Below are 56,599 nucleotides of genomic sequence, written 5' to 3'. Positions count from 1 at the left end.
TAGGCCGGCCGCGGGCGGTAGGCGCCGGCATAGGCATAGCCGGCGATGCGGCCGTCCAGCGTGGCGACCAAGTAGGGATAGCCGCCGTCGATCAGCACACGATAGCGGCGCGTCATCTCGGCAAGGTCGGGCGGCTCCAGCTCGAACGTCGCGGTGCCCTCGCGGACGGCCTGCTGGTAGATGGCGGTGATGGCGGGAAGGTCGGCCTCGGTCGTGGGCCTGATTTCGGGGGCGGACATAAGGGGAAGATTAGAACCTTCGCCCGGCTGCTGGAAGGGGCCTCGGCGTCTCCACTCCCGTCATTGCGAGCGTAGCGAAGCAATCCAGAAATGCATCCGCGGAGGGGCTCTGGATTGCTTCGTCGCAAGGGCTCCTCGCAATGACGGCGCATGTGGGTGGGCCACGGGCCAAACAAAAACCCCGGCCTCTCGGCCGGGGTTCGTGTCCGTTCTCTCGTCGTTGCGCTTAATCGCGCTGGCCGAGGAGCTGCAGCAGCAGCGTGAACAGGTTGATGAAGTTCAGGTACAGCGACAGGGCGCCGGTGATGGCCGCACGCTCTGCAATCTCACCGCCGGCCGAGGCGTAGCCGTAGATGTAGTCGTTCTTCAGCCGCTGGGTATCCCAGGCGGTGAGGCCCGCGAACACCAGCACGCCGACCACCGACACGATGAACTGCAGCATCGAGCTGGCCAGGAACAGGTTCACCAGGCTCGCGATGATGATGCCGATCAGGCCCATGAACAGGAACGAGCCCATCCCGGTCAGGTCACGCTTGGTGGTGTAGCCGTAGAGGCTGAGCGCACCGAAGGTCGCCGCGGTGATGAAGAACACCCGCACGATCGAGGTGTGCGTGAACACCAGGAAGATCGACGACAGCGAGATGCCCATCAGCGCCGAGAACACCCAGAACAGGATCTGGGCGGTCGAGGGGGCGAGACGGTTGATGCCCGCCGAGATCACGAACACCATCGCGAGCGGCGCGAGCATGAACAGCCACTTCAGCGGGCTGACGAACATGGCGTAGCCGAACGGCGTCAGGAACAGCTTGCCGACGCGGACCGCTTCCGGGGTCGGAACGTCGGTCACGGCGGCCATGTAGACGCCGAGCGCGGCAAGGCCGGTGATGGCGAGGCCGACGCTCATGTAGTTGTAGATGCGCAGCATGTAAGCGCGCAGGCCGGCATCGACCGTCGCGGCGTCAACACGCCCGGCGGCCCTGCCGAAAGGAGAAGCGTAGTTACGGTCTAGGTCCGACATGGTCGAATTCCCGTTGGTTGGTCCGGTCCGGCATGAGGGTCGCCATGCCGCCGGTTCGTCAAATTCTATCTCGGATACCGATGCCAGCCGACTAAATTTTGGCTAACAATCGGGTCTCCGAACCCATTCGATATGTGGGAAACTAACACATTCGCTGCAACCGTCCACGCGCGGCCGAATGTCGCCCTCGCCCACAATCCTGACGGGCGGACGTGGTTAATCGCAGGAATCGTGCGATTTCGCTCCCGCACGGCCAGCCGCTACCATTTGTCACAAATTCCGCAACACCGTGGCGGGCTTCTTGTTCAACGCCAGCAGCGTGCCGGCGAGCCCGAGCCCGACGGTGACGACCAGGGCGGCCGCGACCACGCCGGCCGCGCTGCCGGCCTGCCAGACGAAGCTCAGCGTCATCAGCCGCGTCACGATCATCCAGGCCGCGATGCTGCCGGCGATCACGCCGAACACCGCGGTGGCGAGCCCGATCAGGAGGTATTCGAGGGCATAGGCGCCGAGCAGCCGCAGCCGCGTCGCGCCCAGCGTCTTCAGGATCACCGCATCATAGACCCGGTGACGATGGCCCGCAGCGAGCGCGCCGCCCAGCACCAGGATCGCCGAGATCAGGGTCACGGCGCTGGCGCCGCGGATCGCCAGCGCCAGATTGGTCACGACCGAGCCGACCGTCTCCATCACCTCGCGCACGCGCACGCTCGTCACCATGGGGTAGGCGTCGGCGACCTCCTTGATGATCTTGCCGTCGCCTGCCGCATTTCCGCCCGTCTCTGTCAGCGTCGCGATATGGGTATGCGGCGCGCCCTTGAAGGCGTTGGGCGAGAACACCAGGACGAAATTGATGCCCATCCCCTGCCAGTCGATGTTGCGCAGATTGCTGATCTTCGCCGGGATGTCGCGGCCGAGCACGTTGACCACCACCTCGTCGCCGAGCTTGAGGCCAAGCCCGTCGGCGATCTTCTTCTCCATCGAGACCAGCGGCGGGCCGGAATAGTCCGCGCTCCACCACTCGCCCTCGACCACCTTGGAGCCCTTCGGCAGCTCAGCTGTGTAGGTCAGGCCGCGGTCGCTTTGCAGCACCCATTCGGAATCCGTGGTCGGCTTGAGCTCCTCGGCGCGCACGCCGCGTGCGGCGACGATACGGCCGCGCAGCATCGGCACGTCCTCGACCTTCGCGCCGGGCGCGATCTGGCGCAGATAGGCGTCGAACTGCTCGGCCTGTGTGCTCGGAATGTCGATGAAGAAGAACGACGGTGCGCGGTCGGGCAGGGCGGCGAGGAACTGCCGCCGCAGATTGCCGTCGATCTGGGTGATGGTGACGAGCACGGCGAGCCCGAGGCCGAGCGACAGCACGACCGAGGGCGTCAGCGCACCCGGCCGGTGGATGTTGGCGATCGCAAGCCGCAGCATCGGCAGCCGCGTCCGCGGCAGCCGCCGCGCGATTGTCATCAGCAGGGCGGCGATGCCGCGCAGCAGAGCGAACACGACGACAGAGGAGGCCACGAACACCGCGGCGATGCGCTTGTCGAACGACAGGCCGATCACGACCGCGATGAGCAGCGCGATCACCACACCCATGAGCCCCAGATAACTCGCGCGCGGCCGGTGCCATTCCGAGCTGATGATGTCGCGGAACAGTGCGGCCACCGGCACGTCGTGCACGCGGCCGAGCGGCCACAGGCCGAAGGCGAGAGCGGTCAGCAGGCCGTAAACGAAGGACAGCGCGAGCTCGTCGGCATGCACGGCCGGCACCACCGGCAGCGGCAAGAGCTTGCCGAACAGGCCGACGATGGCGAAGGGCATGGCGGCGCCGAGCGCAAGGCCGATCACCGAGCCGATGCCCGCGAGCAGGATGACCTGCGCAAGATAGATGCCGAAGACGTCGCGCCCGGTCGCGCCGACGGCCTTGAGGGCCGCGATCACCTCGAGCCGGCGATCGATATGGCTCTTCACGGCATTGGCAACGCCGACACCGCCGACCAGCAGCGCGGCGAGCCCGACCAGGGTCAGGAACTGCGTGAAGCGGTTGATGTTGCGTTCGAGCTGCGGCGAGGCGTTGGAGCGGCTGCGGATCTCCCAACCGGCCTGCGGCGCGGCGTTGCGCGCGTCCGCGATGAAGGCTTCGGTGGCGCGCTCGTTGTTCGCGGTGTCGGGCAGCTTGACCCGGTAGACCCAGCGCACCAGGCTGCCGGGCTGGATCAGGCCGGTGGCGCGCAAGGCCGCCTCGCTGATCAGGAAGCGCGGCCCGAAGCCGATGCCGCCGGCGAGCTTGTCAGGTTCGGCTTCGACGGTGGAGCGGATCTGGAACGTTGCGGACCCGATCGTGACGCGGTCGCCGTTCCTAAGCGAGAGCCGTGCCAGCAGCGTCGGATCGGCGGCGGCACCGAACGCGCCGTCACGCATCGCGAGCAGATCGGCCATCGGCAGCTGTGGCGCCAGCGTCAGCTGTCCCAGCATCGGATAGGTGTCGTCGACGGCCTTCATCTCGACCAGCGCGAGCTTGCCTTCAGCCGAGCGTGCCATGCCGCGCAAGGTGGCGGCGGTCGAGACGGTGCCGCGCGAGCGCAGAAAGGCGACCTCTTCGGGCTTGGCCTCGCGCTGGAACAGCACGAAGGAGACGTCGCCACCGAGCAGCGTTCGGCCTTCGCGGGCAAGACCATCGGAGAGGCTCGCCGACACCGAGCCGACGCCCGCGATCGCCATCACGCCGAGCGCGATGCAGGCGATGAAGACATAGAAGCCGCGCAAGCCCCCGCGCAATTCGCGCACCGCGTAGCGCAGCGACAGCGCGACGCCGCCCGGCTTCGCCAATGGTTCGACTGCTGCGCTCATGCTGGCGCAGACTGTGTGTCGATGCGCCCGGAGCGCAGGCGGATGACGCGATCGCAGCGATGCGCGAGCGAGGAATCGTGCGTCACCAGCACCAAGGTCATGCCGCGCTCGGCGTGCTTGCTGAACAGGAGATCGACGATCTGTTTTCCGGTTGCCTCGTCGAGATTGCCGGTCGGCTCGTCCGCGACGAGGATCGCGGGATCGGGCGCCAGCGCGCGCGCGAGCGCCACGCGCTGCTGCTCGCCGCCGGAAAGCTGGGTCGGGTAGTGATGCAGGCGGTCGCCGAGCCCGACCGATTGCAGCTCCTGCGCCGCGCGCTTGGCGGCATCGGGATTGCCGGCAAGCTCGAGCGGCACCGCGACATTCTCCAGCGCCGTCATGGTCGGGATCAGGTGGAAGGACTGGAAGACGATGCCGACCTGGCGGCCGCGGAAGCGCGCGAGTGCGTCCTCGTCGAGGGCATTGAAAGCCGTGCCTGATACCACCACCTCTCCGCTATCAGGACGCTCCAGCCCCGCCATCACCATCAGCAGCGTGGATTTGCCCGAGCCTGACGGGCCGATCAGGCCGATCGTCTCGCCCGAGGCGACCCGCAGGCTGATATCCTTGAGGATGTGAACGCGTGCCGCGCCCGCGCCCAATGAGAGATTGACGTTGGAGATGGCGATGGTGTCCATCGCGGTCGTGGCGAGCGAAGAGGGATCGATGCGAGTGTCCATGGTCCGGTCATATGGCAACTCCGCACGCGGGGTCGAGAGGCGTTACGGATTGTTCATGCACATAGCCGTGTTGATGCTCGCCTTGATGACGATCGCGCCCCCCGCTTGGGCGGGCGCGACAAAACCGGTCAAGCTTGTCGTTCTCGGCGATTCCTTGAGCGCCGGTCTCGGCCTCCCGGCCCAGGAGGCGTTCCCCCAAAGGCTTCAAAAATCCTTGCAGGCCAAAGGTTTAGTGGTCGACATGACCAATGCCGGGGTGTCCGGCGACACCACCTCCGGCGGCCGCGACCGGCTCGACTGGTCGGTGCCCGATGGAACCGATGGTGTGATCGTCGAGCTCGGCGCCAACGACGCGCTGCGCGGCATCGATCCGGACCTGACGCGCGCCGCGCTGACCGACATCATCCAGCGGCTCAAGGCGCGCAAGATCGCGGTGATGCTGTGCGGCATGCTGGCGCCGCCGAATTACGGCGCCGACTATGCCGCGCGCTTCAATTCGATCTATCCGGATCTGGCGAAACAATTCGACGTGCCGCTCTATCCGTTCTTCCTCGAGGGCGTCGCGGCCGACGCCAAGCTCAACCAAGCCGACGGCATTCATCCAACTGCGGCCGGCGTCGACATCATCGTCGGCAACATCATGCCCATGGTGGAGGCATTCGTTGGCACGATCGCTGAGCAGCGGCGTTGAAAAGCAGGCAGCGCCAACCCTAATTCCCAGGGATTTACGGGGGCGAGGCGGGCGAAGCTTCGCAGAGTCACACAACTGCGATAGGAATCAGGGTACCGGTGATTCGTCGCCGGCTCTAATTTGGATATGGTCCTTAGCTCGAGGGCTGTACCCAAGCATCGGGAGTGCGAAACGATGCCGCGTTTGTTCACGGGTCTGGAAATTCCGGCCGAGATCGGCCAGTCGCTTTCCAACTTGAGAGGTGGCCTCCCCGGCGCCCGCTGGATCGATCCCGAAAATTATCACGTCACCTTGCGCTTCATCGGCGATATCGACGGCGCTTCCGCCAACGAGATCGCCTCGATGCTGTTTCGCGTCGACCGCAAGCCGTTCGAGGTGAAGGTGCAGGGCCTCACCAGCTTCGGCGGCCGCAAGCCGCGCGCGGTCGTTGCGACCATCGCGCCGAGCAAGCCGCTGATGGAATTGCAGGCCGAGCTCGAACGCATGATGCAGCGGATCGGCCTCGACCCGGAAGGGCGCAAGTTCATCCCACACGTGACGCTGGCCCGCCTGCACGACGCCTCCGACCGCGACGTCGCCGACTATCTCTCGCTGCGCGGCTACTTCCCGAGCAAGGCGTTCATGGCCGAGCGGTTCGTGCTGTTCTCCTCGCGCGCATCCACGGGCGGTGGCCCGTATGTGGTCGAGGACGCCTACGAGCTGTGTGAGTAGCCTCGCTCTCGTGCCCGGGCCGTAGAGCCGGGGCCCAGCGCTCCGCGATGAACGAAATAGTGGGTCCCGGCTCTGCGCAGCAGCGCAAGAGCGCTGCAGCGCGTCCGGGACACGAAAGCGCATACCTCTGGCCTCGATTCACGGCTTGCAATTTGCCGCGGTCTCTGGCGGTAAAGGGCCATGCTCTCGACCCCCAGTTCCCCATTCAGCGAAGCGTATCAGGCCGAGATCGCGTCTGGCGCGATCGAGCCGGATGCCGCGCAGGCCGAGGTCGCCGAGGCCTATGCGGCGCTCGACCAGCGGCTCGCCACCTACAAGCCGCAGCGCAAGCAGAGCCTGCTCGGCCGCCTGTTCAGCAGCAATGGCAAGGACGATGCGCCGCGCGGCCTCTACATCCATGGCGAGGTCGGCCGCGGCAAGACCATGCTGATGGATCTGTTCTTCCAGCACGCCTCGGTCGAGCACAAGCGCCGCGCGCATTTCCACGAATTCATGGCGGATGTGCACGAGCGCATCTACGACTACCGCCAGAGCATCGCGCGCGGCGAGATCGCCGATGGCGACGTCATTGCGCTGACGGCGAACGCGATCTTCGAGGAGAGCTGGCTGCTCTGCTTCGACGAATTCCACGTCACCGACATCGCCGACGCGATGATCCTCGGACGCCTGTTCGCGAAATTGTTCGAGCTCGGCACCGTCGTGGTCGCGACCTCCAACGTCGCGCCCGACGATCTTTACAAGGGCGGCCTCAACCGCTCGCTGTTCCTGCCCTTCATCAAGCAGATCACGGACCACATGGACGTTGCGCGGCTCGATGCGCGCACCGACTTCCGGTTGGAGAAACTGCAGGGCGTGCCGATGTGGCTGACACCGGCGGACGTTGAAGCGGACGCCGCGCTCGACCGCGCCTGGAAGCGGATGTCAGGCGGCGCCCAATGCAAGCCGCGCGACATTTCGATCAAGGGCCGCATCCTGCACGTGCCGTGCTCGGCCCATGGCGTGGCGCGGTTCTCGTTCGCCGACCTCTGCGAGAAGCCGCTCGGTGCATCCGACTACCTCAGGCTGGCGCACGACTATCACACGATCCTGGTCGACCATATTCCAGTGATGGACTTCTCCCAGCGCAACGCGGCCAAGCGCTTCATCACGCTGATCGACGCGCTCTATGACAACGCCGTGAAGCTGATGGCCTCGGCCGATGCCAATCCGATCTCGCTTTACCTCGCCACCGAGGGCAACGAGGCCAACGAGTTCAAACGGACCGCCTCGCGCCTGATCGAAATGAGCTCGGAAACCTATCTGGCGCTGCCTCACGGCCGCAAGGATTCCACCGCGAGCGGCTCGACCAAGGGCCTGGTGGAGACTTAAGTCCTATTCCCGTCGAAAGGTACCGCTGTCATTCCGGGGCGCGCGTCAGCGCGAACCCGGAATGACGGCTGAGGGTCTGCTGGCCGGAATCTCGGCAAACCCGACAATTGGGCATCCACCGACTTGAACGGGGGAGGCGAAAGGGATAACCACCCGTCTCAGTTTTCCCCTCCTTACGTGTCTAAAGGACAGGTTCACATGGCGCGCGACAAGATTGCTTTGATTGGCTCCGGTCAGATCGGCGGAACGCTGGCTCATCTCATCGGCCTGAAAGAACTGGGCGATGTCGTGATGTTCGACATCGCCGAGGGCGTGCCGCAGGGCAAGGCGCTCGACATCGCGCAGTCCTCGCCGGTCGACGGCTTCGACGCGCACTACACCGGCGCCAACTCCTACGAGGCGCTCGACAACGCCAAGGTCTGCATCGTCACCGCCGGCGTGCCGCGCAAGCCCGGCATGAGCCGCGACGACCTCCTCTCCATCAACCTCAAGGTCATGGAGCAGGTCGGCGCCGGCATCAAGAAGTACGCCCCCGACGCCTTCGTCATCTGCATCACCAACCCGCTCGACGCCATGGTCTGGGCGCTGCAGAAGGCCTCGGGCCTGCCGCACAAAAAGGTCGTCGGCATGGCCGGCGTGCTGGATTCAGCGCGCTTCCGCTACTTCCTGGCCGACGAGTTCAACGTCTCGGTCGAGGACGTCACCGCCTTCGTGCTCGGCGGCCACGGCGACACCATGGTGCCGCTGGTGAAGTACTCCACCGTCGCCGGCATTCCGCTGCCCGACCTCGTCAAGATGGGCTGGACCTCGCAGGCGCGCCTCGATGAGATCGTCGACCGCACCCGCAACGGCGGCGCCGAGATCGTCAACCTGCTCAAGACCGGTTCGGCCTTCTACGCCCCGGCCGCGTCCGCCATCGCGATGGCCGAGAGCTATCTGAAGGACAAGAAGCGCGTGCTGCCCTGCGCCGCCTATCTCAACGGCGAATACAGCGTGAAGGACATGTATGTCGGCGTGCCCGTCGTGATCGGCTCCAAGGGCGTCGAGCGCGTGGTCGAGATCGAGCTCGCCGGCAAGGACCGCGAAGCCTTCGACAAGTCGGTCGGCGCCGTGCAGGGCCTGGTCGACGCCTGCAAGAAGATCGCACCCGATCTTCTCGGCCGCTAAGGCGCAGACAATACCCCGCCGAAGATCGAAAACCGGTCTTCGGCGGTTTCACTTCCGGGCCCCGGCTGATGGGGGTTCCGGTTCGCAGTCCAGAGATCTCGAAGTCAAAGAATCCGGGTTGCAGTTCCTGTGGTATATGGTATGCCAGCCACAAGACTGAGGTGGGCCCTAGAGGTCACCGCCCGCGGGTTCAGGGAGCGACCATATGAATATCCATGAATATCAGGCCAAAGCGCTGCTGAACGAGTTCGGCGTGCCGATCTCCAAGGGCGTTCCGGTCCTGAGTGCCACCGACGCAGACGCTGCGGCCATGGCCCTGCCCGGCCCGGTCTGGGTGGTGAAGAGCCAGATCCATGCCGGCGGCCGTGGCAAAGGCAAGTTCAAGGAAGCCAGCGCCGGCGACAAGGGCGGCGTCCGCATCGCCAAGTCGGCCGCCGAGGTCGCCGAATTCGCCAAGCAGATGCTGGGCGCGACGCTGGTGACCGTGCAGACCGGCCCCGCCGGCAAGCAGGTCAACCGCCTCTACATCGAGGACGGCTCCGACATCGACAAGGAATTCTACCTCTCGATCCTGGTCGACCGCGAGACCTCGCGCGTCTCCTTCGTCGTCTCGACCGAGGGCGGCGTCAACATCGAGGACGTCGCGCACAATACGCCCGAGAAGATCGTCACCTTCTCGGTCGATCCCGCCACCGGCATCATGGGCCATCACGGCCGCACGGTTGCGAACGCGCTGAAACTCTCCGGCGATCTCGCCAAGCAGGCCGAGAAGCTCACCGCGCAGCTCTATGCGGCGTTCGTCGCCAAGGACATGTCGATGCTGGAGATCAACCCGCTGGTCGTGACCAAGCAGGGTCAGCTCCGCGTGCTCGACGCAAAAGTGTCGTTCGACGACAACGCGCTGTTCCGTCACCCTGATGTGCTCGCGCTGCGCGACGAGACCGAGGAGGACGCCAAGGAAATCGAGGCGTCCAAGCACGACCTCAACTACGTCACCCTCGACGGCAACATCGGCTGCATGGTCAACGGCGCCGGTCTCGCCATGGCGACGATGGATATCATCAAGCTCTACGGCATGTCTCCGGCGAACTTCCTCGACGTCGGCGGCAGCGCCAGCAAGGAGAAGGTCGCGGCCGCGTTCAAGATCATCACCGCCGATCCCAACGTGAAGGGCATCCTGGTCAACATCTTCGGCGGCATCATGAAGTGCGACGTGATCGCCGAGGGCGTCACCGCCGCCGTTCGTGAAGTCGGCCTCAGCGTGCCGCTGGTGGTCCGCCTGGAAGGCACCAATGTCGAGCTCGGCAAGAAGATCATCCGTGAATCCGGACTGAACGTGGTGCCCGCCGACAATCTCGACGACGCCGCGCAGAAGATCGTGAAGGCCGTCAAGGGAGGCTAACGCCATGGCCCAGGACCATCTCGCCGCATCATCTCCGCTCCCCGAGCATGCGCGTCTCGCCGCGCTCGCCGGCGAATGGGATGGCGAAGAGATGGTCTTCCCGTCGCGCTGGACGGCGGGCGGGCCGGCGACCTCTCACGTCGTCGCGCGCATGGACCTCAATGGATTTTATCTGATCCAGGACTCGGTCCAGATGCGCGACGGCAAGCAGGTCTTCGCCACCCACGGCATCTTCACCTTCGACCGCGACGACCGGACCTACAAATTGTTCTGGTACGACTCGCTCGGCTACACGCCGCCCTCGCCCGCCTCCGGCGGGTGGGTCGGCAAGACCCTGACGCTGGTGCGCGGCTCGCTCCGCGGCAATGCGCGCCACGTCTATGAGATCATCGACGACAATTCCTATTCGTTGAAGATCCAGTTCTCGCCGGACGCGGAAGGCTGGGCTGACGTCCTCACCGGCGTCTACCGCCGCATCCACTGACCCTCTCACTCTGTTAGTTTCGCGAAAGCAGACCTCATGTCCATCCTGATCGACAAGAACACCAAGGTCATCTGCCAGGGCTTCACCGGCAAGAACGGCACCTTCCATTCCGAGGCCGCGATCGCCTACGGCACCAAGATGGTCGGCGGCACCTCGCCGGGCAAAGGCGGCGCGACGCATCTGGGCCTGCCGGTGTTCGACACCGTGCGCGAGGCGCGTGAGAAGACCGGCGCGGACGCGTCGGTGATCTACGTGCCGCCGCCGGGCGCGGCGGATGCGATCTGCGAAGCGATCGATGCCGAGATCCCGCTGATCGTCTGCATCACCGAGGGCATTCCTGTTGTCGACATGGTGCGCGTGAAGCGCTCGCTGATCGGCTCCAAGTCGCGCCTGATCGGACCGAACTGCCCGGGCGTCATGACCGCCGGCGAGTGCAAGATCGGCATCATGCCCGCCAACATCTTCAAGACCGGCTCGGTCGGCATCGTCTCCCGCTCCGGCACGCTGACCTATGAGGCCGTGTTCCAGACCTCCCAGGAAGGCCTCGGCCAGACCACCGCGGTCGGCATCGGCGGCGACCCGGTCAAGGGCACCGAGTTCATCGACGTGCTGGAGATGCTGCTCGCCGACCCCAAGACCGAATCGATCATCATGATCGGCGAGATCGGCGGTTCCGCCGAGGAGGACGCCGCCCAGTTCCTCAAGGACGAGGCCAAGCGGGGCCGCAAGAAGCCGATGGTCGGCTTCATCGCCGGTGTCACCGCTCCTCCCGGCCGCCGCATGGGTCATGCCGGCGCGATCATCTCCGGCGGCAAGGGCGACGCCGGTTCCAAGACGGAGGCGATGAAATCGGCAGGGATTACAGTGTCTCCGTCGCCGGCCCGCCTCGGCCATACCCTTGCCGAAAAGTTGAAGAGCTAATTCACTTCTTCGTGCTTTTCCGGGCGAAGTTTCGCAGCAAATAGGGTAAAGGGTGCCTGTCGCGTCGAGCCCTGTCGGGGGAGCTCGGCGCCAGCGCCGTTTGTTATGCGCGAACCGAAATCGCCAGGAACTCAAGTATGTCTCGCCAGGACGCGAACGCAGCCTTTGCCCTGTCATCCTTTTTGCAGGGCACCAACGCCACCTACATCGACGAAATCTACGCCCGCTACCAGAAGGACCCGTCCTCGGTCGACGCCGAGTGGCAGGAGTTCTTCAAGAGCCTGAACGACCAGCCCGCTGACATCAGCAAGAACGCGGAAGGGCCGTCCTGGGAGCGCGCCAACTGGCCGCTGGCCCCGCAGGATGACCTCACCTCCGCGCTCGACGGCAATTGGGCCGAAGTCGAGAAGGCGGTTGGCGCCAAGATCGCCGCCAAGGCGCAAGCCAAGGGCGCCGACATCTCCTCCGCCGATGTGCTGCAGGCGACGCGCGATTCCGTCCGCGCCCTGATGCTGATCCGCTCCTACCGCATGCGCGGCCACTTCCACGCCAAGCTCGACCCGCTCGGCATCGAAGCTCAGCGCAATCGCGAAGAGCTCGACCCGCGCACCTACGGCTTCAGCGAAGCCGATTACGACCGCAAAATCTTCCTCGACCACGTGCTCGGTCTCGAATACGGCACGCTGCGCGAGATCACCGCGATCTGCGAGCGCACCTACTGCCAGACGCTCGGCGTTGAGTTCATGCATATCAGCAATGCCGCGCAGAAGGCCTGGATCCAGGAGCGCATCGAGGGACCCGATAAGGAGATCTCGTTCACGCGCGAAGGCCGTAGAGCCATCCTGATGAAGCTGGTCGAAGCCGAGGGCTTCGAAAAGTTCTGCGACACCAAGTTCACCGGCACCAAGCGCTTCGGTCTCGACGGCGGTGAATCGCTGATCCCCGCGCTGGAGCAGATCATCAAGCGCGGCGGCAATCTCGGCGTGAAGGAGATCGTGCTCGGCATGCCGCATCGCGGCCGCCTCAACGTGCTGACGCAGGTGATGGGCAAGTCGCACCGCGCGCTGTTTCACGAGTTCAAGGGCGGCTCCGCCAACCCGGCGGACGTCGAAGGCTCCGGCGACGTCAAGTATCACCTCGGCGCCTCCTCGGACCGCGAGTTCGACGGCAACCGCATTCACCTGTCGCTGACCGCCAACCCCTCGCATCTCGAGATCGTCGATCCCGTGGTGCTCGGCAAGGTCCGCGCCAAGCAGGACCAGCACGGCGATCCGCCAGATATGCGCATCTCAGTGATGCCGCTCCTGATGCATGGCGACGCCGCGTTCGCCGGCCAGGGCGTGGTCGCGGAGTGCTTCGGCCTGTCGGACCTGAAGGGCTACCGCACCGGCGGCTCCGTGCACTTCATCGTCAACAACCAGATCGGCTTCACGACTTATCCGCGCTACTCGCGCTCCTCGCCTTACCCGTCGGATGTGGCGAAGATGATCGACGCGCCGATCTTCCACGTCAACGGCGACGATCCGGAAGCTGTCGTGTTCGCGGCCAAGGTCGCGATCGAGTTCCGGCAGAAGTTCCACAAGCCCGTCGTCATCGACATGTGGTGCTATCGGCGCTACGGCCACAACGAGGGCGATGAGCCGGCGTTCACCCAGCCGGTCATGTACAAGCGGATCGCGGCTCATCCGTCGACGCTGTCGCTCTATGCCAAGCGCCTGATCGCCGAGGGCGTGGTCACCGAGGGCGAGGTCGACAAGCTGAAGGCCGACTGGCGCGCGCGGCTGGATGCCGAGTTCGAGGCTGGCACCTCCTATAAGCCGAACAAGGCCGACTGGCTCGACGGCAAATGGGCGGGCTTCAAGATCGCCGACCAGGAAGAGGATGCGCGGCGCGGCGTCACCGGCGTCGACATCGCCACGCTGAAGGACATCGGCCGCAAGATCACCAAGGTGCCGGACGGCTTCCGCGTTCACCGCACCATCCAGCGTTTCCTCGACAACCGCTCGAAGGCGATCGACACCGGTACCGGCATCGACTGGGCGACCGGCGAGGCGCTGGCGTTCTGCTCGCTGCTCAACGAAAACCACCACGTCCGTCTGTCCGGACAGGATTCGGAGCGCGGCACCTTCTCGCAGCGCCACTCGGTCCTGATCGACCAGGAGGACGAGAGCCGCTACACGCCGTTCAACCATCTGGGTCACGAGCAGGGCCATTACGAGGTCATCAACTCGCTGCTGTCGGAAGAGGCCGTGCTCGGCTTCGAATACGGCTATTCGCTCGCCGAGCCGAACACACTGACGCTGTGGGAGGCCCAGTTCGGCGACTTCGCCAACGGCGCGCAGGTCGTGTTCGACCAGTTCATCTCCTCGGGCGAGCGCAAATGGCTGCGCATGTCCGGCCTCGTCTGCCTGCTGCCGCACGGCTATGAGGGCCAGGGACCGGAGCACTCCTCGGCGCGCCTCGAGCGCTATCTGCAGATGTGCGCGGAAGACAACATGCAGGTGGTCTACCCGACCACGCCGGCGAACTACTTCCACGTGCTGCGCCGGCAGCTGCATCGCGAGATCCGCAAGCCGCTGATCATGATGACGCCGAAGTCGCTGCTGCGTCACAAGCGGGCGGTGTCGCGTCTCGAAGAGCTGGCGAAGGGCACGACCTTCCACCGCATCCTCTATGATGACGCCCAGATGCTGCCGAACGAAGCCGTCAAGCTCGTTCCGGACGAGAAGATCCGCCGCATCGTGCTGTGCTCGGGCAAGGTCTATTACGACCTCTACGAGGAGCGCGAGAAGCGCGGCATCGACGACATCTATCTGATGCGCGTCGAGCAGCTCTATCCAGTGCCGCTGAAGGCGCTGGTGGTCGAGCTGTCCCGCTTCAAGAAGGCCGAAGTGGTGTGGTGCCAGGAAGAGCCCCGCAATATGGGTGCCTGGCACTTCATCGAGCCCTATCTGGAATGGGTGCTGAACCAGGTGAACGGTGCGAGCCGGCGTCCGCGTTATGTCGGCCGCGCCGCTTCCGCCGCGACCGCCACGGGTCTGATGTCGAAGCATCAGGCGCAGCTGAAGGCGTTCCTGGACGAAGCACTGAGCTGAACTTTTTGAACTGCGTCATGCCCCGCCTTGTGCGCAACCAGCGCACCGGAGCGGGGCATCCAGTAGCCGCGGCGTGATTGCAAACGCCCCGGCTCGCTGGATGGCCTGCTTTTCGCCGGCCGATGACATTTGAATTCATGACCGCTACCAGCGATCCCTTAAGGAAGAGACCATGACTGAAATTCGTGTGCCGACGCTCGGCGAATCCGTCACCGAGGCCACCATCGGCCGCTGGTTCAAGAAGGCCGGTGACCCCGTCGCCGTCGACGAGCCTTTGGTGGAGCTCGAGACCGACAAGGTCACCATCGAAGTCCCCGCGCCCTCCGCCGGCACGCTGAGCGAGATCATCGCCGCCGATGGCGCGACCGTTGCCGTGGGCGCGCTGCTCGGCCAGATCACCGATGGTGCCGGTGCTGCCAAGCCCGCCGCCGCGCCTGCCAAGGCTGCTGCTCCTGCTGCTGCCGCTGCTCCCGCGCCGGCTCCCGCTGCCGCGAAGGCGCCGCCGGCCGATGCGCCGCTCGCCCCGTCCGTGCGCAAGCTCTCGGCCGAGACCGGCATCGACGCCTCGACGGTTCCGGGCTCCGGCAAGGACGGTCGCGTCACCAAGGGCGACATGCTGGCCGCGATCGAGCGCGCCGCATCCGCGCCGACCCCGGTGAACCAGCCCGCCGCCGCCGTGCAGGTGCGCGCGCCGTCGCCGGCCGATGACGCCGCCCGCGAAGAGCGCGTCAAGATGACCCGCCTGCGCCAGACCATCGCGCGCCGCCTCAAGGACGTGCAGAACACTGCGGCCATGCTCACGACGTTCAACGAGGTCGACATGACCAACGTCGTGGCGCTGCGCGCGCACTACAAGGATGCGTTCGAGAAGAAGCATGGCGCCAAGCTCGGCTTCATGGGCTTCTTCACCAAGGCCGTCGTGCAGGCGCTGAAGGACATCCCGGCCGTCAACGCCGAGATCGACGGCAGCGATCTGATCTACAAGAACTACTATCACATCGGCGTCGCCGTCGGCACCGACAAGGGCCTGGTCGTGCCCGTGGTGCGCGACTGCGACCACAAGTCGATCTCCGACATCGAGAAGAGCATCGCCGATTTCGGCCGCCGCGCCCGCGATGGCCAGCTCAAGATCGACGAGATGCAGGGCGGCACCTTCACCATCACCAATGGCGGCATCTACGGCTCGCTGATGTCGACCCCGATCCTGAACGCGCCGCAGTCCGGTATCCTCGGCATGCACAAGATCCAGGAACGGCCGATGGTCGTCGGCGGCAAGATCGAGGTCCGCCCGATGATGTATCTGGCGCTGTCCTACGATCACCGCGTGATCGACGGCAAGGAAGCCGTCACCTTCCTGGTCCGTGTCAAGGAGAGCCTGGAAGATCCGGCACGCCTGGTGCTCGATCTCTGATCCCTGATGCTCTGCGAGCGCCGTCGCCATTCGCGGCGGCGCGTGTCGAACCATGGAGGCGCGCGTGACGGATAAAGTCGTTGTCATCACCGGCGGCAGCCGCGGCATCGGGCGGGCGACCGCGCTTGCGGCGGCCGCGCGCGGCTTTCGCGTTGTGGTCGGCTATGCCAGCAACAAGGCGGCCGCCGAAGAGGTCGTAGCTACGATCGAGGCCAGCAACGGCAAGGCCATCGCGGTGAAATGCGATGTCGCCGAGGAAAGCGACATCCTCAACCTGTTCAGGGAAGCCGACAAGTTCGGCACTTTAGGCGCCCTCGTCAACAATGGCGGCATTGTCGGCAAGAGTGGCGTGCGCGTCGACGAGATGTCGGCCGAGCGCATCCAGCGCGTGCTGGCGGTCAACGTTACCGGCTCGATCCTCTGCGCGCGCGAGGCGGTGAAGCGGATGTCGACCAAGCATGGCGGCAAGGGCGGCGTCATCGTCAATTTGTCGTCGGTCGCAGCCAGGCTCGGCGCACCCAACACCTATGTCGATTATGCCGCGTCCAAGGGCGCGATCGATTCCTTCACCATCGGCCTCGGCTACGAGGTTGCCGGCGAAGGCATTCGCGTCGCGGGCATTCGCCCGGGCCTGATCGACACCGAAATCCACGCCGCCGGCGGCGAGCCCGATCGCGCCCATCGTCTGGCGCATATGGTGCCGATGAAGCGCGTCGGCACCGCTGACGAAATCGCCAATGCCATCGTCTGGCTGATGTCGGACGAGGCCTCCTACATCACCGCAGCCACTCTCGATGTGTCCGGCGGACGCTGATGCACCTGCGGACGCTGACACATCCTCATCACGCCTAACCTTACGGGACTTTCTCTCATGGCTACCTACGATCTCGTCGTCATCGGCACCGGACCGGGCGGTTATGTCTGCGCGGTGCGCGCGGCCCAGCTCGGCATGAAAGTCGCCGTGGTCGAAAAGAACGCAACGCTCGGCGGCACCTGCCTCAATGTCGGCTGCATGCCGTCGAAGGCGCTGCTGCACGCCTCCGAGATGTTCGAGGAAGCCGGCCATTCCTTCGCCAAGATGGGCGTGAGCGTTTCCGCGCCGAAGCTCGATTTGCCCGCGATGATGAACTTCAAGCAGCAGGGCATCGACGGCAACGTCAAGGGCGTCGAGTTCCTGATGAAGAAGAACAAGATCGACGTGCTCAAGGGCACCGGCAAGATCTTAGGCACCGGCAAGGTCGAGGTCTCCGCCGACGGCAAGTCGCAGGTGGTCGAGACCAAGAATATCGTGATCGCCACCGGCTCCGACATCGCGCGTCTCAAGGGCATCGAGATCGACGAGAAGCGCATCGTGTCGTCGACCGGCGCGCTGTCGCTGGAGAAGGTGCCAGGCAGATTGCTGGTCATTGGCGCCGGCGTGATCGGGCTCGAACTCGGCTCTGTGTGGCGCCGGCTCGGATCAGAGGTCATGGTGGTTGAATTCCTCGATCGCATCCTGCCCGGCATGGACGGCGAGATCGCCAAGCAATTCCAGCGCATGCTTGAAAAGCAGGGCTTTGCATTCAAGCTGGGCTCGAAGGTGACCGGCGTCGAAGCGAACAGCAAGGCATTGCTCGCGAAGATCGAGCCGGCTGCCGGCGGGACCGCCGAGACCATCGAAGCCGACGTCGTGCTGGTCTGCATCGGCCGCACGCCTTACACCGACGGGCTCGGCCTGAAGGAAGCCGGCGTCGCGCTCGACAATCGCGGCCGCGTGCAGATCGATCCGCATTTCGCCACCAGCCTGAAGGGCGTCTATGCCATCGGCGACGTCGTCGCCGGCCCGATGCTCGCGCACAAGGCCGAGGACGAAGGCGTTGCGGTCGCGGAGATCATCGCAGGGCAAGCCGGCCACGTGAACTACGACGTGATCCCGGGCGTCGTGTATACCACGCCGGAAGTGTCCTCCGTCGGCAAGACCGAGGAGGAGCTGAAGCAGGCGGGCACAGCCTATACCGTCGGGAAGTTTCCCTTTACCGCCAACGGCCGCTCCAAGGTCAACCAGACCACCGACGGCTTTGTGAAGATTCTCGCAGATGCGAAGACCGATCGCGTGCTCGGCGTGCATATTATCGGCCGCGAAGCCGGCGAAATGATCCATGAAGCCTGCGTTCTCATGGAGTTTGGCGGCAGCGCGGAAGATCTCGCGCGCACCTGCCACGCCCATCCGACCCGCTCGGAGGCGGTCAAGGAAGCCGCGCTTGCAGTCGGCAAGCGGGCCATCCATATGTAGGCTAGCGCCCAGCACCGAACCGGGCGGGAAACACATGCTGCGCCGCCTTCTGCAACCGGTCTGGGTCCTGCTTGCGATCGTCTTCCTGATCGAAGCCTGGCTCTGGGACCATCTCGAACCGATCGTCGCGCGGGTTGTCGCAGCCATCCCGCTCGCGCGCTTCAAGCATTGGCTGACGGAGCGCGTCGATGCGCTGTCGCCGGCCATGACGCTGATCGTGTTCGCGGTCCCCATCATCCCGCTGTTTCCGCTCAAGCTGGTCGGCCTGTGGCTGCTCGCGCACGAATACTGGACCAGCGCCGTCGTCACGATCGTATTCGCGAAGATGCTTGGCGTCGGCGTCACCGCCTTCGTGTTCGACGTGACGCGCGCCAAGCTCTTGGAGATGCACTGGTTCGAGCGGATCTATGATCTGGTGCTGAGAGTGCGCGCCAGGGCCGCTCAGCTGGTCGACCCGATCAAGCGCCGCATCCGCGAGCTGATCGCCGGCGACGGCGAGGGCTGGTCTTCCCGCACGCTGCGCCTGATCCAGCGTTTTAGGAAGAGCGTGCACCAGGCGCGATAGCTGCCTGCAACATCTTCGCTGTTCACCACACACTCGCTGTCATCGCCCGGCTTGACCGGGCGGTCCAGTATTCCAGAGACGGCCGTTATTGAATCGATAGGCCGCGGCGTACTGGATGCCCCGGTCAAGCCGGGGCATGACACTGTTCGTGTGGTTTCAAGCGCGCGTAGAAGCGCGTCCTAATGCAAATGCAACAGGTGCGGCCACCATAGGCCGAGCGCGGTCATGATCAGGCCGGCGAGCGTCAGTACGCCGCTGACATAGGCGAGCGCGAGCATGCCGGTGATGATGGTGGCGGAGGCCAGCACGATGCCGATCTGGAAGGCGGCCGAGGCCAGCTCGAAATGGTGGTATTTCGCGGTCGCCTCGTCGCGATCGTGCTCGGCATGCTTGGCTTTCTCGGCGAGCTGCTCGGTGCCTTCGCCGGTCTCGGGCTCGGAGCGGTAGCGCTGCGCGGTCTTGGTCCAGTCCTCGACCTGCTTCTGCACCGACGCCTTCAGCGCGTCGTCGCTCGTGCCGGCGAGCGTCAGCTTGCCCTGCTCGGCCGCGGTCAGCACCACGGTGCGGCGGATGCTCTTGGCCTGGAAGAACGCCCAGAGATTGGCGGCCTCGACGTTCTTGCTGATCGATTCGGTCTGGGCACCCTTGCCGAGCGTCTCCGAGATCGCCAGGAACAGCGCCAGCACGGCAATCAGGAGCGCGATCTTCTTGTTCGAGCCGGACGCGTGCTCGGCGTGCTCGGCATGCTCCATGCTTTCATGTGCGCTCATAAAATCCTCCTGCCTCGGTTCCGCAACGATTGACCGAACCGCGCGCGACGCGCAAGAGGCACGCGAGCTATGACGAGAGTATGTCAGTCTGTCGGCGCTCGTGTCCCGGACGCGGCGCAGCGTGTAACGCTGCGACGCTGAGCCGGGACCCAGAAGCTTCAGACGATTGCGCGGTAGCGCGGGCCCCGCAGCGCACCGCTGAAGGAGCGCTGCGCCGCGTCCGGGGCACGAGAGCCTGTAAGGCTTCAGCGCCGCGGATGCGCGCTCGCATAGACCTCGAGCAGCCGCTCGGAATCGATGCCGGTGTAGATCTGCGTGGTCGAAAGCGAGGAATGGCCGAGCAATTCCTGGATGGCGCGTAGGTCGCCGCCGCGCGACAGCAGATGCGTGGCGAAGGAGTGGCGCAGCGCGTGCGGCGTGGCGCTGTCGGGCAGGCCGAGCGCGCCGCGCAGCCGCTCCAACGCGAGCTGGATGATGCGCGGGCTCAAGGGGCCGCCGCGCGCGCCGACGAAGATCGGACCTTCCGCCGGCAGCGGATACGGACACATCGCGACGTACTCCTGCACCAGCTCCAGCACGTTCTGCAGCACCGGCACCATGCGCGTCTTGTTGCCCTTGCCGGTCACGACCAGCACATCGCCTTCGCCGGGCCGCGGCACCTCGCGGCGTTGCAGGCCGAGCGCTTCGGAGATGCGCAGGCCCGAGCCGTAGAGCAGCGCCATCACCGCAGCATCGCGCGCCAGAATCCAGGTCTCGCGTTCCTCGCCGGCGCGCTCGTCGGCATCGGCAAGACGCTTTGCCGAAGCCATCGGCAGCGGCTTCGGCAAGCTTTTTGCGACTTTTGGCGCGCGGATGGCCGACAATGCGCCGACCTTGCCTTTGCCCTCGCGCTCCAAAAAACGGCCGAACGAACGCAGGCCGGCCAGCGCCCGCATCAGGCTGCGGCCGGCAATGTCGTCGGCCCTGCGCATCGCCATGAAGGCGCGCACGTCGGTGGCCTCCAGCGCGGCGAAACGCTTGAGTGTCACGCGCTCGCCCCAATGGGCACAAAGGAAATCCAGGCACTGCCGCAAGTCGCGGCCATAGGCCTCCAGCGTCTTCGGCGACAGCCGCCGTTCGGCACCGAGATGCGCCAGCCAGCGCGTCATCTCCTGCGCGATCGAGGGATCGGCGCTGGCGAGCTCGATTAAGGGTGCGGCCGCTTTGCTCATGCGCTCTGGACGTGGTGATTCCGCACAGTATATCGCATCACACTCGTTTATCGTTCGCTAAGGCCGCCGCGCGGCGCTAGCCTCAATGCCCCGGGTTCCGATTCTCAGCTCATGGACCAATCGCCGCGTAGCAACACCGCCCCCGCCAACGCGACCCGCATGGTCGACGTGCTGGTGCCGGTCGCGCTCGACCAGACCTATTCCTACAAGGTGCCGCGCGGCATGGAGCTGAAGGCGGGCGATCTCGTTGGCGTGCCGCTTGGCCCGCGCGAGGTGCTCGCCGTGGTCTGGGGCGAGAACGCCAATCCCGATCCACGCCTGCACAATCGCCTCAAGGAGGTCAGCGAGAAGCTCGATATCCCGCCGCTCAAGCCCGAGCTGCGCCAGGTGGTCGACTGGGTCGCCAATTACACGCTGAGCCCGCGCGGCATGGTGCTGCGCATGTGCCTGCGCATGGGCGAGAATCTCGGCCCGGAGCGGGCGCGCGCCGGCGTGCGCCTGACCGGCGATCCCCCGAAGCGGCTGACGCCGGCGCGGCAGCGGGTGATCGCGCTGTTGTCGGACCGGCTGCTGCACGGCAAGTCCGAGGCGGCCAAGGAAGCCGGCGTCTCCTCAGGCGTGATCGACGGCCTGGTCGATGAAGGCACGCTCACGGTGGAGCCGATGCCGCCGCCTCCGCCGCCGCCGGCGCCCGATCCGGAATTCGGCCGGCCGGATTTTACCCCGCTGCAGCGCGCCGCGGTCGATACGATGCGCGCGCTCGCGGCCAATGGCACCTTCCACGTCGCGCTGCTCGACGGCGTCACCGGCTCGGGCAAGACCGAGGTCTATTTCGAGGCGGTCGCGGAAGCGATCCGCCGCGGCAAGCAATCGCTGATCCTGATGCCGGAGATCGCGCTCACCGGCCAGTTCCTCGATCGCTTCGCGCAGCGTTTTGGCGTGCGGCCGATCGAGTGGCACTCCGAGCTCACCCCGCGCACCCGTGCGCGCAATTGGGCCGCGATCTCCGCAGGCACCGCGCCGGTCGTGGTCGGCGCGCGCTCTGCGCTGTTTCTCCCTTACGCCAATCTCGGCCTCATCGTCGTCGATGAGGAGCACGACCAGGCCTACAAGCAGGACGACGGCGTGCACTATCACGCCCGCGACATGGCGGTGGTGCGCGCGCATATCGCCAAGATCCCGATCGTGCTGGCCTCCGCCACGCCCTCGGTCGAGTCCGAGGTCAATGCGCGCAAGAACCGCTATCAGCGCATCGCGCTGCCCTCGCGCTTCGGCGGCCAGCACATGCCGCATATCGAGGCGATCGATCTGCGCCGCGAGCCGCCGGCGCGTGGCCGCTTCATCTCGCCGCGGCTTGCCGGCGAGATCAGAACCGCGATCGAGCGGCGCGAGCAGGCGCTGTTGTTCCTCAACCGTCGCGGCTATGCGCCGCTGACCTTGTGCCGTGCCTGCGGCCATCGCTTCGCCTGCACCATCTGCGACGCCTGGCTGGTCGATCACCGCTTTCGCCAGCGCCTGGTCTGTCACCATTGCGGCTTCTCGATGCCGCGCCCGCATATCTGCCCGAACTGCTCGGCCGAGGAATCGCTGGTGGCCGTCGGTCCCGGCGTCGAGCGCCTGCAGGAGGAGGCGGCCGCGCTGTTCCCGGAAGCTCGCACCATGGTGCTGTCGAGCGACCTCATCACCTCGATCGAGACGATGCGAAGCGAGCTTGCCGAAATCGCGGAGGGCCGCGTCGATATCATCATCGGCACGCAGCTCGTGGCCAAAGGTCACAACTTCCCGCGGCTCAATCTGGTCGGCGTGATCGATGCGGATCTTGGCCTCTCCAACGGCGATCCGCGCGCGGCGGAGCGCACCTGGCAATTGCTCAACCAGGTGATCGGCCGCGCCGGTCGCGAGCAGGGCCGCGGCGTCGGCTATCTGCAGACCCACCAGCCCGATCATCCCGTGATGCGGGCGTTGATCGCCTGCGACCGCGAGGCCTTCTACGACAGCGAGATCGATCTGCGCGAGAAGACGCTCTATCCGCCGTTCGGCCGGCTCGCGAGCCTGATCATTTCCGGAGGCGACCGCCCGAGCGCGGACGGTTTCGGCCGCAAGCTCGTCGCGCTCGCGCCGCGCGACGAGCGCGTCGTGGTGCTCGGCCCGGCCGAAGCCCCGCTCGCCGTCATCAAGGGCCGCTACCGCTTCCGCATTCTGGTGAAATCGGCGCGCGGTTTCGATCTGTCGGACTACTTGCGCAATTGGCTCGCGGTCTGCCCGAAGCCGACGGGCAATTTGAAGCTCGAGGTCGACGTCGATCCGCAGAGCTTTTTGTAGGGATCACTCTCTCCGCTCGTGCCCGGACGCAGCGCAGCGTCTCTTCGACAATGCGCTGCAGAGCCGGGGCCCATGTCGCCGCGTTGTACGGTGTTGCTCTGGGTCCCGGCTCTGCGCTGCAATGCCGTGCGGCATTGCAGCTTGTCCGGGACACGTGCGGGATCACGGCCAACAAAAAAAGCCCGCGGTCCCCCAAGACCACGGGCTTGTTTCGTGCGCGCATCAAACTGATGAAAACTGCGCGTGCGAACTAAGGCGAACGCCTTAGGAGACGACTTCCGCGGTGACGCGGCCGACGCCGGCGCCGGTGAGGCCGATGGCGCGGGCAGCGCCGGTGGAGAGGTCGAGGACACGGCCGCGAATGAACGGACCGCGGTCGTTGATGGTGACGACCACGCTCTGACCGCGGTGGGTGACACGCAGCTTGGTGCCGAATGGCAGCGAACGGTGCGCCGCGGTCAAGGCGTTCTGGTTGAAGCGCTGGCCCGAGGCGGTCCGGCTGCCGGACTCGTTGCCGTAATAGGAGGCCATGCCGGAGAAGCTGTGGCCGGTGCCGGAGGTCGGCGTCATCGACGCATTGGCATTCCGCCAATCGGAGGCGGCGTTGGTCTCAGCTTGGGCGTGGTGGCGGTGATGATGCCGGTGATGCCTGGATTTGGCGGAAGCTTCGGTGGCAGTTCCACCGACGAGGAGAGTTGCGGCTACGAAAGCAATCGCCGTGCGCGGCCGGGTCACAGAGCCAAGCGTCTTCAAAGACAGCATTTAGTGGTCCCTAAGCTAGTATTGCCACATATGTGGCTAGTGGAGCCCCCATCAGTTTGTGAGCGGGTTGGCGTTTCGATTCCTAATGAGGCGTGAATTAGGCAGTAAATCTGCAATGTTTCGTCGTGAAATATCTTGTTACCGGGGCAGGATATTCAGCCGATGTTCCGTAATCTTCGGCTTTAACGATTTATTAATCTATTGATTACTCAGAAATACTGTAAAACGAAGTCATCGTCTCGATCGTTTAGAATTGGGTAAGTATTCGGCGCGTGGAACTGGCGAGGTCGGATTCACGCCTCAGCGATTCGTGTTCATGGCCGCTATGCGCTGGCGGCAGGAACCAACGGAGGGAATCGCGGCAAGGCTCTCGCCCAATTTCCGCAACGTGGGAGGACGTCGGTGCCAGCTCGTCACCGTCGCTCTCGAGGCGTCGCCGGCTGCGACGAACTGGCGACAGAACCTCATGCCTTTAATTTGGCGTCATGTTGCACCTGCGCGCCTGCTATGTTAGCAAAGCCGCGATTTTAACGAGCCCGGCACCTCCCGTGCTGGTCGAAAATCGAAGTCCCGCTTGAATTCCAAGGGCTTGGATCGCTAGGCGCCGCTTCGTGGCGACGGTTTTTCCCTTGCGAGTTTGACAGCAAAAAGAGCGCGTCTGTGGCTGCAGAAGATACGTCCGTTTCAGGTGTGTCCGGCCGTTATGCAACGGCCTTGTTTGAACTGGCCCGCGACCAGAAAGTGGTCGACGAGGTCAAAGCCGATCTCGACAAATTCGACGCCCTGCTGAACGAAAGCGCCGATCTGAAGCGCCTCGTTCGCAGCCCGGTGTTCGCGGCGGACGCCCAGTCCCGGGCCCTCTCGGCCGTGCTGGACAAGGCCGGCATCGCCGGCATCTCCGCCAACTTCCTCAAAGTGCTGACCGCCAACCGCCGCCTGTTCGCGGTGGCCGACGTCATTCGCGCCTATCGCGCTCTCGTCGCCAAGTTCAAGGGCGAGACGACGGCCGACGTCACCGTGGCGGAAGCGCTCTCGGACAAGAATCTCGACGCTCTCAAGGTTGCCCTGAAGTCGGTGACCGGCAAGGACGTCGCGCTGAACGTGAAAGTCGATCCCGCGATCATCGGTGGCCTCGTCGTCAAGCTGGGCAGCCGCATGGTCGATGGTTCGCTTCGCACCAAACTCAATTCGATCAAGCACGCGATGAAAGAGGCAGGCTGATGGACATCCGCGCCGCGGAAATTTCCGCGATCCTCAAGGACCAGATCAAGAATTTCGGCCAGGAAGCTGAAGTCTCCGAAGTCGGACAGGTGCTGTCCGTCGGCGACGGTATCGCCCGCGTCTATGGTCTGGACAACGTCCAGGCCGGTGAAATGGTCGAATTCGAGAACGGCACCCGCGGCATGGCGCTGAACCTCGAAACCGACAACGTCGGCGTCGTTATTTTCGGTGCCGACCGTGAGATCAAGGAAGGCCAGACCGTCAAGCGCACCCGCGCCATCGTGGACGCCCCGGTCGGCAAGGGCCTGCTCGGCCGCGTCGTGGACGCGCTCGGCAACCCGATCGACGGCAAGGGCCCGATCCAGGCCGACAAGCGCATGCGCGTCGACGTCAAGGCGCCCGGCATCATTCCGCGCAAGTCGGTGAACGAGCCGATGGCGACCGGCCTCAAGGCGATCGACGCCCTGATCCCGATCGGCCGCGGCCAGCGCGAGCTGATCATCGGCGACCGTCAGACCGGCAAGACCGCGATCGCGCTCGACACCATCCTGAACCAGAAGCCGCTCAACGCGCAGCCCGACGAGAACATCAAGCTGTACTGCGTCTACGTCGCGGTCGGCCAGAAGCGTTCGACCGTCGCGCAGTTCGTGAAGGTGCTGGAAGAGCAGGGCGCGCTCGAATACTCGATCGTCGTCGCCGCCACCGCCTCCGATCCGGCGCCGATGCAGTACATCGCGCCGTTCACCGGCTGCACCATGGGCGAGTACTTCCGCGACAACGGCATGCACGCGGTCATCATCTATGACGATCTGTCCAAGCAGGCCGTCGCCTATCGCCAGATGTCGCTGCTGCTGCGCCGTCCGCCGGGCCGCGAAGCCTATCCGGGCGACGTGTTCTATCTGCACTCCCGCCTGCTCGAGCGCGCGGCGAAGCTGAACAAGGACCAGGGCTCGGGCTCGCTGACGGCGCTGCCGGTCATCGAAACCCAGGCCAACGACGTGTCGGCCTACATCCCGACCAACGTCATCTCGATCACCGACGGGCAGATCTTCCTGGAAACCGACCTGTTCTTCCAGGGCATCCGTCCCGCGGTGAACGTCGGTCTGTCGGTGTCGCGCGTCGGCTCCTCGGCGCAGACCAAGGCCACCAAGAAGGTCGCCGGCAAGATCAAGGGCGAGCTCGCGCAGTACCGCGAAATGGCGGCGTTCGCGCAGTTCGGCTCCGACCTCGACGCCTCGACGCAGCGCCTGCTCAACCGCGGTTCGCGTCTCACCGAGCTGTTGAAGCAGCCGCAATTCTCGCCGCTGAAGATGGAAGAGCAGGTCTGCGTGATCTGGGCCGGCACCAACGGCTATCTCGATCCGCTTCCGCTCAACAAGGTGCGCGCGTTCGAGGACGGCCTGCTCTCGCTGCTGCGCGGCAAGCACGCCGACATCCTCAACGCGATTCGCGATAGCCGCGATCTCGCCGACGACATCGCTGCCAAGCTGAAGTCGGCGGTCGAAGGCTTTGCGAAGAGCTTCGCGTAAGCGGCGTCACGGCCGGGCAAAAGCGCGAAGCGCGTCTTCGCATTTGATGTCCCGGCCATCCACGTCTATCGACGTGTGAGGCGGCACGTGGATGCCCGGGACGAGCCCGGGCATGACGACTGGGATAGGCTAGCGGCTTGATCGTTAGGGTCGAACCGCCGGGGTGAACGAAGAATGGCGTCACTTAAAGACATGCGCGTCCGCATCGCCTCCACCAAGGCGACGCAAAAGATCACCAAGGCCATGCAGATGGTCGCAGCCTCGAAGCTGCGCCGCGCGCAGACCGCCGCGGAAGCGGCGCGTCCCTATGCCAACAAGATGAGCGCGGTGATCTCCAACATCGCCAGCGCCGCGGCGGGTTCGCCCGGCGCGCCGGCGCTGCTGGCCGGCACCGGCAGGGATCAGGTGCATCTGCTGCTGGTCTGCACCGGCGAGCGCGGCCTCTCCGGCGCCTTCAACTCCTCGATCGTGCGCCTGGCGCGCGAGCGCGCCCTCGCGCTGATCGCGCAGGGCAAGGACGTGAAGTTCTTCTGCGTCGGCCGCAAGGGCTACGAGCAGCTGCGCCGCCAGTTCGACAAGCAGATCGTCGAGCACATGGATTTGCGCAGCGTGCGCCAGCTCGGCTTCGTCAATGCCGAGGACATCGCCAAGAAGGTGCTGGCCCGTTTCGACGCCGGCGAGTTCGACGTCTGCACGCTGTTCTACTCGCAATTCAAGTCGGTGATCGCACAGGTCCCGACCGCCCAGCAGATCATTCCGCTGGTTGTCGAGGAAGGCGCTGCGAACGGCAGCGCGACCTCTTACGAATACGAGCCGGAGGAGGACGAGATCCTCACGCGCCTGTTGCCGCGCAATCTCGCGGTGCAGATCTTCCGCGCCCTGCTCGAGAACAACGCTTCGTTCTACGGCGCGCAGATGTCGGCGATGGACAACGCCACTCGCAACGCCGGCGAAATGATCCGCAAGCAGACGCTGGTCTACAACCGCACGCGTCAGGCTCAGATCACCAAGGAACTCATCGAAATCATCTCCGGCGCAGAAGCAGTCTGACCGGACACGAAATTCGGATCGAAGGAGACAGTAAATGGCTACAGCAGCCACACAGATCGGTCGCGTTACCCAGGTCATGGGCGCCGTCGTCGACGTGCAGTTCGAAGGCCACCTGCCGGCCATTCTCAACTCGCTGGAGACGAAGAACGGCAACAACCGCCTGGTGCTGGAAGTCGCGCAGCATCTCGGCGAGTCGACCGTCCGCACCGTCGCGATGGACGCCACCGAAGGTCTGGTGCGCGGCCAGGAAGTGACCGACACCGGTCAGCCGATCTCGGTTCCCGTGGGTGCCGGTACGCTGGGCCGCATCATGAACGTCATCGGCGAGCCGATCGACGAGGCCGGCCCGATCAAGTCGGAAGGCACCCGCGCCATCCACCAGGAGGCGCCGACCTATACCGACCAGTCGACCGAAGCCGAAATTCTCGTCACCGGCATCAAGGTCGTCGATCTGCTCGCTCCGTATGCGAAGGGCGGCAAGATCGGCCTGTTCGGTGGCGCCGGCGTCGGCAAGACCGTGCTGATTCAGGAGCTGATCAACAACGTCGCCAAGGCGCACGGCGGTTACTCCGTGTTCGCCGGCGTCGGCGAGCGGACCCGCGAGGGCAATGACCTCTATCACGAGTTCATCGAATCCAAGGTCAACGCCGATCCGCATAATCCGGATCCGAGCGTGAAGTCGAAGTGCGCGCTGGTGTTCGGCCAGATGAACGAGCCGCCGGGCGCCCGCGCCCGCGTCGGCCTGACCGGTCTGACTGTCGCCGAGCACTTCCGCGACCAGGGTCAGGACGTGCTGTTCTTCGTCGATAACATCTTCCGCTTCACGCAAGCGGGTTCGGAAGTGTCGGCGCTGCTCGGCCGTATTCCGAGCGCCGTGGGTTATCAGCCGACGCTCGCGACCGACATGGGCGCGCTGCAGGAGCGCATCACCACCACGCAGAAGGGCTCGATCACCTCGGTGCAGGCCATCTACGTGCCGGCCGACGACTTGACCGACCCGGCGCCCGCGACCTCGTTCGCGCACTTGGACGCGACCACGGTGCTGTCGCGCGCGATCTCGGAAAAGGGCATCTACCCGGCGGTGGACCCGCTCGACTCGACCTCGCGCATGCTCTCCCCGCTGGTCGTCGGCGAGGAGCACTACGCCGTCGCCCGTCAGGTCCAGCAGGTGCTGCAGCGCTACAAGTCGCTCCAGGACATCATCGCCATTCTCGGCATGGACGAGCTTTCGGAAGAGGACAAGCTGACCGTGGCCCGCGCCCGCAAGATCGAGCGCTTCCTGTCGCAGCCGTTCCACGTCGCCGAAATCTTCACGGGCTCTCCCGGCAAGTTCGTCGACCTCGCCGACACCATCAAGGGCTTCAAGGGCCTGGTCGAAGGCAAGTACGATCACCTGCCGGAAGCCGCCTTCTACATGGTCGGCACCATCGAAGAAGCCGTCGAGAAGGGCAAGAAGCTGGCGGCGGAAGCCGCCTAAGGGCGAATGGCGAATAGGGAGTAGCGAATAGCGCTGCTCCCACCCGGTTCGCTACTCGCCATTCGCTATTCGCTACTCGCAGGTACACCATGGCCACCTTCCACTTCGATCTCGTCTCTCCGGAAAAGCTCGCCTTCTCGGGTGAGGTCGACCAGGTCGACATCCCCGGCGTCGAGGGTGATTTCGGCGTGCTGGCGGGGCATGCGCCGGTCGTGGCAGCGATCCGGCCGGGCATCCTCACCGTGACCACGGCTGGCCGCCACGAAAAGATCATCGTACTCGGCGGTCTCGCCGAAGTCTCCGACAGGGGCCTGACCGTGCTCGCGGACGTCGCGACGTCGCTGGCCGAGCTCGACCGTGCCCAGTTCGCCGAGACGATCGCCGAGATGGAAGAGAATCTGAAGGAGCACGAAGGCAGCGAGCTCGATCAGGCCATCGAGCGGCTGGACCACTTCAAGAGCATCCAGCACCAGCTCAACTCCACGGCTATGCACTAGGCCCCGGGGCACCCGCTCCGGGGCTCGAAAAAGACATTCCTGCAAAAGCATCCCTGAACAGGTTCAGCGCTCGTCACCACCGTGGCGGGCGCTGAAACTTTGTTGCACCGCGCCGCCGATGGCGGCATTCTGCGCTCGCGGATTTGTTCCCGGGGGCCGGTGGCAGATGAAACGCAAGATCGCAGCGATTTTCGCAGCCGATATTGCAGGGTATTCAAGGCTGGTCGCGGAAGACGAAGAGGAGACGCTGCGGCGTCTCGCCTCCTATCGCGAGGTCGTCGACGATTTCATCGCCAAGGCTGGCGGGCGCATCTTCAACACGGCGGGCGATGCCGTGCTCGCGGAATTTCCGAGCGCGGTCGATGCGGTGCGCTGCGCGATCGACATCCAGGAAAGTTTGCGGACCCGCAACATGGCCTATCCGCCGAGCCGGCAGATGTCGTTTCGGATCGGCATCACCATCGGCGACGTGGTCGAGCGCGACGGCGATCTGTTAGGGGACGGCGTCAACATCGCCGCGCGGCTGGAGGGGCTTGCCGAGGTCGGCGGCATCTGCGTCTCCCGCGCCGTGCACGAGCAGGTCGCCAACAAGCTGTCGGTGCACTTCGCCGATATCGGCGCGCAGGAGGTCAAGAACATCCCGACGCCGGTGCACGCCTATATGGTGGCGATGCGGCGCGAGGACGGCAGCTATTCCAAGCCGCAGCTGAAAAAGGCAGCTGCGAAGGTGGCCGCCGCACCGGTGTGGATGTGGCCGCTGGTGGTCGCCGTGGTCGCGATCGTCGGGATCGTTGTCACCGGCTTTCTCTACAATACCAAGCTCAAGCAGACTGCGACCGCCGCATCGCCGCCCGCCGTGACGCCAAGCGCCGCGCCGTCTGCAAGTGCAGTGCCGACGAGCCCGACGCCGACCGAGGTCGCAAAGGCGCCGACGGCGCCGCCGAACGCCAGCGCCGCGATGGCTCCGATGCCGTCGCCGTCCGCCTCGCCCGTGGTCGGCAAGTTTGCCGCCGACAGCGTGCCCTTTATCAACGAGCGCGTTCGCAACTTCCTGGCCGGGGACTATTCCGCTGCCGGCGACTACAAGGCTTTCGCGCTCAATGTCGGCGGCTTCACCGGCTCGGCGTTGAACCAGCCGAACGAGGAGGCCGCGCGCAGCATGGCGCTGGAGCAGTGCCAGAAGCGCGCCGATGCCGCGCAATCGCCGCGGCGCTGCGAGCTCTATGTGGTCGGCAACAACGTCGTCTACAGCCACGGCAAGCCGCCGATGCCGCCGGCCCCGTACTTCCGGCATGACGCCACGACCGAGCGGGCATTCGCCTCGAAGGATTTTCCCATCGTGCGCGCTCCGCAAAAGGTCCGGCTTGAGAACATGTTCGTGCCTGCGGCGAAATCCCGCTCGATCGCACTCGGTCCGGGCGGACAATATTTCATGGTGCTGGGCGCCTCGTCCGCCGACGATGCCGCCCGGCGCTCGCTGGAATCATGTGGTGCGATCGCCGGCGTCGCCTGCCTGGTCGTCGCGATCGACGACAATTTCGTGGTGCCGATCCCGACCTTGTTCAGGATCACCGGCTTCTTCAATGCCGCCTCCAACGCCTCGATCGTGGCCGACGCGCGCGGTGAGGTCGTACGCAAGCTCACCGACGCCACGGGCTGGAACGCCATCGCCGTCGGCACCGCGGGCCGCCCCGGCCTCGGCCTCAAGGCCGCCGACGAGCAGACCGCCGTCACCTCCGCGCTCGCCGACTGCGCCAAGCGCGACAGCGACTGCCACGTCATCGCCATCGGCCCGTTCACGGTGGGCCCGATCAATTAGGATTTGCCCTGACTAGACGCGACTAGCGCTCCGAAGAACGGTGTCCACTCACGCCGAAATTTCCGGCCGAAAATTCTCCAGCGATTTCAACCCCATCGCTACTGTGCATGGGGTTGTTTTCGCAGTTTCAGTTTGCGAGAGCCGCAAACTCTCGCGCCACCGCGCGATAGACCTCGCGGCGGAACGGCACCACGAGATCGGCGACACGGTCGAGCCGCTCCCAGCGCCAGGCGTCGAACTCGGCGGGCTGACCGTTGCGCGGCGTCAGCGGATCGATCTCCTCGTCCTTGCCGGTGAAGCGCAGCGCGAACCATTTCTGCCGCTGGCCGCGAAATTTTGCCAGACGGTGCGTCTGTGGGCCGTCGTAAGGCGGGAATTCGTAGGTGAACCAGTCGGTCTCGCCGAGATAGTCGGCGCTGACGACGTTGGTCTCCTCCCAGAGCTCGCGCATCGCCGCATCGCGTAAGTTCTCGCCCTCGTCGACGCCGCCCTGCGGCATCTGCCAGTCGAGGCCCGGCAGGATGATCTCGGGCCCGTCGCCCTTGAAGCGGTGGCCGATCAGCACACGGCCATCGGTGTTGAAGAGGGCGATGCCGACGTTGGGGCGGTAGGGTTTTTGATTGGTCACTTGCAAATATCTCTCGTCGTCATTCCGGGTTCGTGCTTCGCGCGCCCCGGAATGACAATAGAGATTATTGGTCCGCCAGCGCGGAAAATTCCTGCACCACGCGCTCATAGACCGGGCGCTTGAAGGGAATGATCAGCCCAGTCAGATTCTGCATCGGCTCCCAGCGCCAGCTCACGAATTCCGCCTTGTGGCCGCCGCCGCCGGGCTTTTCGACGTTGATCTCGCTGTCCTTGCCGGTGAAGCGCACCGCGTACCATTTCTGGCGCTGGCCGCGATAACGGCCCTTCCAGGCGCGCCCCGCAACCGTGCGTGGAATGTCGTAAGTGAGCCAGTCCGGGACTTCTCCGAGCCGCTCGACCGAGCGTACGCTGGTCTCCTCGTAGAGCTCGCGCTTGGCAGCTTCCCAGGTGTCCTCGCCGGGATCGACGCCGCCCTGCGGCATCTGCCAGACATGGGCGTCGTCGACATGCTCGATGCCGCCAGCGCGGCGGCCGATGAACACCAGTCCCTTTGGATTGATCAGCATCACACCGACGCAGGTCCGGTAGGGCAGATCCTCGTAACGCGCCATTCCGCCAGACCTCTCGCCTGCGTTTTGGAAGGCATGCCGGCCCCGCGAGACCCGTGCCGTACCAATTCGTTGATTTAGCTGGATTTTGATTTCAGCATCGCGGTTGTCAATGGCACCAAAAGGATACCCCGGTCGCCCAATGTCTTGGTCCAGGCGCCGATGCGCTCGATCGAGACGGGCAGGGCGGACGCGGTGCCGACAGCGATGCCGCGCTCCCGCGCCGTCGCTTCGAGCTTGTTCAGGGCGCGGTCGATCTCGGTCGGGGTCGGCACCACGTCGATCGCGATGTCGCCCTTGCCGAACGGCATCGCCTGATTCGCCGCGGTCTGCGGCGCGATGCTGCGGGGCGAGGAGCCGTCGTCGAAGAAGCCGAGGCCGCGCTTGGCCGCCTCGCGGATGATCGGCTGCATCGCGGGCTCAGTCGCGATGAAGCGGGCGCCCATGAAATTGGTGAGGCCGGCATAGCCCTGCATCCGGCTCAGATGCCAGTACAGGCGGTCCATGTTCTGGTCGGGGCTGAGCGAGGTCAGCAGCGTCTGCGGCCCCGGATCGTTGTCGGGGAAGTCGTAGGGCTCCATCGGGATCTGGAGGAAGATCTCGTGGCGCTGCGCGCGGGCCCGCTCGGCGAGCTTGCCGGGGTCGGCGCCATAGGGCGTGAAGGCCAGCGTCACCGCCGCCGGCAGCTTCATGATAGCATCTAGGGTCTTGGCGGCGCCGACGCCGAGGCCGCCGATCACGATCGCGACCACGGGCATCTTGGCGGCCTTGGCGCGGTCGGCGTCTGCCGCATAGACGTTGAACGGCTTCAGCCCGTCGGCGACCACGGGGATCATGCCATAGCGCGACTTCTCCAGCAGCTTCGGATTGATCCCGGCCATGACGGGCGGCGGGGCGGACGCTGCCTCGCCCTTGTCGGCGGCATCGCCGCTGCCGATCACCACGTCGTGGCGGGCGCCGGTCGAGCCGTCGATCATGGTGATGGTCTTCTGCTCACCGGGGACGGCCTGCTTCGGCGCTTCCTTGGTGTCCTGCTTGCTCTCCTGACCATGGCCGGAGGCCGCCGGTTTCTCGTCCGCGGCCTTGTCAGTTGCGTTGGGCTCGCGGATCGCGATCCGCGTCATCGGCTCGCCGCCGAGCGGATCCTTGTTGAAGATGGCGAAGCCGGCAAAGGCGACGAGGAACAGGCCGAGCAGCAAGGCAAGCAGCTGCATGGCGGTGAACGGGAGCCGCAGCCGGCGTTTCCGGCGCAGCTTGTCCTGTCCGAGCGGGGCGCTCAGATCATCGGCCGTTTCAGTCATGCGCGATCCCGAATCACTCCAGCCGACGATACCACGCCGCGGTCAAGCGGCGGCAGGCCGGGATAGGCCGAGGACGGCAGGAGTTCCAAGCAAAAAGGGCGGCTCGAGGAGCCGCCCTTTTCGTGAGATCGCGCGTGGCGCCGACTTAGTTCGCCGCTTTGGGCTTGTCGGTCGTCGCCTTGTTGTCGTTGCCGGGCGTGGGCGCCGCCGAGGCGCTGTTCTTGATGCCGTGGAGCAGGTCGCCGGCAAGCTTGAGCGCCTTGTCGTCCTTGGCATCCGGCGGCACGTAGGACTGCGAGCCGGTCTTCTCGTCGCCATCGTTCTTCAGATGGCCGCGCAGCGAAGCCTCGCCCTTGGTGTCGGTGCGCGACTTCAGCTCGTCCGGCACGTCCTGCAGCACCTCGATGTCCGGCACGATGCCCTTGGCCTGGATCGACTTGCCCGACGGCGTGTAGTAGCGCGCCGTGGTCAGCCGCAGCGCGCCGTTGCCGCTTCCGAGCGGAATGATGGTCTGCACCGAGCCCTTGCCGAACGAGCGCGTGCCGACGATCGTCGCGCGCTTGTGGTCCTGCAGCGCGCCGGCGACGATTTCGGAGGCCGAGGCCGAGCCGCCATTGACCAGCACGATGACCGGCTTGCCCTTGGTCAGGTCGCCCGCATGCGCAGTGCGGCGCTGGGTCTCCTCGGCATTGCGGCCGCGGGTCGAGACGATCTCGCCCTTCTCGAGGAACGAGTCTGAGACGGTGACAGCTTCCTCGAGCAGGCCGCCGGGGTTGTTACGCAGATCGATGATGTAGCCCTTGAGCTTGTCGCCGATCTGGTTCGAGAGGTTGGCGACCTCGCGCTTCAGGCCTTCGGTGGTCTGCTCGTTGAAGGTGGTGATGCGGATATAGGCGATGTCGTCCTGCTCGACGCGCGCACGAACCGAGCGGACGCGGATGTTGTCGCGGACCAGGGTGACCTCGATCGGATTGTCCTGGCCCTTGCGGATGATCTTGAGCTTGATCTTGGTGTTGACCGGGCCGCGCATCTTCTCGACCGCCTGGTTCAGGGTCAGGCCCTGCACCGCCTCGTCGTCGAGATTGGTGATGATGTCGTTGGCCATGACGCCGGCGCGCGAGGCCGGTGTGTCGTCGATCGGCGAGACCACCTTGATCAGGCCGTCCTCCATGGTGACCTCGATGCCGAGGCCGCCGAACTCACCGCGGGTCTGCACCTGCATGTCGCGGAAGCTCTTGGCGTCCATGTAGCTCGAATGCGGATCGAGGCCGGTGAGCATGCCGCTGATGGCGGATTCGATCAGCTTGGTGTCGTCGGGCTTCTCGACATAATCGGAGCGCACGCGCTCGAACACGTCGCCGAACAGGTTGAGCTGGCGATAGGTGTCCGCGGTGGCGGCCCGCGCGCTGGAGCCCATGAACACCGCACGCGGCTGGGTCACGAACAGCGTCAGCGCCGCACCGGTGGCCGCGCTGAGGAGGATTACTGAAGTCTTGCGCATCATCCGCGAACCTTCTCGCCTTCATTTGCGGCCCACCATGGGCCTGGATCGATTGGAGTGCCGTCTTTACGGAACTCGACATACAGCACAGGTTGACTCGCGTTCGTGGCGAGAATGGAGGCGACTTGAGATGTCGACCCCATGGTCGCGACCGGCTCCCCCGTGAGAACAAACTGTCCGATGTTGACCGAAATGCGCTCCATCCCGGCGATCAGGACATGATACCCGCCCCCGGCATTGAGGATCAAGAGTTGTCCATAGCTGCGGAATGGGCCGGCATAGACCACCCAGCCATCGCACGGTGTCGTGACCTGGGAGCCGGGCTTGGTGGCCAGCGAAATACCCTTCTGGACCCCGCTGACCCCGTCGGAACCGCCAAAATCCCTGATCTTGTTACCGTTAACCGGAAGCGGCAGGAGGCCCTTGGCGGAGGCGAACGCGATCGCCGGGGTGGTGCGGGACTTGTCCTTGAAAGCGCCCGGGCCCGACTTGGCACTGGTATTGGCGCTGGCGGCCGCCTTGGCCTCGGCCTGCTTTGCAGCCTCAGCCGCCTTCTCGGCCGCCTTGGCGGCGCTCTGCAGGTCCTGCTCCATCTTGGCGATCAGCCCCTGGAGATCGCCGACCTGCTTCGAAAGCGCGATGGCGCGCGAATTCTCGGCGTCCAAATCCTTTTCGCGTGCCGCCTGCTGGCGCTGCCGCTCGTCGACCAAAGCGGTGAGCCGGGTCTGGTCGTTGCGGACCTTGTCACGGTCGGAGGCGAGCTGGTCGCGCTCGATGGCGATCGTCTTGCGCAAGGCCACGAGCTCGCCAAGCTCGCCCGCGATCTTCTCGGCGCGGCCGCGCAATTCCGGGACGACGGCGCCCAGCAGCATCGCCGTGCGTAATGACTGCAGCGCATCTTCGGGCCGCACCAGCAGCGCCGGCGGCGTGCGCCGGCCGGCGCGTTGCAAGGCCGCCAGCACCTCGACGATGTCGGCGCGGCGCGAATCGAGCGAAGCGCGCATCTGTTGCTCGCGGCCGTTCAGCGCGCGCAGTCGCGCTTCGGCCTCGTCGATCTTGCTCTCCACGGTGCGCACATTGGCGGCGGTCTCGATCAGCTGCTGATTGAGCTGGGTGCGGTCCTGGCCGAGCGCGGTGATCTCGGCCTTGAGCTTGGCCTGCGCTTCTTCCGCGCTCTTTTGCCTCGCGCGCGCGGCTTCCAACTCCTGCTCGCGCTGCTTGATCGCATCGGGCGAGACCGCCGCGGTTTGCGGAGGCGTCGCCGTCTGAGCTTGTGCGAAGCTTGCGCCGGCAACGCTTGTGATCAGCAGCAGGTAGAGGAGCGGCGCTCGCATCGTGTCGGCAAAGGTGCTCGTTATGGCGCGCATCACGCGCGGTGATAGGGGTGGCCGGCCAGAATGGTGGCGGCCCGATAAAGCTGTTCCAGAAGCATGACGCGGACCATTTGGTGCGGCCAGGTCGCAGAGCCGAACGCGATCGCGAGCTTGGCCTTACGGCGCAATTCGGGCGAAAGTCCGTCCGCCCCTCCGATCACGAAGATAGTATGTCCGGCTCCCTCGTCGCGCCAGCGCCCGAGATGCCGTGCGAATACGGTTGAGTCGAGATTCTGGCCGCGCTCGTCTAGTGCCACCAGGATCGATTTTTCCGGGATATGCGCCGAGATCGCCGCGGCCTCCTCGGCCATCCGCGTCGCGGTGTCGCGTGCGCGGCTCTCGGGAATTTCGTGGATGCTGAGCGGGCGGAATCCAAGCTTGCGGCCGGCCTCGTCGAACCGCTCAAGATAACGGTCGGCAAGCTCCCGTTCGGGGCCCTGCTTCAGTCGGCCCACCGCAATGACAGCAACACGCATGATGGCTTCAGCGCCGTGGTTTCCAGACCGCGCGCATCCCGCGCGCGCACGACGCTAGCATGCGCGTTAGCCGATTCGAAATCGGCTCGATGAGCCTAGATCGCCTTCGCCGCCCCTGGGCCCTGCATGTACAACCTCTCGAGATTGTAGAACTCGCGGACCTCGGGTCTGAACACGTGCACGATCACGTCGCCGGAATCGATCAGCACCCAGTCGCAATTGGGCAAGCCCTCGACATGGATGTTCTTGATGCCGTTTTCCTTGAGGCTCTTGGTGACGTTTTCCGCGATCGCGCCGACGTGCCGGTTCACCCGGCCGGTGGTGACGATCATGAAGTCGGAATACGCCGATTTGCCGCGAAGGTCGATGGTGACCGTCTCTTCCGCCTTCATGTCCTCGAGGCGGGAGAGGATCAGGCTCAGGGTCTTGTCGGCGTCGGGTTGCGCCTTCAAGACCGCAGCTTTGGTCGATGTTTTACGCGTAGGCTTGGCAACCTTGGGTAAAACAGGCTTGGACAATACAGATGCGGTCAGGGACCATTCCTTTCACTGTATCGCGAAACGCCGAATCCGACGCTCACTGGTTACACTACATCATGTGGGGTTAAGGGTTTCAATATGCCAGAGAGCCCGTAGTCCACACCATGTCCGCACATCCGTCTCACTTCGTACCTTTCCAGCTCCCATCCGGGTTCCGTAAGCCCGTCGAGGAGAGATTCAGCTTCAATCCGGTCAGGAATACCCAGGCCGGCGCCGGCCGATCTGCAAGCAGGGCTGCCTTTTGCTCAGGCAGACGGTAGCGCGATAGCGCCTGGGCGGCCGGCGATGCGAGGGCGCGAAAGCTTTGCGGGGGGCGATCGATCACTGCCATCGGCACCTGGGCGGCGATGCGCCGCCAGTCCTGCCAACGATGGAATTGAGCGAGATTGTCGGCGCCCATGATCCAGACAAAGCGCAAGCCAGGGAAGCGGCGGCGCAAGGTGTTGATCGTGTCGATAGTATAGCGGGTGCGAATGACGGATTCGAGACAGCTCACCTCGATGCGCGGATCATTGGCGACGTTGCGCGCGGCCTGCATGCGCGCGCCGAGCTCGTGCAGATTGCCGTTCTCCTTGAGCGGATTGCCTGGTGTGACCAGCCACCAGATGCGATCGAGCTGCAATCGCTTGAGCGCGAACCGGCTGATCGCGCGATGGGCTTGATGCGGCGGATTGAAGGAGCCGCCGAGCAGGCCGATGCGCATGCCCTCCGTGTGGGGCGGGACCGCTTGCGCCACGAACCGCGGCACGACGAAATTGTTGCTCAATGCCCGCGCCTCGCGACGTCTACGGCCGGGTCTGTCCGGTGCCGTGGACGCGATATTTGAAACTCGTCAACTGCTCGGCGCCGACCGGGCCGCGGGCGTGAAACCGGCCGGTGGCAATCCCGATCTCGGCACCGAAACCGAACTCGCCGCCATCGGCGAACTGTGTCGAGGCGTTGTGCAGCACGATCGCGGAATCGACCTCGCTGAGGAATTTCTTCGCCGCACGCTCATCGGCGCTCACGATTGCGTCGGTATGATGCGAGCCGTGGTTCTGGATGTGTGCGATCGCGTCGTCGACGCCGTCCACCACCTTTGCCGCGATGATCGCGTCGAGATATTCGGTGTCCCAATCCTCGTCGTTTGCAGGCTTGACGCGCGCATCGGCCTTCTGCACGGCGTCATCGCCGCGCACCTCGCAGCCGGCATCCAGCAGCATCTCGACCAGCGGCTTCAGGCTCGATGCAGCAGCGGCGCGATCGACCAGCAGCGTTTCGGCCGCGCCGCAGACGCCGGTGCGGCGCATCTTGGCGTTGAGCACGATCGACTTCGCCATGGCGAGGTCGGCGCTGGCATCGACATAGACGTGGTTGACGCCTTCGAGATGCGCGAAGACAGGCACGCGCGCTTCCTGCTCGACGCGCGCGACAAGGCTCTTGCCGCCGCGCGGCACGATCACGTCGATCGCGCCGTTCAGTCCCGACAGCATCATGCCGACCGCGGCGCGGTCGCGCGTCGGCACCAGCGTGATCGCAGCTTCAGGCAGACCGGCTTCGCGCAGGCCCTGCACCAGGCACTCATGGATGGCACGGCAGGAACGGAAACTGTCCGAGCCGCCGCGCAGGATCACGGCATTGCCGGATTTCAGGCACAGCACGCCGGCATCCGCCGCAACGTTCGGACGGCTCTCGAAGATCACGCCGACGACGCCGAGCGGCACCCGCACGCGCTCGATGGTCATGCCGTTCGGCCGCTGCCAGCTCTCGATGACGACCCCGATCGGGTCGGCGATGCCGCGCACGATGCCGATGCCTTCGGCCATCGATTCGACCCGTGCAGGCGTCAGCGTCAGGCGGTCGATGAAGGCGGAGGTCGCATTGCCGGAGGCACGGGCTTCCGCGACGTCCTCGGCATTGGCGGCAAGGATCGCGGCCGCGTTGGCGCGGATCGCCCGCTCCATGGCCTCGAGCGCCCGGTTCTTCTGCTCCGGCGGCGCCAGCGCCAGCACGCGGGCAGCAGCGCGAGCACGGGTTCCGAGATCGGACATCAGCGCCTGGAGTTCGGCATTGCCGTCAACGGCTTTAAGGGGGGCGGCCATGGGGTCAAAACCTTCTGCTAAGCCGGTGTCCTAGCACGGAAATCCCGCTTCTGCGAAGGGCGGAGCGGGTATGGCAGGTCTCCCGGCGGCGGGCCGGCTGGGTCGCTGGCCCAATCCGACGTCATGGCCAGACTTGACCCGACCATCCACGGGCCTCAGGTGGGTTGTCATTCTGGGGCGGTGCGCTAGCACCGAACCCGGAATCTCGAGATTCCCCGGTGCGCAATTGCGCACCTGAGGTCTGGTCCTTCGGACCATCCCGGAATGACGGAGGCGACCTTACCCGCCCACCACCAGATCGTCGCGGTGGATCATCTCCGCGCGGCCGCTGATGCCGAGGATGGTCATCACGTCCGGGGAGGAGCGGCCCTTGATCCGCTCGGCATCATCGGCGTCATAGGCGATCAGGCCGCGGCCGACCTCGCTACCGTCGGGGCCGCGCACGATCACGGCATCGCCGCGGGCGAACTGGCCCTCGACCTTGATGACGCCGGCCGGCAGCAGGCTGGCGCCGGCACGTAGCGCCGTCACTGCGCCGGCATCGATCGTCAGCGTGCCCTTCGGCTCCAGCGTGCCCGCGATCCAGCGTTTGCGCGAGGTGATGGGATTGGCCGGCGTCAGGAACCAGGTGCAGCGGCCGCCATCGGCGATCGCCTGCAAGGGATGCTCGATCTTGCCGGAGGCGATCAGCATGTGCGTGCCTCCGGTCGTCGCGATCTTGGCCGCCTCGACCTTCGTGCGCATGCCGCCACGCGACAGCTCGGACTCGGCATCGCCCGCCACCGCCTCGATCTCTGACGAAATGCTGTCGACGACGGGAATGAGTTTTGCGTTCGGGTTGTTCTTCGGCGGGGCGTCGTAGAGCCCGTCGATGTCGGACAGCAGCACGAGCAGATCGGCGCTCGCCATGGTGGCGACGCGCGCGGCGAGGCGGTCATTGTCGCCATAGCGGATCTCGGTGGTGGCGACCGTATCGTTCTCGTTGATCACGGGAATGGCACGCCATTCCAAAAGCTTGCCGATGGTGGAGCGGGCATTGAGATAGCGGCGGCGCTCCTCGGTGTCCTGGAGCGTGACCAGGATCTGGCCGGCGTCGATGCCGTGCGCCCCGAGCACCTCCGACCAGATCCGCGCCAGCGCGATCTGGCCGACTGCGGCGGCGGCCTGGCTCTCTTCCAGCTTCAGCGGGCCGCGCGGCAGCTTGAGCCGGCTGCGGCCGAGCGCGATCGAGCCTGAGGACACCACGAGCACGTCGCGCCCTTCCTTGTGCAGCTTGGCCATATCGTCGGCGAGCGCGGCGAGCCAGGACCCCCGCACCTCGCCTTTGTCGGAATCAACCAGCAGCGCGGAGCCGACCTTGACCACGATGCGGCGGAATTGACTGAGTTCGGGGCTGGCCATGGCGCTGGATGCGAATTGCTCGGGGAAACGGCGGAGCGACAGGCGGCGCCGATGAGCCCTGCTTTTGCAGCAGGACGGTGACCGGCGCAAGGCAGCCGGCATGGTAAACGGCGCATGTCGGCCTTGTGCCAGGCGTCCGCCTGGCTCTAACTGCGGTCAACGATAATGGGGCCAAGAGAGGAAACGAATGGATCGCCGCAAATTCATGGCCGGATGTCTCGGGCTGCCGCTGTTGGCGCAGGCGAGCGGGGCGCAAGCGCAGGCCGGTCTCACAAAGGTCATCTTCCCGTTCGCGGCTGGAGCTGGCGGCGACACGCTGTGCCGGCTGATCGCGCAGGAGATGGCGCCGGTGCTGCAACGGACCATCGTGGTCGAGAACCGCACCGGCGGCGACGGCCTGATCGGTATCAAGGCGGTGAAGGGCGCAAGTCCCGACGGCAGCATGGTGCTGGTGACGACGGGGCCGACCATGTACCTGCTGCCGATGGTCGAGACGACACCGAGCTTCGACACCGCCAAAGATTTTGTGCCGGTGTCGCTGCTGGCGCGGTTCGAATTTGCGCTGGCGATCAACCCGGCGGTCGACGCCACCGATTTCAAGAGCTTTGGTACATGGCTCAAGGCGCACCCGGACAAGACCTCGTTCGGCGTGCCGAGCAACGGCACCATTCCGCACTTCATGGGCTCCAAGCTCGAGAAGGACCTCGGTATTCCCCTGACCCGCGTGCCCTATCGCGGCAGTGCGCCGATCCTCAACGACCTGGTCGGCGGCCACATTTCCTTCGGGATCACCACGCTGGCGGACGCGCTGCCGCAGCACCGCGCCAAGGGTGTGAAGATCATCGCGGTGTCGAGCGCGGAACGTTCGCCGTTCGCGCCTGAGGGGCCCACGCTGAAGGAGAGCGGCATCGGTCTCGTTGCGGATGCCTGGTACGGCATGTGGCTTCCCGCCGGCAGCCCGCCGGAGTTCGCGGCCAAGCTCGGCGCGGCCGCGAGCGCGGCGCTCGCCAAGCCGGAGGTGAAGGAGAAGCTGACCGCGATCGGGCTGATCCCGGTCGGGTCGACGCCGGAGGGATTGACGAAGGAGCTCGCAGCGAACATCGCGCTGTGGCAGCCGATCGTGAAGGCGACCGGATACAAGATCGAGAATTGAGGCCAGGTTGCCTGACATGACTCAGCAGTCACTCGGCGCTGCGCGCGTATTTGCCAGCAATTATCAGATCGTCGTGTGCGACGATCCATTGAGCTCGCTTGGCAGCGAGGACGACTGGAACTGGGATGCTGCGAAATCCAAACGCGGCTTTGCCGGCGTGCCGACGTTTCGGATGATCGGCACGGAAGCCGACCTCAACAACCATTGGGTTGAGCTCGTGCTGAGCAGCGAGCCTCCTTCCCCGGCCGAATGGCAGCGGATCACCTGCGTGCACTTCCATTCCGGAAACGGACGGATCCACGTCATGTCGGTGATCGATCATGATCCAGCACTCTCCGCCGAAATCGAAAGCGGAGACTATGCAGTCTACGCGGCGGCGCAAAACCTCGGCATCGATCAGTTGAGCCTTGGCGAAGCCGCGAAACTGTCGGATTCCGAAATTGCCGAGCGAAGGGATGTTGAGTGGTACCGGCTCTTTCTGGTGCCCGGCAAACCGGAATTTGAGGGGCGCGTGGTTGATCGCTAGCTAGCCGCGTGCTCTATCCCCTCATCCTGAGGAGCGCGCTCTTGCGCGCGTCTCGAAGGATGAAAGACCCGGCTGTTAGAGCAGGGCCTGCATGGTTCGAGACGGCGCTTCGCGCCTCCTCACCATGAGGGTCTACATTTTCGCGCGCTGCGCGATGCCGTCCTTGATCGCGGCGAGTTCCGCTTCATCCCAGATGCCGATCAAAATCCCGCCCTTCACCTGGAGCTGATTATCCGCATAGTTCGCGATCTTCTCGCGCGGCGTGGTGATGTGGTCGTTGGGATGCAGCGCCCAGTCGAACAGCTCGGCCTGGAGCCGCGCGATGATCGAGGCGCATTCGGGATCGTCACCGCGATCGATGAACTCTTCCGGATCGGTTTCGAGGTCGTACAGCATCGGACGGAAGCCGGAGGCGTGGATATATTTCCAGCGGCCGTCGAACACCATAAACAGGCGGCAGCGCTCGATCGGCTGGTTCAGCTTCAGCCGCACGTCCTGCATGGCGTAGTCGTATTCGGAGAATGCCACCTTGCGCCAGTCGCTCGGCCGCTCGCCGCGTAGCAGCGGCAGCAGCGAATGTCCTTCGAGGATGTGTCCCGGCACCTTGCCGCCGAAATAGTCGACGAAGGTCGGCGCGAGATCGATGGCCTCGACCAGCGCGTCATTGCGTGTGCCGCGCGTGGCGTCAGCCTCTCTGGAGGGATCGATGATGATCAGCGGGATCTTGGCCGACTGCTCGTGGAACAGGTCCTTCTCGCCCATCCAGTGATCGCCGAGATAATCGCCGTGATCGGAGGTGAACACGATCATGGTGGTGTCCAGCAGCCCGCGCGCCTCCAAAAACTTCATCAGCACGCCCATCTGGTCGTCGATCTGGGTGATCAGGCCCATGTAGGTCGGGATCACCTTCTCGCGGGCCTCATCGCGCGCCATGTTGCGGGAGTAGCGCATGTCCATATAGGCGCCGAACACCGGATGCGGGTTCTGGCGCTCGAGCTCGGAGCGGATCACCGGAATCATCTCCGACGTCGAATACATGCTGGCGTAGGGTTCGGGCGCGATATAGGGCCAGTGCGGCTTGATGTAGGACAGGTGCAGGCACCACGGCCGGCCGTCGGTCTCGGCCTCGCCGATAAAGTCCATCGCGCGCCGCGTCATGTAGGGCGTCTCGGAGTGCTCGTCCGGCACGCGCGCGGCCTTGTCGGCGTGCACCAGCAGCCAGCCGTTCTGCAGCGAGCCGTCGTCAGCCGCACCCGAATTGGCCCAATGCTCCCAGGGATTGGTGGCCTCAAACCCCTGCTGGCGCAAATACTCATCGTATTTCGGCCGTGGCCGCCCGGTCGGATGCAGGCCGTCGTCACGTTCGTATGGTTCAAAGCCGCACTCGGCGACATGCACGCCGATGATCGATTCCGGCGGGATGCCGAGCGTCTTCATGCCTTCGAGGTCGGGCGCCATGTGGGTCTTGCCGACCAGCACGTTGCGCACGCCGATCTTGTTGAGGTGATCGCCGAGCGTGGGCTCGCCGACACGCAAGGGCCAGCCATTCCAGTGCGAGCCGTGCGAGCGCATGTAGCGCCCGGTGTAGAACGACATCCGCGACGGGCCGCAGATCGGCGATTGCACATAGGCCTTGCTGAAGAGCACGCCGCGCTTGGCCATGGCGTCGATGTTCGGCGTCTTCAGCGTGGGATGACCGGTGCAGCCGAGATAGTCATAGCGAAGCTGGTCGCACATGATCCAGAGTACGTTCTTCGCGCGCGCCATGCGTTTCGCTCCACCCTTCGCTTGCCGGATATTGCGCTATCGATGATGCGAAGAAAACCTCTCCCTACGGGAGAGGTGTGGAGAGAGCGGTGCTTACTTCACGCCGACCACGGCTCCGCTTCGGCCGCGCTCTTGGCCTTGGCGGAGACCGGGCTTTCACCGATCACATCCGCAAGCGCCCGCAGCGCTTCCTTGACGCCCTGACCGGTGACGCCGGACAGCAGCAGCGGCGTCTTCTTGGCGGCGCGCTTGAGGCGGTCCTTCTGCTTTTTCAGCTCGTCCGGCTCGACCGCGTCGATCTTGTTCAGCGCGACGATCTCGACCTTGTCGGTGAGCTGCCCGCCATAGGCATCGAGCTCCTTGCGCACGGTCTTGTACGCCTTGCCGGCGTGCTCGCTTGTCGCGTCGACGAGATGCAGCAGCACGCGGCAGCGTTCGACATGGCCGAGGAAGCGGTCGCCGAGGCCCGCGCCTTCATGCGCGCCCTCGATCAAACCGGGAATATCCGCCAGCACGAATTCGCGGCCGTCGGCATTCACGACGCCGAGCTGTGGATGCAGCGTGGTGAAGGGATAGTCGGCGATCTTCGGCTTCGCCGCGCTGACCTTGGAGAGGAAGGTCGACTTGCCGGCATTGGGCAGGCCGACCAGGCCGGCGTCTGCGATCAGTTTCAGCCGCAGCCAGATCCAGCGCTCCTCGCCCACCTGGCCGGGATTGGCGTTGCGCGGCGCGCGGTTGGTCGACGACTTGAAATGCGCGTTGCCGAAGCCGCCATTGCCGCCCTCGGCCAGCACGAATTTCTCGCCGACCTTGGTGAAGTCGTGGATCAGCGTCTCGCGGTCCTCGTCGAAGATCTGCGTGCCGACCGGAACCTTGAGCACGATGTTCTTGCCGTTGGCGCCGTGGCGGTCGGAGCCCATGCCGTTCTCGCCCTTCTGGGCCTTGAAGTGCTGCTGGTAGCGGTAGTCGATCAGCGTGTTCAGCCCGTCGGCGACCTCGATGATGACATTGCCGCCACGGCCGCCATTGCCGCCGGAGGGACCGCCGAATTCGATGAACTTCTCGCGGCGGAACGCCACGCAGCCGTTCCCGCCGTCACCGGAGCGGATATAGACCTTTGCTTCGTCGAGGAATTTCATGGGCCATAGGTAGGCCAGGGGCGGGGAAGCGGCAACCCGAACCTGTCCGTGAAAACCAGGAAATTCGGCAAATTTCGGTGCTTGCTTAACCCCGCGATCCCGCTCTCGCCTCAATTTGGCGACGGCCGGTCCGGAGCCGGCGCATCGCCGGCCGGCAGCAGGACGCAGCGAAGCGGGTGCTGACGGGCCGCGGCAAGGCTCTGGACTGTTTCCCGAAAGGCCATAGCCTCGGTGCGGGGAAAGATCCCGCAGGAGCCGCGCTTGCGCGCATGGGTGGAAAACATGATCGCGGTGGCGCGCTCGCGGCTCATCCCGAGGACGTGTTCGAGAACGAAGGTCACGAACTCCGCCGGCGTATAGGGGTCGTTCAGCAGAACGAGCTCCAGATAAGCCGCCTCGTCGCAATCGGCTTCGACATCCGCTGTTGCACCCTTGCCGATGCCATGGCTCAGATAAACCAAGGCATCGTAGCGGGTTGCGCCCTGTGCCGAAAGGAAGCGTCCGATCGGCTCGGCGAACAGCTCGACCAGCATGTCGGCGCCCGTCACGACCGTCCGTTCGGACAGCTGTACCTCGTTGAGGGCAAGCTGGAGCACATGACCCAGGCCTGTCGTTGGCTCCGTCGCGCCTGCGGCCTCGACATCCCGCCGCAAGCGCGTCAGGTCGATGCCACAGGCCTGCATTACCGGCGATGCCTCGTCGTCCTCGATCAAGGCGATCAGCAAATCCTGCGGGCCGGGATGCGTGCGGCCCCGCGCCCGGGCGGCCGAGGTCGCGCGCTGGAGCGAACGCTTGAATGTCTCGGAGCAGGGCGGAAGCAGTGCCATAGCGGGCCATCATTGTACGGGCGGAGCGTGCACGGGATTGGTCGGCACTTTCTCCGCCGTGGTTCACGTGGTGCGGCCTGCCTCGCTCGCGCGAGACGGCTCTGCTAGCCCGGCCGGCGCCGGATCAGGAATTTCTGCGTGCCTTCCAGCACCAGCTCCTTGCGCTGGTTGAACACGGTGCTTGTGAGCGTCACCACGCCGGTCGAACGCCCCGGCACCAGCTCGGTGACCTCGAGCGCGGGATAGATGGTGTCGTCGGCGAACACCGGCTTGAGAAACCGGCTCGATTGCTCGAGGAAGCCGACCAGGGACTCCTCGACCATGAATGGAAACAGGCCCGCGCCGGGTGCGGTGTGGATCAAGGTCTGGAAGCCGTGGGCGAGCAGATGCGGCATGCCGCGGGCGTGGCAATATTCCACGTCATAGTGCACCGGATGGGTGTCGCCGCTCGCGGTCTGGAATGCGGCGAACACCGCCGAGGTCTGGGTTCGGCTCGGCAGCACGAAACGCTCGCCGACGACGAAATCCTCAAACCAGCGTTGCGTGGGGATCATGCGATGCTGGGCTGGATCGAAGTCGGTCATGTCAGGGCTCTTTTTCTCGGCGTGGCGTTTATCGCTACCGCGATGCGAAGAGTGCGACAATCCATTCAATTCAGCGCAAGCGGGCTTGTCCTTGTAGCTCACGTCATTAAAACGACCGCAAGCAAGATTACTGGCGACGCTCTTTCCCCGTCATTGCGAGCGCAGCGAAGCAATCCAGACTGTCGCTGCGGAAAGATTCTGGATTGCTTCGCTGCGCTCGCAATGACGACCTCTGACAGTCCGATCAATGCCCTTCTTCAAGTCTCTCTCCGCCTATGACGACCGCTCGGCGCGGCTGGCCGGCATTGCATTGATGGTGCTGTCGATCTTCATGTTCTCGTTCGGCGATGCCATGGGCAAGTTCCTGGTCGGGACTTATTCGGTGGGACAGCTCTTGTTCCTGCGCGCCTGCGCCGCGCTGCTCCTGCTGGCGCCGCTGATCTGGAAGCAGCGTCACCAGTTCCTGCATCTGGAGCGGCCCGGCCTGCAGCTGTTTCGTGTCGTGCTCTCGACGCTCGAGGTCGCCGCCTTCTTTCTCGCGACGGTCTATCTGCCGCTCGCCGACGTCATCACCTATTATCTCGCCGGCCCCATCTTCGTTACCGCGATGTCGGCGATCTTTCTCGGTGAGCGGGTCGGCTGGCGGCGCTGGACCGCGATCCTGATCGGCTTCTGCGGCGTCCTGATCGCGCTGCCGCCGTCGGCGCAGACCGTCAGCCTGCCGGCGCTGATCGCGCTCGGCGGCAGCCTCTCCTTCGCAACCCTGATGCTGATCACGCGCAGCCTGCGCAAGACGCCCGACATCGTGATGGCGTCGTCGCAATTCGTCGGCACGTTTTCGCTGGGGGCTGTGCTGTCAGCGTTCCACTGGGTGCCGCCGACCCCTGGCAGCCTCGTGATCTTCGCGCTCGCAGGATGCGTCTCGGTGACGGCGCTGTTCTGCGTCAATCGCTCGCTCAAGCTCGCGCCGGCCAGCGTCGTCGTGCCCTATCAATATTCGATGATCGTCTGGGCCGTGATCTTTGGCTTCGTCGTGTTCGGCGACGTCCCATCCATCGCAACACTCGTCGGCGCTGCCATCATCATCGGCGCGGGGTTCTATATCTACTTGCGGGAGCGGGATTTGGGGCGCGAAGCCGCGGAGGTGAATCCGCCAGCGTAGCTCTTACCCTCCCCTGGAGGGGTCCGGGACGAGCGTAGCTCGCCCGTGGGTCGCTGCGCATGTAGCGAAGCGAAATGCGTAGCGGGGTGGGGTGACGGTCTCCCCACGTCCAACAGTGCCCGAGTGGAGGGATCACCCCACCCCGCTCGCGCTTCGCGCGATCGACCCTCCCCCTCCAGGGGAGGGTGATTGGCCCCCTACCGCACCCGTCTTGCACTGCTCCAGCTCTTCAGCGAGGCCCACACCCCGCGCGACAGGCGGAAGCAGTCGACGGGCGTGGAGGAGCCCAGGGCCAGGAAGCGGTGCAGCTGCACGCCGCTCCACTGGAAGCCGCACTTCTCCAGCACCTTGCGCGAGGCCGGGTTGGTGACGCGGGCACCGGCGTAGAGATGCTCGTCCTCGAACTCCTCGAAGAAGAAGTCGATCGCGCCGCGCGCGGCTTCGGTGGCAAAGCCCTGGCCCCAATGCTCGACGCCGAGCCAGTAACCGAGCTCGGCATTGTCGGGCTTCGAGCAATCGATGCCGACCATGCCGAGCGGCCCGGTATCGTGCTCGATCAGGAACACGGTCTCGCTGCCGAGCTCGGCGGTGGCGCGGATGAATTCGGCGGCGTCGTCCTGCGAATAGGGATGCGGCAGGCGGCGCGTGTTCTCGGCGACACGGCGGTCATTGGCGAGCCGGGCGATGGTCCTGACGTCGGCCAGCGTCGGCCGCCGCAAGGTCAGCCGCTCGGTGGCGACGACGCTGGGTCTCGCCTCCTGCAAGGTCACGCTCGAGAAGTCCTGCAACATGTCCGGCTCCGTGAAAGTCACTAAGGTCAAAGTGAGCAAAGAAAAGGGGAGGCCGGTTTCCCGCCTCCCCTGGAGCCTTCGATCTCTTATGATCTTTAGGACTCCGCCGGTTCAGTCGGGACCGGCGGACTCCATTTGATCCACCGTCTATTCAGCAGCCTCTGCGATCGGGAGTACCGATACGAAGGTGCGGCCGTTGGCTTTGGCCTGGAACGCAACGCGGCCCTCGATCTTGGCGAACAAAGTGTGGTCCGTACCCATGCCGACATTAAGGCCGGGGTGCCAGGTGGTGCCGCGCTGACGCGCAATGATGTTGCCGGGAGTGACGATCTCCCCGCCGAACGCCTTGATACCGAGGCGCTTGCCCTTGGAATCGCGTCCGTTGCGCGATGAACCGCCTGCTTTTTTGTGAGCCATGGCTCGTCTCCGAAATCCTGCGTATTTCTAGATCAATTCCTTGACGGAATCATTTCAAAATTTCTCACGCCCCAATTCGTGAATGGGCGTGATCAATTCGATTTATTCGGCGGCTTCCGTTGCCGGCTCCTTGGCCACCTTCTCCTTCTTCGGACGCGGGCCCTTGGTGGGCTTGGCGCCGTCGGTCAGGATCTCGCTGACGCGCAGCACGGTGATCTCGTCGCGGTAGCCGCGCTTGCGGCGCGAGTTCTTGCGGCGGCGCTTCTTGAAGGCGATGACCTTCGGCCCGCGCTTGTGGTCGAGCACCTCGACCGCGACGGACGCGCCGGCCACCGTGGGAACGCCCAGCACCGGCGTGTCGCCGCCGACCACCAGAACTTCGTTCAACTGCACGATCGAGCCGACTTCGCCTTCGATCTTGCCTACTTCCAAGACATCATCCGGCACGACGCGGTATTGCTTGCCGCCGGTTTTGATGACTGCGAACATCGTTTTTTTCCTTCGTGTTCAATCCCGGCCTCGGGACGAGCATCGTCCGGGCCGGCTTTTTGTCAGTCGCTAAGGGTTTATGCGCGTTTTGTGCGGGCGGGAGTTATCCCTTTGAAAACCCACGCAAAAACAAGCGGCGCGAGAAACGCCCCGCGCCGGCTGTGGGACTTATAGCGGCCAACAGCCGCAAGTCAAGGAAAAGCGAGCGAGAACGGCCCGGATTTGAAGGATTTGGGTCCATTCCGGCGCGTGGGCCGAATCTGCGGCCGGCTTGAAACCAACGGGTTCCCTCCCCGTTGTGTCCTCGCAAATCCGACACGCGGGCAAGGGCTATTATGGCAACGGACGAACTGGTCAAGACGACGGGCATCGCCCAGCACGGGGCGAGTCGCCTGCCGTCTGTCGACGTCGACAGCTTCAACATCGAGCTCAAGGACGACGAAGGCTTTCTGGGCGACCGCGCCAGCAAGGGCGCATTTCGCGACATCCTCGAAGAGTGGCGCAAGCCGCTGCGCAAGAGCGGCGAGGATCCGTTCGGCGACGAGGCGTCCGACCAGCTCAGCAAGAAGACCCTCGATGCCGTTCTGGTCGGCGACGATACGGAGGCCACGGCCGTCGTGCACAGCGCGATCGAGGATTTCGCGCAGGAGCTTGCTTACGTCACGCGGCGATTCCTCAAGACCAAGGCCTGGGCCAAGACCGAATGCATCGTGGTCGGCGGCGGCTTTCGCGCCAGCCGGCTCGGCGAGATTGCCATTGCCCGGGCCGAGATCATCCTCAAGTCGGAAGGCTTCAAGGTCGACCTGGTGCCGATCCGCACCGATCCTGACGATGCCGGCCTGATCGGCGCCTTGCACCTCGCGCCGTCCTGGATTTTTGAAGCCTATGACAGCATCCTCGCCGTCGATATCGGCGGGACCAACATCCGCTGCGGCATCGTCGAGACCCGCTGGAAGAAGGCGCCCGATCTGTCCAAGGCCGTCGTCTTCAAATCCGATCTGTGGCGCCATGCCGACGACGAGCCGAGCCGCGAAGCCGCGGTGAAGCGGCTGGTCAAGATGCTCGAAGGCCTCATCGAGGACGCCGAGGCCGAAGGCTTCAAGCTCGCGCCGTTCATCGGCATCGCCTGTCCCGGCGTGATCAACGCGGATGGCTCGATCGAGAAGGGCGCGCAGAACCTGCCGGGCAATTGGGAGAGCAGCAAGTTCAACCTGCCGGCGAGCCTCGTCGAGGCGATCCCTGTGATCGGCGAGCACGACACCGCGATCATGATGCACAATGACGGCGTCGTTCAGGGCCTCTCGGAAGTGCCGTTCATGCAGCACGTCCAGCGCTGGGGCGTGCTCACCATCGGCACCGGGCTCGGCAATGCGCGCTTCACCAACCGCCGCAAGGAGAACGGCAACGGAAAAGACCGGGATTCCACGGAGAACGGGAAGAAAAAGGGTAAGAACGACAAGGAGTAACCTTGACTGGTTAGGTTAAGGGACGGATTGCGTTGCGGGATGCCAGCCGCACGCTACGGTCGAATCGTCGCTTCCACTCGGCCGGCGAAGCCGCCCTTCCCGGCCAGTATTTCAATGAGCGGCACGGGACCGCCAGTGTTTACCGCGTCTGGCGGTCCCACCCCTTTTTCTTCGCCTCTCCCGCTTGCGGGAGAGGCCGACGCGCCCCGGGCGATGCGAAGCATCGCACGCGCGCGGCGGGTGAGGGCTCTCGCCGCGCAGGGACGTCCTCGACCATCCATAATCCCATTGCCGAAACACCCTCTCCCCGACCCTCTCCCGCAAGCGGGAGAGGGAGCACACGTCCATTGATGCCCGAGTTCGACCTTCCACCGCACCTCAGCTCCAGCCGATGCGCGCAAAGAACCGCGCAATCTCCGCGGCCGCGCGATCCGGATCTTCCCGATGCGGGAAGTGGCCGACATCCGGAAACATCGCCAGATCGAGATCGCTGAAGGTCTCGGAAAGCCGATCGGTCCATGCATACGGAAACAGCGGATCGTGCTCGGCCCAGCGCACGCAGGTCGGCACCTCGATCGGCGGCAGCTTTGGCGCCTCGCCTTTCATCATCGCGACCCGCCCGGCATGCGAGGCCTTATAATGCGCAAAGCCGCCGGCGAGATTGCCGTCCTCAAGGAAATTGTCCACGAAGGCATCGAGCACATCGTCGAAAGCATTCTTGCGATGAGCCCAGCCTTTGAGGAAATGGCTGATATAGAGCCGGCAGCTTTCGCGGCTCGCACCGATCAGCGCAGGCGCCATCTCCATCTGGTGGAAGGACTGGTACCAGATGTGGTTGAGTCTATCAGGCGCGGCCATGCGCGGCCCGATCCCGGGATGGACGAAATCGAAGAAGAACAGCCCAGCGAGCCGCCCCGGTGCCTGCCGGGCCAGAGGCTGCATCACCGCACCGCCGACATCGTGGCCGACCACGCCGAATCGGCTGATGCCGAGCCCGTCCATCAGCGCCAGCATGTCCGCCGCGTGGCCGTCCGGCCCGTAAGGCCCTTCGGGCTTGTCGCTGCCGCCGAAGCCGCGCAGATCGGGCGCTACAAGCATGAAGCGATCCGAAAGACGCGCCATCACCGGCTCCCAGGTCAGCCAGAATTCCGGCCAGCCATGCAGCAGAAGCAGCGGTTTGCCCTTTCCAGCGCTGACCAGGTGGAAATCGGCGCCATTGGCCGAGATCGTCAGATGCTCCATGGCAGTTCCTTTCGGGGCAGAAGCGTTCTCCAGCGAAGTGGCCGCCGGTTCGCGTCAAGAAAACGCGTCAAAACAAAAATCCAGGGCTCCGTTCCGGTTCATCGGAGCGGAGCTAAAGGCCAAGGGGGACGACAAGGGCTGAAAGAGGCAGCGGATTTTCCCCTTTGGCGCCTTGTCTGGCCCGCCATCCTCGCCTATTAACGCCCCCAACCACAGGGGCCGCAGCTCCTATATGGCGCCTTCAGGAGAGGTGGCAGAGTGGTTGAATGCACCGCACTCGAAATGCGGCATAGGTGCAAGCCTATCGGGGGTTCGAATCCCTCCCTCTCCGCCATAATAGAACGACTTCGAGAAAGCCCGTAAAACAAGGCGTTTCTGCACGCCAGAAGCTTCTGGTGTAGCCCCCTAAGGTAGCCCCAAAGCTGCCATGGCAGGCCGAAAGTTAACGCCGGCGAACGAACGGCGAGCCGACCGATTGTCCCCAGATGAGCGTCCCACGACCCGGGCGCGAGCGATCGGGCAACAGATCGAACAGGCGACGACTGTGCCCGCCATGATCGAAGTCTCCGGCCCTTACCAACGCCCGCTCGATCTCAAGGCCGGCGACAAAGTCTTTCCCGCGCCGGTCCCCACGTAACGTGGAACGCTTCCGTACCGAGCACGCGCTGACGGTCGGGGCTGGCGACGCGCGTTGCTGTCGAGAGATAGGAGAGGCAGGCGATGACGACCCCATTGTACGCTCCTCCTCGGTCTTGCAGAAATCCGGCGGCATTGGCGCTGAAGCATTCCGTCACTTCACCCGGCGCGATTCCCTCGTCGGAAGGAACGGACGGCATCGACCTAAATACATCACTTCGTAAATACATCGCTTCGGATGAACGTCGCGCGCGATGACCTCGGAATACACAGGCGTCGCGTTTTGCCAAGCTTCTCAAGACGGGTCTCGACTTGAGCATTGGAACCTGCTCAGGATCAAAGCCCTCAAGCTGAACCAGCCTGGCACCGCCCTTTCTCTTGGGACATCCTGGTCGAGGCTGTGATAAGCTGCTTTTCAGCGCGCCTTGGCCGGCCGGACGAAGATCGGCGTCCCTCTCAGTGGCTTGCCTGACGGCGGAGTCCAGCAATTTGGCCCGTCTTTTCGGCTCGGCGCTGATAGCGATAGTGGCTCCCAGGTCCAGCGGGCATGTCGAGCAAGACTTCTGCCCGAGAGGGCGCCGGGCGCGCCGATGGCAAGCGAAAGGCTATCCCGGCCACGTTGTCCGCGGCGGGCCATTCGGTGGGGTCAACCGTTGCTCTACAACTCGATCAAAGTACCTTCTGAAATTATCCATAAATGGCAAGAGATCGTGGATGTGCTTGCCGAGATCATGCACGTCCCCTCAGCTTTGATCATGCGAGTAGAGCCGCCCAACATCAAAGTTTTCGTATCCAGCGAGTCCAAGGGGAACCCCTACGAAGCGGACGAGCTCGCACCGCTTAACACCGGGCTCTACTGCGAAACGGTGATGAAAACGTGCCAACCTCTGCTCGTTCCGGACGCCCTTCGCGATGAAGCGTGGAAATCAAACCCTGACATCAAGCTGGGGATGATTTCCTACCTCGGCGTCCCGATCAGTTGGCCCGATGGCGAGGTATTCGGAACGATTTGCGTTCTCGACAACAAAAGGAACGAGTACAGCAAGCCCTACCTCAGACTGCTGCATCAGTTGCGCGACGCGGTGCAGATTGATTTGCAAAGTTTAGCGGCACAGCACAAACAGCTCGAAGAACGTGAGACGAAGATCCGGCGTCTGGTCGACGCCAACATCATCGGGATCTACATCTGGGAGCTCGACGGTCGGCTCCTTGAGGCCAATGATACGTTTCTGCGTATGGTGGGATACGATCGCGAGGATCTTATCTCAGGTGGTGTGCGCTGGACGGACCTCACGCCGCTGGAATGGCGCGATCGCACCGCACGCGCCCAGGAAGAATTAAAGAGGACTGGCGCGGTGCAACCCTTTGAGAAGGAGTACCTTCGCAAGGACGGCAGCCGCGTGCCCGTGCTGATCGGCTCGGCGGCGTTCGATGAACAGCGAGACCAAGGCGTCGCGTTCGTGCTCAATCTGACCGAGCGCAAGCAGGCGGAAGCGGAAGCCCGCGAAAGCGAGGGGCGCTACCGCGAAGCGCTGATGGAGCTCGCGCACGTCAATCGCGTCACGACAATGGGGCAACTGACGGCTTCGATTTCACATGAAATGAAGCAGCCGATAGGGGCGGTTGTGGCCAACGCAGAGGCCGCGTTGAACTGGCTTGATGCTCAACCGCCAGAACTAAATCGGGTTCGCCAGACGCTCGGTTGGATAATACGTGATAGCTTGCGAGCCGGCGAGATCATTGGTCGGATCCAGGGGCTTATCAAGAAGGCGCCTCCGCGGCGAGAGGAAATGGAGATCAACGCGGCAGTGCTTGAGATCATAGCTCTGACCCGTGGCGAAGTGGTGAAGAACGGCGTCTCGGTGCGGACCCACCTCGCGGAGGGCTTGCCGCTCATTCGAGTAGATCGGGTCCAACTGCAACAAGTGGTCCTCAACTTAATCATCAACGCCGTCGAAGCGATGAGCGCCGTCCGCGAGGAGCCACGTGAGTTGCTGATCTGCACGGACAGAGATGCCCTGAATGGCGTGCTCGTCAGCTTGCGAGATTCGGGGCCGGGGCTGGATCCGGCGAGCCTTGAGCACGTCTTCGACCCATTCTACACGACCAAGCCCAGTGGCATGGGCATGGGATTATCAATTTGCCGTTCGATCGTCGAAGCGCATGGGGGGCGGATATGGGCGGGCGCGAATGAAACTCGAGGCGCGGTGTTTCAATTCAGCCTGCCTCTAGAGCGAGACGAGACCATTTCCGCTGAATACGCCGGCCAATGCCGGCTGTCCGAGAAAGCGGATACGGAGAGCGAAAGCGAGAGCCCGTTCTCCCCGACCGCAGATGTTTCTACCGAGATCGGCCGCCGCGCGTAGGCACACGCTGCGCGCTAGAGTTAGGTCAGCAACTTGGTCGATGCCATGCGTTGACCGGCAAGCGGGAGAAGGCAGGCTCCAGCGCTCTTGCCGCTTTGGCCGATCGGTTCGCCATCAGTCGGGCTGTGCAAATCGGCCGACCACGATCGCGGTCGAGACCGAAGAGCTGGAACGTATCTGCATGCACCACCGGAATGCAGTGGACGGGCGGGGTTGGCCCAAGATAGTCGTGGGGCAATATTCCTTCACGGCGTTGAAACCCTCGCGTGAGCCGGTTTAGCGAAGCGAATTCGCTAATGCAGGTTACGGTGACAGTGCTGGACTGCACCCCTGAAGTGAGACACGATAATTACAGTGACAGGCATTTCGAGGATGACCTGTGGCAGGACCAGGAAAGAAGCGTCAGTTTCCGACGGCTTACAAATTGAAGGCGATCAAGCGGGTTGAGCGGGGCGAAGGCGTCCTTCCTGTGGCCCGCGAGCTTGGGATATCCCGCAAGATTCTTCATGACTGGATCAAAGCCTGGAACGCCGATGGGCCGGACGGTTTGAACCGGAAGCCCGGACCCAAACCTGGCCCCCGCAAGCTCAAGCCGCTAGCAACG

General features: G+C 64.7%; 51 protein-coding genes and 1 tRNA gene (1 of these 52 cut by a window edge). 27 read left to right on the top strand and 25 right to left on the bottom strand.

The genetic code is table 11. The features are described from left to right. From YU9_RS0111665 to YU9_RS0111650, 4 genes are all read right to left on the bottom strand, one after another. Window positions 1-239, bottom strand: partial view of a GNAT family N-acetyltransferase gene (locus tag YU9_RS0111665; protein WP_027572990.1) — the 5' portion only. It extends 292 nt beyond the left edge of the window; only the first 239 of its 531 coding nucleotides appear in the window; it begins with the start codon at window positions 237-239; its stop codon lies off the left edge, out of view. 226 nt (window positions 240-465) lie between these two features. Continuing rightward, window positions 466-1,257, bottom strand: coding sequence for a Bax inhibitor-1/YccA family protein (locus tag YU9_RS0111660; protein ID WP_027572989.1), 792 nt, complete (start codon window positions 1,255-1,257; stop codon window positions 466-468). Between the two features lie 270 nt (window positions 1,258-1,527). Then, window positions 1,528-4,098, bottom strand: a complete 2,571-nt coding sequence (locus YU9_RS0111655) for an ABC transporter permease (protein WP_027572988.1) — start codon at window positions 4,096-4,098, stop codon at window positions 1,528-1,530. Then, window positions 4,095-4,817 carry an ABC transporter ATP-binding protein gene (locus YU9_RS0111650; protein WP_027572987.1) on the bottom strand — a complete coding sequence of 241 codons (723 nt, stop codon included), beginning with the start codon at window positions 4,815-4,817 and terminating at the stop codon, window positions 4,095-4,097. Before YU9_RS0111650 ends, YU9_RS0111655 begins: the two co-directional genes overlap by 4 nt. Window positions 4,818-4,872: 55 nt before the next feature. Between YU9_RS0111650 and YU9_RS0111645 the strand changes: the two genes are divergently transcribed. From YU9_RS0111645 to YU9_RS0111590, 12 genes are all read left to right on the top strand, one after another. Then, the gene (locus tag YU9_RS0111645; protein ID WP_027572986.1) at window positions 4,873-5,508 is read left to right on the top strand and encodes an arylesterase; all 636 of its coding nucleotides are present in this window, start codon (window positions 4,873-4,875) and stop codon (window positions 5,506-5,508) included. Window positions 5,509-5,682: 174 nt separating this feature from the next. Further along, window positions 5,683-6,219, top strand: a complete 537-nt coding sequence (gene thpR / locus YU9_RS0111640) for an RNA 2',3'-cyclic phosphodiesterase (RefSeq protein ID WP_027572985.1) — start codon at window positions 5,683-5,685, stop codon at window positions 6,217-6,219. Between the two features lie 180 nt (window positions 6,220-6,399). Continuing rightward, complete coding sequence (gene zapE, locus YU9_RS0111635; protein ID WP_027572984.1) at window positions 6,400-7,587, top strand: cell division protein ZapE; 1,188 nt, start codon at window positions 6,400-6,402, stop codon at window positions 7,585-7,587. Between the two features lie 198 nt (window positions 7,588-7,785). Next, window positions 7,786-8,754, top strand: a complete 969-nt coding sequence (mdh, locus tag YU9_RS0111630; protein WP_027572983.1) for a malate dehydrogenase — start codon at window positions 7,786-7,788, stop codon at window positions 8,752-8,754. A gap of 205 nt (window positions 8,755-8,959) precedes the next feature. Next, on the top strand, window positions 8,960-10,156 hold the full coding sequence (gene sucC, locus YU9_RS0111625; RefSeq protein ID WP_027572982.1) for an ADP-forming succinate--CoA ligase subunit beta: 1,197 nt from the start codon (window positions 8,960-8,962) through the stop codon (window positions 10,154-10,156). 4 nt (window positions 10,157-10,160) lie between these two features. Beyond that, window positions 10,161-10,640, top strand: a complete 480-nt coding sequence (locus YU9_RS0111620; RefSeq protein ID WP_027572981.1) for a DUF1579 domain-containing protein — start codon at window positions 10,161-10,163, stop codon at window positions 10,638-10,640. A 36-nt stretch (window positions 10,641-10,676) separates the two neighbouring features. Next, window positions 10,677-11,561: a succinate--CoA ligase subunit alpha gene (gene sucD / locus YU9_RS0111615; protein ID WP_027572980.1), complete on the top strand. Its 885-nt coding sequence runs from the start codon at window positions 10,677-10,679 to the stop codon at window positions 11,559-11,561. Window positions 11,562-11,698: 137 nt separating this feature from the next. Continuing rightward, window positions 11,699-14,656 carry a 2-oxoglutarate dehydrogenase E1 component gene (locus YU9_RS0111610; RefSeq protein WP_027572979.1) on the top strand — a complete coding sequence of 986 codons (2,958 nt, stop codon included), beginning with the start codon at window positions 11,699-11,701 and terminating at the stop codon, window positions 14,654-14,656. Window positions 14,657-14,828: 172 nt separating this feature from the next. Next, window positions 14,829-16,067 (top strand): 2-oxoglutarate dehydrogenase complex dihydrolipoyllysine-residue succinyltransferase, encoded by a 1,239-nt coding sequence (gene odhB / locus YU9_RS0111605; protein ID WP_027572978.1) that lies wholly within the window; start codon window positions 14,829-14,831, stop codon window positions 16,065-16,067. A 52-nt stretch (window positions 16,068-16,119) separates the two neighbouring features. Then, window positions 16,120-16,881 carry an SDR family oxidoreductase gene (locus YU9_RS0111600; RefSeq protein ID WP_156951827.1) on the top strand — a complete coding sequence of 254 codons (762 nt, stop codon included), beginning with the start codon at window positions 16,120-16,122 and terminating at the stop codon, window positions 16,879-16,881. A 57-nt stretch (window positions 16,882-16,938) separates the two neighbouring features. After that, window positions 16,939-18,339 (top strand): dihydrolipoyl dehydrogenase, encoded by a 1,401-nt coding sequence (gene lpdA, locus YU9_RS0111595; protein ID WP_027572976.1) that lies wholly within the window; start codon window positions 16,939-16,941, stop codon window positions 18,337-18,339. A 34-nt stretch (window positions 18,340-18,373) separates the two neighbouring features. Then, on the top strand, window positions 18,374-18,904 hold the full coding sequence (locus YU9_RS0111590) for a hypothetical protein (RefSeq protein WP_027572975.1): 531 nt from the start codon (window positions 18,374-18,376) through the stop codon (window positions 18,902-18,904). A 179-nt stretch (window positions 18,905-19,083) separates the two neighbouring features. On the opposite strand, the gene YU9_RS0111585 is transcribed toward YU9_RS0111590, so the two are convergent. Both YU9_RS0111585 and YU9_RS0111580 read right to left on the bottom strand, forming a co-directional pair. Beyond that, entirely contained in the window at window positions 19,084-19,674 is a 591-nt protein-coding gene (locus YU9_RS0111585; protein WP_027572974.1) for a DUF4337 domain-containing protein, read from the bottom strand. 245 nt (window positions 19,675-19,919) lie between these two features. Continuing rightward, complete coding sequence (locus YU9_RS0111580; protein ID WP_027572973.1) at window positions 19,920-20,885, bottom strand: tyrosine recombinase XerC; 966 nt, start codon at window positions 20,883-20,885, stop codon at window positions 19,920-19,922. Window positions 20,886-20,996: 111 nt separating this feature from the next. On the opposite strand from YU9_RS0111580, the gene YU9_RS0111575 reads away from it, so the two are divergent. After that, on the top strand, window positions 20,997-23,207 hold the full coding sequence (locus YU9_RS0111575; protein WP_027572972.1) for a primosomal protein N': 2,211 nt from the start codon (window positions 20,997-20,999) through the stop codon (window positions 23,205-23,207). Between the two features lie 264 nt (window positions 23,208-23,471). Here YU9_RS0111575 and YU9_RS0111570 read toward each other — a convergent pair whose 3' ends face one another. Continuing rightward, window positions 23,472-23,969 carry a septal ring lytic transglycosylase RlpA family protein gene (locus YU9_RS0111570; protein WP_027572971.1) on the bottom strand — a complete coding sequence of 166 codons (498 nt, stop codon included), beginning with the start codon at window positions 23,967-23,969 and terminating at the stop codon, window positions 23,472-23,474. A 660-nt stretch (window positions 23,970-24,629) separates the two neighbouring features. Between YU9_RS0111570 and YU9_RS0111565 the strand changes: the two genes are divergently transcribed. The 6 genes from YU9_RS0111565 (at window position 24,630) to YU9_RS0111540 (ending at window position 31,562) form a co-directional block, all read left to right on the top strand. Beyond that, on the top strand, window positions 24,630-25,190 hold the full coding sequence (locus YU9_RS0111565; protein WP_027572970.1) for a F0F1 ATP synthase subunit delta: 561 nt from the start codon (window positions 24,630-24,632) through the stop codon (window positions 25,188-25,190). Continuing rightward, entirely contained in the window at window positions 25,190-26,719 is a 1,530-nt protein-coding gene (gene atpA / locus YU9_RS0111560; RefSeq protein WP_027572969.1) for a F0F1 ATP synthase subunit alpha, read from the top strand. Before YU9_RS0111565 ends, atpA begins: the two co-directional genes overlap by 1 nt. Before the next feature lie 174 nt (window positions 26,720-26,893). Continuing rightward, window positions 26,894-27,769 carry a F0F1 ATP synthase subunit gamma gene (locus YU9_RS0111555; protein ID WP_027572968.1) on the top strand — a complete coding sequence of 292 codons (876 nt, stop codon included), beginning with the start codon at window positions 26,894-26,896 and terminating at the stop codon, window positions 27,767-27,769. A gap of 34 nt (window positions 27,770-27,803) precedes the next feature. Then, window positions 27,804-29,246, top strand: a complete 1,443-nt coding sequence (gene atpD, locus YU9_RS0111550) for a F0F1 ATP synthase subunit beta (protein WP_027572967.1) — start codon at window positions 27,804-27,806, stop codon at window positions 29,244-29,246. Window positions 29,247-29,335: 89 nt separating this feature from the next. After that, entirely contained in the window at window positions 29,336-29,743 is a 408-nt protein-coding gene (locus tag YU9_RS0111545; protein WP_027572966.1) for a F0F1 ATP synthase subunit epsilon, read from the top strand. A 166-nt stretch (window positions 29,744-29,909) separates the two neighbouring features. Next, window positions 29,910-31,562: an adenylate/guanylate cyclase domain-containing protein gene (locus tag YU9_RS0111540; protein WP_027572965.1), complete on the top strand. Its 1,653-nt coding sequence runs from the start codon at window positions 29,910-29,912 to the stop codon at window positions 31,560-31,562. 127 nt (window positions 31,563-31,689) lie between these two features. Here YU9_RS0111540 and YU9_RS0111535 read toward each other — a convergent pair whose 3' ends face one another. The 10 genes from YU9_RS0111535 to proB form a co-directional block, all read right to left on the bottom strand. Beyond that, window positions 31,690-32,190, bottom strand: a complete 501-nt coding sequence (locus tag YU9_RS0111535; protein ID WP_027572964.1) for an RNA pyrophosphohydrolase — start codon at window positions 32,188-32,190, stop codon at window positions 31,690-31,692. A 64-nt stretch (window positions 32,191-32,254) separates the two neighbouring features. Beyond that, window positions 32,255-32,761 (bottom strand): RNA pyrophosphohydrolase, encoded by a 507-nt coding sequence (locus tag YU9_RS0111530; RefSeq protein ID WP_027572963.1) that lies wholly within the window; start codon window positions 32,759-32,761, stop codon window positions 32,255-32,257. A gap of 74 nt (window positions 32,762-32,835) precedes the next feature. After that, window positions 32,836-34,059, bottom strand: a complete 1,224-nt coding sequence (locus YU9_RS0111525; protein WP_027572962.1) for a divergent polysaccharide deacetylase family protein — start codon at window positions 34,057-34,059, stop codon at window positions 32,836-32,838. A gap of 145 nt (window positions 34,060-34,204) precedes the next feature. Beyond that, complete coding sequence (locus tag YU9_RS0111520; RefSeq protein WP_027572961.1) at window positions 34,205-35,563, bottom strand: S41 family peptidase; 1,359 nt, start codon at window positions 35,561-35,563, stop codon at window positions 34,205-34,207. Continuing rightward, the gene (locus YU9_RS0111515) at window positions 35,560-36,894 is read right to left on the bottom strand and encodes a murein hydrolase activator EnvC (RefSeq protein ID WP_027572960.1); all 1,335 of its coding nucleotides are present in this window, start codon (window positions 36,892-36,894) and stop codon (window positions 35,560-35,562) included. Before YU9_RS0111515 ends, YU9_RS0111520 begins: the two co-directional genes overlap by 4 nt. Window positions 36,895-36,926: 32 nt before the next feature. Beyond that, window positions 36,927-37,409 carry a 23S rRNA (pseudouridine(1915)-N(3))-methyltransferase RlmH gene (rlmH, locus tag YU9_RS0111510; RefSeq protein WP_027572959.1) on the bottom strand — a complete coding sequence of 161 codons (483 nt, stop codon included), beginning with the start codon at window positions 37,407-37,409 and terminating at the stop codon, window positions 36,927-36,929. A 95-nt stretch (window positions 37,410-37,504) separates the two neighbouring features. Further along, the gene (gene rsfS / locus YU9_RS0111505) at window positions 37,505-37,861 is read right to left on the bottom strand and encodes a ribosome silencing factor (protein WP_027572958.1); all 357 of its coding nucleotides are present in this window, start codon (window positions 37,859-37,861) and stop codon (window positions 37,505-37,507) included. A gap of 208 nt (window positions 37,862-38,069) precedes the next feature. Further along, the gene (locus YU9_RS0111500; RefSeq protein ID WP_027572957.1) at window positions 38,070-38,714 is read right to left on the bottom strand and encodes a nicotinate-nucleotide adenylyltransferase; all 645 of its coding nucleotides are present in this window, start codon (window positions 38,712-38,714) and stop codon (window positions 38,070-38,072) included. Between the two features lie 19 nt (window positions 38,715-38,733). After that, window positions 38,734-40,029, bottom strand: coding sequence for a glutamate-5-semialdehyde dehydrogenase (locus tag YU9_RS0111495; RefSeq protein WP_027572956.1), 1,296 nt, complete (start codon window positions 40,027-40,029; stop codon window positions 38,734-38,736). Between the two features lie 279 nt (window positions 40,030-40,308). Continuing rightward, on the bottom strand, window positions 40,309-41,430 hold the full coding sequence (gene proB / locus YU9_RS0111490) for a glutamate 5-kinase (protein WP_027572955.1): 1,122 nt from the start codon (window positions 41,428-41,430) through the stop codon (window positions 40,309-40,311). Window positions 41,431-41,617: 187 nt separating this feature from the next. Here proB and YU9_RS0111485 point away from each other — a divergent pair, with 187 nt between their 5' ends. Further along, the gene (locus YU9_RS0111485) at window positions 41,618-42,583 is read left to right on the top strand and encodes a Bug family tripartite tricarboxylate transporter substrate binding protein (RefSeq protein ID WP_027572954.1); all 966 of its coding nucleotides are present in this window, start codon (window positions 41,618-41,620) and stop codon (window positions 42,581-42,583) included. 16 nt (window positions 42,584-42,599) lie between these two features. Beyond that, the gene (locus YU9_RS0111480; protein ID WP_027572953.1) at window positions 42,600-43,109 is read left to right on the top strand and encodes a hypothetical protein; all 510 of its coding nucleotides are present in this window, start codon (window positions 42,600-42,602) and stop codon (window positions 43,107-43,109) included. A 132-nt stretch (window positions 43,110-43,241) separates the two neighbouring features. Here YU9_RS0111480 and YU9_RS0111475 read toward each other — a convergent pair whose 3' ends face one another. The 4 genes from YU9_RS0111475 to YU9_RS0111460 form a co-directional block, all read right to left on the bottom strand. After that, window positions 43,242-44,876 carry an alkaline phosphatase family protein gene (locus YU9_RS0111475; protein ID WP_027572952.1) on the bottom strand — a complete coding sequence of 545 codons (1,635 nt, stop codon included), beginning with the start codon at window positions 44,874-44,876 and terminating at the stop codon, window positions 43,242-43,244. Window positions 44,877-44,974: 98 nt separating this feature from the next. Beyond that, complete coding sequence (obgE, locus tag YU9_RS0111470) at window positions 44,975-46,015, bottom strand: GTPase ObgE (protein WP_027572951.1); 1,041 nt, start codon at window positions 46,013-46,015, stop codon at window positions 44,975-44,977. 110 nt (window positions 46,016-46,125) lie between these two features. After that, a complete protein-coding gene (locus YU9_RS0111465; protein WP_027572950.1) occupies window positions 46,126-46,842 on the bottom strand; it encodes an ATP-dependent Clp protease adaptor ClpS in 717 nt (238 codons plus the stop codon). A gap of 104 nt (window positions 46,843-46,946) precedes the next feature. Continuing rightward, on the bottom strand, window positions 46,947-47,426 hold the full coding sequence (locus YU9_RS0111460; protein WP_027572949.1) for a MaoC family dehydratase: 480 nt from the start codon (window positions 47,424-47,426) through the stop codon (window positions 46,947-46,949). Window positions 47,427-47,673: 247 nt separating this feature from the next. On the opposite strand from YU9_RS0111460, the gene YU9_RS0111455 reads away from it, so the two are divergent. Then, window positions 47,674-48,588, top strand: a complete 915-nt coding sequence (locus tag YU9_RS0111455) for a DMT family transporter (RefSeq protein ID WP_027572948.1) — start codon at window positions 47,674-47,676, stop codon at window positions 48,586-48,588. A gap of 197 nt (window positions 48,589-48,785) precedes the next feature. Here YU9_RS0111455 and YU9_RS0111450 read toward each other — a convergent pair whose 3' ends face one another. From YU9_RS0111450 to rplU, 3 genes are all read right to left on the bottom strand, one after another. Next, a complete protein-coding gene (locus tag YU9_RS0111450) occupies window positions 48,786-49,379 on the bottom strand; it encodes a GNAT family N-acetyltransferase (RefSeq protein WP_027572947.1) in 594 nt (197 codons plus the stop codon). A gap of 147 nt (window positions 49,380-49,526) precedes the next feature. Continuing rightward, entirely contained in the window at window positions 49,527-49,796 is a 270-nt protein-coding gene (gene rpmA, locus YU9_RS0111445; protein WP_008538809.1) for a 50S ribosomal protein L27, read from the bottom strand. Between the two features lie 102 nt (window positions 49,797-49,898). Next, complete coding sequence (gene rplU / locus YU9_RS0111440; RefSeq protein ID WP_027572946.1) at window positions 49,899-50,285, bottom strand: 50S ribosomal protein L21; 387 nt, start codon at window positions 50,283-50,285, stop codon at window positions 49,899-49,901. A 335-nt stretch (window positions 50,286-50,620) separates the two neighbouring features. Between rplU and YU9_RS0111435 the strand changes: the two genes are divergently transcribed. Beyond that, window positions 50,621-51,751 carry an ROK family protein gene (locus YU9_RS0111435; RefSeq protein ID WP_027572945.1) on the top strand — a complete coding sequence of 377 codons (1,131 nt, stop codon included), beginning with the start codon at window positions 50,621-50,623 and terminating at the stop codon, window positions 51,749-51,751. 378 nt (window positions 51,752-52,129) lie between these two features. On the opposite strand, the gene YU9_RS0111430 is transcribed toward YU9_RS0111435, so the two are convergent. Next, window positions 52,130-52,993: an alpha/beta fold hydrolase gene (locus YU9_RS0111430; RefSeq protein WP_027572944.1), complete on the bottom strand. Its 864-nt coding sequence runs from the start codon at window positions 52,991-52,993 to the stop codon at window positions 52,130-52,132. On the opposite strand from YU9_RS0111430, the gene YU9_RS48955 reads away from it, so the two are divergent. From YU9_RS48955 to YU9_RS0111405, 4 genes are all read left to right on the top strand, one after another. Then, window positions 52,992-53,135, top strand: a complete 144-nt coding sequence (locus YU9_RS48955; RefSeq protein ID WP_198028234.1) for a hypothetical protein — start codon at window positions 52,992-52,994, stop codon at window positions 53,133-53,135. The genes YU9_RS0111430 and YU9_RS48955 overlap by 2 nt on opposite strands. Before the next feature lie 102 nt (window positions 53,136-53,237). Continuing rightward, window positions 53,238-53,327 (top strand) — tRNA-Ser (locus YU9_RS0111420). 955 nt (window positions 53,328-54,282) lie between these two features. After that, window positions 54,283-55,995, top strand: coding sequence for an ATP-binding protein (locus YU9_RS45655; RefSeq protein WP_371259143.1), 1,713 nt, complete (start codon window positions 54,283-54,285; stop codon window positions 55,993-55,995). A 379-nt stretch (window positions 55,996-56,374) separates the two neighbouring features. Next, window positions 56,375-56,599, top strand: a 225-nt coding sequence (locus YU9_RS0111405) for a helix-turn-helix domain-containing protein (protein ID WP_027572943.1), incomplete at its 3' end; no start/stop codon positions are given.

Source organism: Bradyrhizobium sp. WSM1743, assembly GCF_000473065.1.
Lineage (GTDB): Bacteria > Pseudomonadota > Alphaproteobacteria > Rhizobiales > Xanthobacteraceae > Bradyrhizobium.
The sequence above is the reverse complement of the archived record's forward strand: the minus strand, read 5'-3'. Positions and strand labels throughout refer to the sequence as shown.

Bases quoted from the DNA above. Each gene is read 5' to 3' on its own strand.
- YU9_RS0111660 (WP_027572989.1), bottom strand. From the start codon at position 1,257: ATGTCGGACCTAGACCGTAACTACGCTTCTCCTTTCGGCAGGGCCGCC.
- YU9_RS0111655 (WP_027572988.1), bottom strand. From the start codon at position 4,098: ATGAGCGCAGCAGTCGAACCATTGGCGAAGCCGGGCGGCGTCGCGCTG.
- YU9_RS0111650 (WP_027572987.1), bottom strand. From the start codon at position 4,817: ATGGACACTCGCATCGATCCCTCTTCGCTCGCCACGACCGCGATGGAC.
- YU9_RS0111645 (WP_027572986.1), top strand. From the start codon at position 4,873: ATGCACATAGCCGTGTTGATGCTCGCCTTGATGACGATCGCGCCCCCC.
- thpR (WP_027572985.1), top strand. From the start codon at position 5,683: ATGCCGCGTTTGTTCACGGGTCTGGAAATTCCGGCCGAGATCGGCCAG.
- zapE (WP_027572984.1), top strand. From the start codon at position 6,400: ATGCTCTCGACCCCCAGTTCCCCATTCAGCGAAGCGTATCAGGCCGAG.
- mdh (WP_027572983.1), top strand. From the start codon at position 7,786: ATGGCGCGCGACAAGATTGCTTTGATTGGCTCCGGTCAGATCGGCGGA.
- sucC (WP_027572982.1), top strand. From the start codon at position 8,960: ATGAATATCCATGAATATCAGGCCAAAGCGCTGCTGAACGAGTTCGGC.
- YU9_RS0111620 (WP_027572981.1), top strand. From the start codon at position 10,161: ATGGCCCAGGACCATCTCGCCGCATCATCTCCGCTCCCCGAGCATGCG.
- sucD (WP_027572980.1), top strand. From the start codon at position 10,677: ATGTCCATCCTGATCGACAAGAACACCAAGGTCATCTGCCAGGGCTTC.
- YU9_RS0111610 (WP_027572979.1), top strand. From the start codon at position 11,699: ATGTCTCGCCAGGACGCGAACGCAGCCTTTGCCCTGTCATCCTTTTTG.
- odhB (WP_027572978.1), top strand. From the start codon at position 14,829: ATGACTGAAATTCGTGTGCCGACGCTCGGCGAATCCGTCACCGAGGCC.
- YU9_RS0111600 (WP_156951827.1), top strand. From the start codon at position 16,120: ATGGAGGCGCGCGTGACGGATAAAGTCGTTGTCATCACCGGCGGCAGC.
- lpdA (WP_027572976.1), top strand. From the start codon at position 16,939: ATGGCTACCTACGATCTCGTCGTCATCGGCACCGGACCGGGCGGTTAT.
- YU9_RS0111590 (WP_027572975.1), top strand. From the start codon at position 18,374: ATGCTGCGCCGCCTTCTGCAACCGGTCTGGGTCCTGCTTGCGATCGTC.
- YU9_RS0111585 (WP_027572974.1), bottom strand. From the start codon at position 19,674: ATGAGCGCACATGAAAGCATGGAGCATGCCGAGCACGCCGAGCACGCG.
- YU9_RS0111580 (WP_027572973.1), bottom strand. From the start codon at position 20,885: ATGAGCAAAGCGGCCGCACCCTTAATCGAGCTCGCCAGCGCCGATCCC.
- YU9_RS0111575 (WP_027572972.1), top strand. From the start codon at position 20,997: ATGGACCAATCGCCGCGTAGCAACACCGCCCCCGCCAACGCGACCCGC.
- YU9_RS0111570 (WP_027572971.1), bottom strand. From the start codon at position 23,969: ATGCTGTCTTTGAAGACGCTTGGCTCTGTGACCCGGCCGCGCACGGCG.
- atpA (WP_027572969.1), top strand. From the start codon at position 25,190: ATGGACATCCGCGCCGCGGAAATTTCCGCGATCCTCAAGGACCAGATC.
- YU9_RS0111555 (WP_027572968.1), top strand. From the start codon at position 26,894: ATGGCGTCACTTAAAGACATGCGCGTCCGCATCGCCTCCACCAAGGCG.
- atpD (WP_027572967.1), top strand. From the start codon at position 27,804: ATGGCTACAGCAGCCACACAGATCGGTCGCGTTACCCAGGTCATGGGC.
- YU9_RS0111545 (WP_027572966.1), top strand. From the start codon at position 29,336: ATGGCCACCTTCCACTTCGATCTCGTCTCTCCGGAAAAGCTCGCCTTC.
- YU9_RS0111540 (WP_027572965.1), top strand. From the start codon at position 29,910: ATGAAACGCAAGATCGCAGCGATTTTCGCAGCCGATATTGCAGGGTAT.
- YU9_RS0111530 (WP_027572963.1), bottom strand. From the start codon at position 32,761: ATGGCGCGTTACGAGGATCTGCCCTACCGGACCTGCGTCGGTGTGATG.
- YU9_RS0111525 (WP_027572962.1), bottom strand. From the start codon at position 34,059: ATGACTGAAACGGCCGATGATCTGAGCGCCCCGCTCGGACAGGACAAG.
- YU9_RS0111520 (WP_027572961.1), bottom strand. From the start codon at position 35,563: ATGATGCGCAAGACTTCAGTAATCCTCCTCAGCGCGGCCACCGGTGCG.
- YU9_RS0111515 (WP_027572960.1), bottom strand. From the start codon at position 36,894: ATGCGAGCGCCGCTCCTCTACCTGCTGCTGATCACAAGCGTTGCCGGC.
- rlmH (WP_027572959.1), bottom strand. From the start codon at position 37,409: ATGCGTGTTGCTGTCATTGCGGTGGGCCGACTGAAGCAGGGCCCCGAA.
- YU9_RS0111495 (WP_027572956.1), bottom strand. From the start codon at position 40,029: ATGGCCGCCCCCCTTAAAGCCGTTGACGGCAATGCCGAACTCCAGGCG.
- proB (WP_027572955.1), bottom strand. From the start codon at position 41,430: ATGGCCAGCCCCGAACTCAGTCAATTCCGCCGCATCGTGGTCAAGGTC.
- YU9_RS0111485 (WP_027572954.1), top strand. From the start codon at position 41,618: ATGGATCGCCGCAAATTCATGGCCGGATGTCTCGGGCTGCCGCTGTTG.
- YU9_RS0111480 (WP_027572953.1), top strand. From the start codon at position 42,600: ATGACTCAGCAGTCACTCGGCGCTGCGCGCGTATTTGCCAGCAATTAT.
- YU9_RS0111475 (WP_027572952.1), bottom strand. From the start codon at position 44,876: ATGGCGCGCGCGAAGAACGTACTCTGGATCATGTGCGACCAGCTTCGC.
- obgE (WP_027572951.1), bottom strand. From the start codon at position 46,015: ATGAAATTCCTCGACGAAGCAAAGGTCTATATCCGCTCCGGTGACGGC.
- YU9_RS0111465 (WP_027572950.1), bottom strand. From the start codon at position 46,842: ATGGCACTGCTTCCGCCCTGCTCCGAGACATTCAAGCGTTCGCTCCAG.
- YU9_RS0111460 (WP_027572949.1), bottom strand. From the start codon at position 47,426: ATGACCGACTTCGATCCAGCCCAGCATCGCATGATCCCCACGCAACGC.
- YU9_RS0111455 (WP_027572948.1), top strand. From the start codon at position 47,674: ATGCCCTTCTTCAAGTCTCTCTCCGCCTATGACGACCGCTCGGCGCGG.
- YU9_RS0111450 (WP_027572947.1), bottom strand. From the start codon at position 49,379: ATGTTGCAGGACTTCTCGAGCGTGACCTTGCAGGAGGCGAGACCCAGC.
- rpmA (WP_008538809.1), bottom strand. From the start codon at position 49,796: ATGGCTCACAAAAAAGCAGGCGGTTCATCGCGCAACGGACGCGATTCC.
- rplU (WP_027572946.1), bottom strand. From the start codon at position 50,285: ATGTTCGCAGTCATCAAAACCGGCGGCAAGCAATACCGCGTCGTGCCG.
- YU9_RS0111435 (WP_027572945.1), top strand. From the start codon at position 50,621: ATGGCAACGGACGAACTGGTCAAGACGACGGGCATCGCCCAGCACGGG.
- YU9_RS48955 (WP_198028234.1), top strand. From the start codon at position 52,992: ATGGCAGTTCCTTTCGGGGCAGAAGCGTTCTCCAGCGAAGTGGCCGCC.
- YU9_RS0111430 (WP_027572944.1), bottom strand. From the start codon at position 52,993: ATGGAGCATCTGACGATCTCGGCCAATGGCGCCGATTTCCACCTGGTC.